Here is a 52,070-nt window from a genome sequence, read left to right as displayed (position 1 = left end):
CGCCGAACCCGGCCAAGCCGACATCCCCACCATCGACGCCGGCTACACCCCACCGGCGCCGCAGATGCCGGTGACCGGTGCCGACGGGACGCTGGCACTCGCCGGGCTAGCCGCCGTGTTCCTCCTCGGCGGAACCACCCTGGCAACCATCCGACGCCGCGCACTCGCGTAGCATCATCGGGTGAACAAGCCCCGGGCCTCGTCGCTACGACGACGGGGCCCGGGGCTGTTTCACGTGCGCCCCGCATCGCACCAGAACGACGAACGGATCCGACCATGAGCGTCAGTATGAGACGTGTTCTCGCCGGACTCTCGGCTGCAGCCGCACTGGTAGCGACGTCAGCATGCGGTGACACCTCCGAGCCGGAGACGCAAGCCGTCATCCGAGTACCCGATGACGCCACGCTCGAGGAAGCCGGCGACCTCGTCGAACCGGGCGGCCTGATCCTCATCAGCTCCGGGACCTACGAAGGCACGCTCGAGGTGAGCGCGGACGATGTGACGGTCCGAGGCGACGATCGCAACGGCGTCGTGCTGGACGGCGGCCTCACGGCCAGCAACGGCATCGTCGGAACGGGTGAGCGGATCACGGTCGAGAACCTCACCGTGCGCAACTACCTCCAGAACGGCGTGCTCATCACCGGCGTCACCGACGACAGCGGCGCCGGAATCGCCCGCGGTCCGGACGGCTATGTGCCCTCGGAGGCGCCCCCGCCCGTACCTGGCTATCTCGTCCAGTACGTCACGGCCAGCAACAATGGCCTCTACGGCATCTACGCGTTCAACCGCACCAGCGGCGTGATCCAGCACAACCTCGCCAGCGGTGGCTCGGACTCGGGGATCTACGTCGGCCAGTGCGCCGACTGCAACGCCTCGGTCACCGGCAACGTGGTGGTCCGCAACGCCGTCGGGATCGAACTCGCGAACGCCTCCACCGTGACCGTCACCGGAAACCGCATCGTCGACAACCGCGTCGGCATCAGTGTGCTGTCGAACTACCTCGAAGCCCACGGGCCCACACAATCCCTCCAGGTCGCCGGCAACGTGATCGCCGACAACGACCAGACGGAGACGCCCACACAAGCAAGCGGTGGCTTCGGGATCGGGATCGGGCTCGCGGGAGCCGTCGGATCGGACATTCGCTCGAACCTCATCAGCGGGAACGACAACGTGGGCATCTGGATGACCTCGTCGGAGGACTTCGCACCGATCGACAACACCATCGGCCCGGGCACCTGGGGTGACAACGGGGTCGACATCGCCTACGCCCCCACCGACCACGCTCCCGGCTCCGGCAACTGCATCGAGACCGGCCCCGAAAGCGCGGGGGTCACCACGGAACCATCCGGCCTCGCAGCGCTCGGCTGCGGGAGCGACCTCCCCGCGAGCGACTACACGCAGCCACCCGCACCGGATGGCATCAGTTTCGCCGATGTCGCACTCCCGGACGAACGGCAGGGCCTGCCCACTGTCGACGATCAGCCACGCCAACTCCCCGAGACCGTCGAGCTCCCCGACATCTCGGCGATCGAAACGCCTTCGGCCGATCTGCTCGAATCCGGCGCATGACCACGCCATCGGACGAGGTCGGTCCCACCCCAGGCGAGGAAGCTCCGAAGACGGGCGGACGCCGTCGGGAGTTCCTGACCGGCCTCGGTGCCGCCACAGTGGCCGGAGTCGGCGGCTGGGCGCTACGAGGTCAGCTGGCCGGAGTCACCGAGCCGGCCGAGAGCGGCTCCCCCGAACCGAACGCCACCGGTTCTGGAAAGCCAGGGATCACCCACCCGGCGGTGCCGCAACGACACATCAAGGTCAGCGTTCTCGAACTCGCCGACCCTCAACCCCAGGCAGTCCACTCCGCCGCCCGGAACCTGGCCGAGACGGTCCCGTCCACGACCGAGGACGCCGGCGAGGTCACAATCACCGTCGGGGTCGATCCCCGGACCGCCCGGGGCCTGTGGCCCGAACGTGCCACTCTCGCAATCGAACTCCCAGCCTTCGACGGCGATACGACCGATCTGCGCACCGGTGGCCATCTCGTGATCCAGGTCTGCGCCGAGACTGCCGTCGCCGTCTCAGACGCCACCGCTGCCCTGACCGCACTCGTACCCGATGCCACACTCGTCTGGGAACGGACCGGATACCGGGACGCCCCCACGCCGCAAGGCACCACGAGGACGGGGCTGGGATTCCTCGACGGCATCATCGCCCCGCGCACAGAGGAAGAGCAGACCGCCGGTGTCTGGACCGGGCCGGAGCAGGACACCTTCGCCGTCTTCCGGCGGATGACCGTCCTGAGCGACTTCACCACGGCACCCGTGGACGAGCAGGAACGTGCGATCGGCCGTCGCCGCGACACCGGGGCACCACTCTCCGGCGGGGAGACGATGAGTGAGATCGATCTGTTCGCCAAGAGCCCCGACGGTGAGCCGCTGATCCCGGCCGCAGCACACGCCCGGCGTGCGCACCCGGCGAACATCGGGCGCGCCCTGATGCTGCGCCGCAGCTACAGTTTCGACCCTCCGGAGGGGGCGGGCGTGCTGTTCATCGCCTTCGTGAACGACCCGCAGACCTTCATCGCCACCCACCGTCGCCTGGATGAGCAGGACGATCTCATCCGCCACACGATCACGGATGCCTCCGGCTGCTTCTTCGTCCCTGGTTCCTGGGAGCTGTGAGCCGCTCTCGTTGGCGCTACCCCTGATCGGCGGACCGCTCGTCGAGCACGTCGATCCACGCGGCGAAGACGTGGCGCCCCAGCGCCCGTTCCACCAGGGCCCCCGGCTCCGGTTCGCCGGGCGACTCCACCAGCACCAGCAGCGCCTGGCCGCTGACGGTGGCCTCGACCAGGACCCGGTGATCGACCGGCCAGCGATGCACCGTGCCCCGCTTGGAGTGGTCCAGTTCCAGACCGGGCTCGCCCTCAGCCGGTACCACGCGAAAGCGCGGCTTGACAGTGCGCGCGAACACCGGTGGCTGCGCCGGGTCGAAGCGCCCACGTTCCTCGATCCCGAGGGCTTCCGCCAGTACCGTGATCGCACCGTCTGGGCCACCGACCACCAGCACCGGGAGACGCCCGGTGATCGTGTCGATACCACCGACCGCCAGACTCAACTGCACCCCGTCGAGGCGCCGGAACGCGCGCTTCGTGGCCCCCATGGTGTCCCTCCACGTGTCGACGCCGGCACAGCCAATCTATCGGGCGTGTCCAGAGTCGATCACCGCACCAGTGACCGCAGCACCCGCACCGCCACCGACAATGGCGCCAGACCAGCCCCGTCGAGGGACGTCACCTGCGGCAGCGCCTGCTCGGCACGCCCCAGCGCTGCACCGGCCCCCTCCTCCCAGGAGGCAATCCTGGTAGCCGGTGCTCCGCCGTCGGGAGTGGCCTGCTGCACCGTGCGGGCGAGGTCCCGCGCGGTGGCCAGCAGGTCGTCGCGCAGGGCAGCCCGGGCGAGCGCGTCCCACCGGTCATCGAGACCGAGCGCCCCGATCTGGTTCAGCAGGTCATCCACACCGAACCGGTCGGCCACGGCGAAGTACAGCGCTGCGACCTCCTCCAGCGGCTCGCTACAGGAACCGGCCAGCTCTACCACGTCCAGCAAGGCAAGGGAGGGCAGCAGCGTCGAGGCACGCTGTGCCAGCTGTTCGGGCACCCCGGCCTCGGAGAACTCGGCCGCCATCCGCGCGCAACGCCGGGCATGCCCACCCTGCAACAGCTCCGGCAGCTGGCCGATCAGGCGCCGGACCGGATCGGCGAACCGGGCCACCTCCTCAGCCACGTCCACACGTTCGGCACGATGCAGCACCAGCCAGCGTGAACTGCGATCCAGCAACCGGCGGAAGTCGATGTACATCTGCGTCTGCGTACTGCTGGGCACCTCGTGGTCGAGTGCCTCCACGGCCTGGACATAGGACTCCAGGTCGAAGATCTCCCGGCACGCCACGAACGCCCGCGCCACCTGCTCACTATCGGCCCCGGTCTCGTCGGTCGCACGGAAGGCGAAGGTGATCCCGCCGCGGTTGACCATCGAGTTGACCACCTCGTTGACGATGATCTCGCGGCGCAACGGGTGCTCGGCGATCGCGTCCGCATACCTTTGGCGCAAGGGCTGCGGGAAGTACTCGGTGACGGTCCGGGAGAACCAGGCCCCGTCCGGCAGTTCTGTCTCGGAAAGATCCGCCTTCAGCGCCAGTTTGGCATAGGCCACCAGCACCGCGAACTCCGGCCGCGTCAGGCCCGTACCCGCGGCATCTCGCTCGGCGATCTCGGCATCGCTGGGCAGGAACTCCAGCTCCCGGTCCAGCTCGCCCCGTTCCTCCAGCCAGTGGATCAGTCGCTGGTGCACGGTCAGCATCGCGTGGGCCTGCACGCGGCTGTTGCCGAGGAGCACGTTCTGCACGTAGTTGTCGCGCAGCACCTGCTCGGCGACCTCGTCGGTCATGGAGGCGAGCAGCTCATTGCGGCCGGTGATGCTCAGCCGGTCCTCCTTCACCTCCCCGGTGAGCAGGATCTTGATGTTCACCTCGCGGTCCGATGTCCCCACACCTGCGGAGTTGTCGATGGCATCGGTGTTGATGCGCACGCCGTTGCGTGCTGCCTCGATGCGGCCGAGCTGGCTGGCGCCGAGATTGCCGCCCTCCACCAGCACCTGGCAACGCAGATCCGCACCATTGACCCGGATGGCGTCGTTGGCACGGTCGCCGATCTCGGCGTGGGACTCGGTGGAAGCCTTCACGTAGGTTCCGATTCCACCGTTGAAAAGCAGGTCCACCGGCGCCTGGAGTGCCGCATGAATCAGCTCCGACGGCGTCAGCTCGCTCACGTCGTCGGCGAGCCCGAGGGCGGTGCGCACCTGGGGCGTGATCTCGATGGACTTCGCCGTCCGGGGGTACACCCCGCCACCGTCGCTGATCCACGCCGAGTCGTAGTCGGCCCACGTGGAACGGGGGAGCTCGAACAGGCGACGGCGCTCGGCGAAGGAGGTTGCGGCGTCGGGAGTGGGATCGAGGAAGATGTGCCGGTGGTCGAAGGCGGCCACCAGACGGATGTGCTCCGAGAGGAGCATGCCGTTGCCGAACACGTCCCCACTCATGTCGCCGATGCCCACGCACGTGAAGTCCTCGGCCTGGGAGTTGCGGCCCATCTCGGCGAAGTGGCGCTTCGTGGACTCCCACGCGCCGCGGGCAGTGATACCCATCGTCTTGTGGTCATAGCCCGCGGACCCGCCGGAGGCGAAGGCGTCGTCGAGCCAGAAGCCGTGCTCGGCGGCGATCTCGTTGGCGATGTCACTGAAGGTGGCGGTGCCCTTGTCGGCAGCGACCACGAGGTAGGGGTCGTCGCCGTCGTGGCGGACCACCCGTTCCGGCGGTACCACCGCGCCGGCCACGCGGTTGTCGGTGATGTCGAGCAGGCCGTGGATGAACAGCCGGTACGCGGCCTTGCCCTCGGCCAGCCAGGCGTCGCGGTCCTGCGCCGGGTCCGGCAACTGCTTGGCCACGAATCCGCCCTTGGAGCCGGTGGGCACGATGACGGCGTTCTTGACCATCTGCGCCTTCACCAGCCCGAGCACCTCGGTGCGGAAGTCCTCACGCCGATCGCTCCACCGCAGTCCCCCGCGTGCCACCAGACCGAACCGCAGGTGCACACCCTCCACACGGGGGGCGTATACCCAGATCTCGGCCATCGGCACCGGAGCGGGGATGCCGGGCACCTCCGCGCAGCGCAGTTTCAGGCTGATCTGGGGGTGAGGGCCACCGTCGGGGCCGACGACGTAGAAGTTGGTGCGCAGGGTCGCCCGGATGACCCCCATGAACGCACGGATGATCCGGTCGGCATCGAGGCTGGCGATCTGCTCGAGATCGGCATGGACGCGCGTGAGGTACTCCTGCTGAGTCGCCTCGCGGTCACCGCTGCGCTCGGGGTCGAAGCGCGCCTCGAACAGGCCCACCAGGGCCGTCGCGGTCCGGGGGTTGGCCACGAGGGCCGCCTCGATGTACTCGACGCTGAAGGTCGAGCCGACCTGCCGCAGGTACCGGGCGATGGTCCGCAGCACGGCCACCTGGCGCCACTGCAGCCCCGCGAGCACCAGGGCGCCGAGGCCATCGGACTCGGCCCGGCCGTCGCCCACGGCGAGGAACGCATCCTCGAACGCCTCCGAGATACCGTCGGGCCACGCGGTCCGTCCTCGCGCGCGCAGGCCGAAGTCGTAGACGTAGCGCACCCGCTCCGACTCGTCGACGATCCGGTAAGGCCGTTCGTCGATGACGTCGACGCCCAGGTCCGTGAACGCCGGGAGCACGTCGGTCAGCACGATGGGCTCGGCGCGATAGACCTTCATCCGGCGGTGCGTCGGCGCCCCGGTCGGCGGGGTATACAGCTGGACGCGGGTCTGACTCCCCGTCAGGTCCACGAGCCGGGCGAGATCCTCGACGGCGTCCGAGGGTGCGACGTCCTCTTTGTAGGCCTCCGGGAAGCCGCGCACGTACGCCACGGCGGAGTCTTCGCCGTCCTGACCGTGCAACGCCTCGAGCAGATCCTCCTCCCAGGTGCGGGTAGCCGCCACCAGCTGCGGTTGCAGGTCTGCCTCGGTCACATCCGGGATGGAGGCATCGCGCGGCAGCCGAACCACCACGTGCATCTGAGCGAGCGGTGAGTCGCTCACCCGGGTCGTGAAGTCCACATGCTCGGCGCCGAAGGCCTCCCGCAGGATCGCCTCCACTCGCAGCCGGACGGTGGTGTTGTACCGATCCCGCGGCAGGTAGACCAGCACCGAGACGAACCGCCCGAACTCATCCCGCCGCAGGAACAGCCGAGCACGGCGCCGCTGCTCCAGATGCATCACCTGCTCGGCCACGGACCACAACTGCTCAGCATCACTCTGGAACAGTTCGTCGCGAGGGTAGGCCTCGAGAATCTGCAGCAGATCCTTGCCGGAGTGACTGTGCGGGGAGAATCCGCTGAGCGCCAGCACGCCGCGCACCTTCTCCGAGACGATCGGCAGGCGCTGCACCGACTCGGCGTAGGCAGCGGAGGTGAACATGCCGAGGAACCGTCGCTCACCGGTGACGTTGCCGTCCGGATCGAACGTGCGGATGCCGATGTAGTCCAGGTAGACAGGACGGTGCACGGTGGCACGGGAGTTGGCCTTGGTGACGGTCAGCAGTCGCGGGGTGCGCGCACCAGCCTGCGCCTCCGGGCGCAGCCGCGAGTAGATGCCAGGGCCCTCCGGAGCGTCGCGCAGGATGCCCAGGCCGGTTCCCTCGATCGGGTGCAGCACATCTGCACCGTCCACGGTCTCCAGCCGGTACTCGCGGTAGCCGAGGAAGGTGAAGTGGTCACGTGCGAGCCAGGTCAGGAACGTCTCGGTGGGTTCCACCTCCGCCGGGTCGACCGTGACCGGCGCGCCGGCTTGCAGCTCGCGGGCGACCTCCTCGCACCGCAGGCGCATCGGCGCCCAGTCGTTGACGGCGTCCCGTACGTCCCGCAGGACGTCCTGCAGGCGTTCGGTCAGTTCCGCCCGCCGCTGCGCAGACATACGCTCGACGGCGAACAGCATCCAGGACTCGACCGTCCCGGCAGTCGTGGGCGGACGTTCGCTACGCACCTGGGTGAGGTGCCCGTTCTCGTCACGTCGCACCGCGATCGTGGGGTGGACGAGCAGGTCGACCAGGTGTCCGCCGGTCGAGAGTGCGGCACTGACCGAATCGACGAGGAAAGGCATGTCGTCGGTACACACCTGGACGATGGTGTGGGCGGACGACCACGGTGTGGTGTCCCCCTCCGGCGGGCTCACACGCACGAGCGTCTCGTGGGGTTGGCGGGTCTGCGCGAGCTCGCGCATGGAGGCGACCATGCCGGCCACCGACTCCGGGCTGCGTTCGGCGAGATCCTCGGTGGCGACGTGCTCGAGGAGTCGCTCGGCGAGCCACCCCAGATCGTCGTCGGTTCGGCTCGTGATCGCTGCCATCACCTGGTCCCGGTCGGGCACGCGCATGAAACTCCTCCACACCTCACCGATGGTCGTACGGCGCCGTACGTCTCTGCAGTCTATGCACCCGGGGCGAACGCGGCGCAGCCGAATGGTGAACGTTTCCGGGTGGGGTGGGGTGCGCCGTCGGGGCTGGGTGTGCAGAGCATCGTCGGCCGGGTGGCGCGGGCGGGTCCGCCACCTCGCCACCCGAGAGGGGCAGGCGGCTACGCGGTTGCTGGTGGGCATGGGGCTGCTGGGATCAACCGCGTAGTCTGCATCTGTCCAGTGAGTCGATGCGCCGCCGCTGCCTCGTCGCCCTGCCGAGTGGACGGTTTCCCGGCGCGGACCACTAGCCTGGGGTCATGTCCTCGACGCATGTGGCCGCTCGTTTCGAGGACGAGTTCCATCGCCGTCTCATCCCCTTCCTCCGCGGACGGGGGTGGCGACCACGCACCATCTCCTACATCGGCTACGGGAACCGGGACATGGTTCGCGTGCTCGCTCGGGTGGTCCTCTCCCGGCCCCGGCTCGCCACCCGGGGCCCGGTCCAGCTGGTGGAAGACCTGGTGGAGCGGCGTGGCTGGCGCTCCTATTTGAGCGCTCCGGTCTCCTACCTCCCGGTCACGGTCATGGTCGGGGGCGTCGAGCACCAGGCGCTCACCGACCGCAGCGGCTATCTCGATCTGGTGGTGGCCGGGCACGATCTACCGGCTGGCTGGCACGACGTCGAGGTCCGGGCCAAGGCGGCCACACCGACCGCGGCGCGCGTGCGGATCGTGGATGAGTCCAGCTCGCTCGCACTCGTCAGCGACATCGACGACACCGCCCTCGTCACGCTTGTCCCACGACCGCTGATCGCCCTGTGGAACACCTTCGTGCGCCACGGCAGCGCCCGGCACGTGGTTCCTGGCATGGCGCAGATGTACACGCGGCTGCAGTCCGAGCACCCGGACACCCCGCTGTTCTACCTCTCCACCGGGGCCTGGAACATCATGCCGACCCTGGTGCAGTTCCTGCGCAGCCACGCCTTCCCGGCCGGCCCGATGCTGATGACCGACTGGGGACCCACCAACACCGGATGGTTCCGCTCCGGGCAGGAGCACAAGCGCGTGGCGCTACGCCGGTTGGCCGCGGAGTTCCCGCACATGCGATGGGTGCTGGTGGGTGACGACGGCCAGCACGACCCCTCGATCTACCGGGAGTTCGCCCGCGAGTATCCGGGCCGGGTCGCGGCGATCGCGATCCGCCAGTTGACCCCCGGCGAACAGGTGCTCGCTCACGGTAGCCCGCTGCCGAGCGTCGAACCCGGGGAGCGTGGTCGCTCCGGTCCGGCACCGGAGGTCACCGGCGCGGATGGATTCGACCTTGCGCCGCAACTCAGTGCCGTCCTGGGCGGTGCAGGCAACCCCACGCCACCTGACACACCTCCGGCAGTCTGACCCACCTCTGACCGCTGCCGTCGGTCTGTCAGTCTGCCGTCGGTGTGTCAGACAGGCGAATCTCCACCAACGTGTGCGAACACTACTCGCGTCGCCGGACGAAGGTATCCGGACCTGGGACGTAGACGGACTCGTGCTCATCCTCGGCCCAGCGCACGCGCCAGGGCGGCTGACCGTCGTCGGAGACTGCGACGACCTCTCCTTCACGGGCCGGAACGTCGGTGTGCGCGGACGCGACGACCACCTGGTCGCCCACTGCAGCCTTCATCGTGACCTCCCGTCGTCAGCGGTGAATCTGACACCACCAGTCTCACGCCGATCAGGCGGACTCACCACCGGGGCGGGAGCACTCAAGCGACCGTGGTACCGAACGCCAGGCCGAGGAGGTAGGTGACACCCGCGGCACCCCACCCGATGGCGAGCTGCCGCAGTGCCCGTCGGGTCGGAGAGGCGCCGGAGAGCACCCCGACAGCTGCTCCCGTGACCACGAGTGCAACGCCGACCATGCCACTAGCGAGAGCCACGGCGGTCAAGCCGGTCAGTCCGAACAGATAGGGAAGAACCGGGATGATCGCACCCGAGGCGAAGAAGGCGAAGCTGGACAGTGCGGCGTGCCATGCCGAACCGATCTCCTCCAGCGAGTGCGGTGCCACCCGCCGCGGCGGAACGGTCGGGTTATAGGTGGCGAGCCGCTCCTCGGCACGCGCCTGGGCGTCCTCGGCCGACATGCCGCGGGCCCGGTAGACGAGAGCCAGCTCGTTCGCGTTCACGTCCAGATCACCGACGGCGGCATGCGCCTGGGGGCTGGGGGTGGAGGCCTCCAGCAGCTCACGTTGGGAACGAACGGAGACATACTCCCCGGCACCCATCGAGAGCGCTCCGGCCAGCAGGCCGGCCACACCGGCCACCAGGACGGCGGTCGTCCCGACTCCGGAGGCCCCGATGCCCAGGACGAGAGCGAGGTTCGAGACGAGCCCGTCGTTCATACCGAACACAGCCGCCCGGAAGGTTCCGGACATCCGGGCCCGTCCGCGCATCGCCAGTGATCGAACGACCTCTTCATGGATGCGTTCGTCCGCTGCCATCGCCGGTGTGGCGTGGTCGTCGCCGGCGTACTCGGACCGGCCTTCGGCTCGTTGCGCGAGCGCGAGGACGAAGACGGACCCGAATCGGCGAGCCAGGCTGATCAGCAACCGCGAGCGCAATGACGGCGGGCGCTGCCGGCCGACCTGATCGCCCAACAGGCGCTCCCAGTGGGCGGCGTGCCGGCCCTCGGCGTTCGCCAGTGCCAGCAGGATCTCTCGCTCCTCCCCCTCGCGACGAGCGGCCAGCTGGGTGTACACGGCTGCCTCGGCACGCTCCTCGGCAAGGTAGCGGCGCCAGCGCCGCACCTGAGCGCGGTGCGGCTGCTCATCGACGACGGATCCGGTCATGGCTCCAGTGTCCCAGTCTTCCCTATCGCCGAGCCAGGACGAGGCGCCGTAACGAACATGCAGGTCGGTGGCATACATCACCCTGAGACGTCACCCTCCTCACCCTGAGCGGTCGTTCAAAGATCACCCAGGTAGCGACTTTCCGGCATGTATCCGGGGTATGGGCCGAGAGGACTATGCGAAGGACAGTGCCTGCTGGACGTCGACCGCTACCACCGGCCGGTGCTTCCGGCGGACGAGATCACGTCCTGAGGAGACCCGATGAGACACGCATTTTCACGTCCCGGCACGGCTCGCCGCCGTCCGGCCGGAGTCCTCCTCGGCGGTGCCATGGCAGCGATCCTCGCCATGACCGCCGGGGCCAGTGCGGTATGGGCTGAGACCACGGGTGAAGAGCCCGCAGTCGTCGCCGAGGAGAGCACCGCAACCACCACCGAATCCACCGAGTCCACCGAGGAGCAGGCGCAGGAGGAAGCCGGGCCAGAGTCCGTCCCGGCAGACGAGCCACCAGCGCCAGAGCCACCAGCCGAGGAGCCCGAGCCCATCGTCGAAGAAGAGCCCGCGGCGCCGCCGGAGGAGAATACCGAGGAGCAACCAGCAGAAGACACGCCAGGTGAAGCATCCGAGCCGGCGGTCGAGGAGGCCGCAGAGTCGGACGAGCCGGCAGAGCCGGAGAACGACGCCCCGCAGGCGCAGGAGTCGCGGAGCAGCGACGAGCAGCCGGACGCTGAGGAAGAGGACGAGTCCACCCTCGCAGCTGCTCAGATCGCGCCGCTGCAGGTGATCGATATCCCTACCGGGAACGCGAACGTCGAATGTCAGGCTGCCGGATTCGACTTCGGCGTCAAGCTCGACACGGGCGCGGAAGGTGACTACACCTATCCGAGCGGCCCGTGGGAGCCGAATGACCTCGACCTCATCCTGAGTGTTTCGATCACCGGCGACTTCGCCTTCACCTTCAGCTCCGACCCGGCCGCTGCGGGGATCCTCGTCAAGGCTGGACCGGGATTCCAGATCCTGGCCGGCGGCTCCGGCGGTGAGCGTGCGATCGAGGGCCAGATGGGGATCAGCCACATCACCTTCTGCTACAACCAGCCCAAGCTCGAGGAGGACGTGACGGTCACGCAGGAAGTCACCACGAGTTACGACCGCGCGCACCACTGGACGCTGGACAAGTGGGCCGACGTCACCGAGCTGACGCTCTACCCGCACGAGGAGCACGGCCCGACCAGCGGCACGGTGATGTGGACGATCGACGTCGGCTACGACGGCTACACCGACCTCAACCACGAGATCGCGGGAACGATCTGGATCGAGAACACCGGGGACACTTCCGTCACTCTCGAGGGAACGCACGTACTGGAGACCAGCGAGGGCGACTACACGCCGTCGATCACCTGTGTACCGCCAGGTATGGAGCTCGACCCCGGTGAGATGTTCACCTGCACCTACTCCCAGGAGGTGGGTGGTGCCGTCACCGGGCAGAGTGTGGTGAGCGTGACTTCTGCGGAGGCCACCTACCCCGCCGACCCGGCCCCTATCACCTGGGGCGACCCGGACAATGAGTTCGGCGCCACGATGGACCTGGAGGACATCAGCGACGTCAACGGCACCCTCAATGAGACGTTCACCGCTCCAGAAGGTGGCATGGTCACCTACGACTGGACGTTCAACTGGTCGGACTTCGGGACGAACGAGTGCGGCGAGCACACCTTCGACAACACCGCCACGCTCCTGCAGGCGAAGACGTCGGTCACAGAGTCCGTCGTCGTCGAGATCGTCTGCCTGGAGACCGCTCCGCAGACCCCGGCGCTCGCCCAGGCCATCTGCACGGACGGGCACCTGGTTCCCCCGGCACTCACCCTCGCCGACACACCCGGCATCACCTACACCGCGGATCCGGAAGGGCCGTACATGTCCGGGCAGACGGTGGAGGTGACGGCGTCGCTCGCCGAGGGCTACGTCTGGGGCGACGTGGACGACATGTGGACCGTCGTCGACGATCTGACGGCGGTCACCGAGGTGACCTTCAAGGAGGTCGCCTGCATCCCCACACTGCCGGAGCCGCCGTCGATCGATGACGGTGACTGCCTCGACGGTGCCGGCGCCCCGCCGACCCTGTCTCTGGTCGAGACGGCCGGGGTCACCTACACGGTGGATCCGTCCAGCCCGTACGAGCCGGGGCAGACGGTGACAGTCACCGCCACCCTCGCCGATGGCTACGAGTGGGCTGACCCGGGCGAGTCCATGATGGCGCCGACCGCGGCGACCTCCGGTGGTCGGGCGCTTCCCGCGCGGGCACCGATCGGGCACGCCCCGATGGACCATGAGGGAATGCCCGCCGGCTGGCCGGAAGGGTGGACGTTGGTCTCGTCGACCGAGGCGACCTACGAGGTCACGTTCGCCGACCCGGAGTGCCCGCAGACGCAGGTGCCGCAGGTGACGGCCGGTCCGCAGCTGCCGTCCACCGGTGCGGGATCGCTGGATCTGGCCGCACTGGCACTGGTCACCCTGACCGGTGGCCTGCTCCTGGCGGTCATCTCCCGGCGCCGCTGGGCACGGCAGGGCTGATGGGCAGCTGACGGGTGGCCACTGAGTATCAGGGCTGATCATAGGACCATCCAGAGGCGGTCCGGACGACGTTCCCCCGAGTCGTCCGGGCCGCCGCCTGCCGTCTGCACTCACTGCGAGTGGACACTCCGTCCACAACCCAGCCCTCCCGGGCCTGCAGGGCGCGTGCCGATAGTCCACTCTGTCGCCCATGGCAGGGTCCCGACGGCGGAGCGTCACCGTGGTCATGGTGACGCTCCTTCTCGTTGCGGCCGGTTGGGTGGTCCCCCGGTGGTGGGTGCAGGTGGCCTCACCGGCGCCCACGCCGGTTCCCACGGCGGCACTGGAATCTGCTCGCGCGGCTCTACCCGGCCTGACGGTGGTGGAGCCGTTGCCCCTGAGCGACTACGAACGGGAGTTCTTCGGCGACCCGTGGGCCGATGTGGACGGCAACGGCTGCGACACCCGCAACGACGTGCTGGGGAGGTGGCTGACCGATCAGGTGCGCGATCCCGCCGTGAACTGCGCCGTGGAATCCGGGCGCCTCCACGATCCGTACACCGGGCATGTCATCGACTTCCGACGCGGTCCGTCGACCAGCGCGGCAGTCCAGATCGACCACGTGGTCGCGCTCGCGGATGCGTGGCGGAAGGGAGCCTCCCACTGGCCGCCAGGGCACGCGCTGGCATTCGCCAACGATCCGGCTAACCTCATCCCCGTGGACGGTGCAGCGAACCGGGCCAAAGGCGCCGCCGACGCCGCGGGCTGGCTACCGCCCAACCGCGGGTTCCGTTGCGCCTACGTGGTGCAGCAGATCCTGGTCAAGGATGCCTACGGGTTGGGTGTCTCGGCGACCGAGCTCGCTGCGTTACAGGACGTGCTCGGCAAGGACTGTCCGGCTGCCGCAGCAGCGCACCCCGGCCGGGCCGGTCACACCGTGGCGCCATGGGCGCCCGATGGGGCCAGCGCACAGACCCGCCAGCCACAGGCTGCCGCCGGCATCTCCGGACTGGTGGGTCTGACGGCGTGTTCCATCAGACCCACCAGCACCGCGCAATCGCTGAGTACCACCCGTGGCCCGGTGTTCCCTAGGAGCTGTACACCCGCCGAACGAGGAGCAGTGCTCCGCCGAGCGAGAGCAGGACGACGGTTCCGGCCACGAGGGGCATCCACGTTCCGGCTCCAGTGCGGGCAAGTTCGTCGTCTGTACCCGTGGATGGCGTGGGCTCCTGCGACGGCGCGGGGTCTTCAGAGCGCGTCGGCTCCTGCGAGGGTGCGGGGTCCTCCGACACCGTGGGTTCCTCCGAGGGCGTCGGTCCCTCCCCCGGGTCACCCTCTGCCACCGTGAAGGTCTGCGCCTCGTCATCGGGATCAGCGTGCTCGGCGACCAGCTCCCCACCCACGCTCAGGAACTCGAACACCACCAACGACTGTCCCGCATACTCGGCCACCTGCTCACCAGTGATCTCGAATGTCACATCGACCGAACCCTGAGCAGCCTCCGGAACGAACGACGCAAACGCCGAGATCCCCGTGTCCGCACCATCACCAGGCGTACGAACCGAACCCTGCAGGTCGTACTCCACACCCGGCGTCAAACCCTCAAACGCCACCGTGTCCACCACCGACCCACCGGTCAACGGCAGTACCTTCACATCCGAACCGGCCACCGACACCGTGGTGCCGATCACGGGCATCGCTGCGATCTCGCCGCACGGGAGATTTCCGGCGAAGCTGTGGTGGTGGATCTCGCCGCCTCCAGCGGTCGTGATGTTCTGCGCGAACCACTGCCCGTTCGTGGTGATTCCGGAGTCGAAGTTCAGGTCGGCGTTCGGCGCCCAGATGGCTCCGAGATCGTGCCCGTTCACAGCCACGTCACCGGAGACCTCAGCGAGATCCAGCATGATGAACCGGGCCAGGTCCTGCTCGGCGCCGGCTTGTGCCGACCACCCTTCGAAGCGGAGCTGGGTGAGTTCTGTCGTCCCGGCGGGAACTCGGATCACGAGCGGGGCGTTCGCCGTCGGCCGGAACCCATCGGCACGGTCGAGCTTGACGGTTTTGCCCGCGATGGCGTCGTAGTCGATGACGTTCGGGCGATCGTCCGCGAAGTCCTCGACGTAGACCAGGCCACCCTCGTCCGTGACAGTGACCTCGTTGCTGAGCCCGAGTTCTGGCGAGTACATCAGTTCCAAGCACTGGTTCGTCTGCTCGATATGGGTGTCCAGACCAGGGAGATAGTCCGCGATCGACGATTCAACAGCCTGGAGGTCAGCCACCTCAGTATCGCTGAACGGAGCGGTCTTGAGATCGATCACTGCGCCCTCAGCGTTGGTCACTCTCAGGAAGTCTCCGCCCGCAGCATTGCCCGTCCCGCCGCTCCGTGCTGATCCGGTGAGACCGTCGACGGTGACCAACTTGACCAGCGCGTTCGCTTCAGCGGAGTCGGTCGCGATGGTTCCCGAGTCGTCGCGATTCGAGACATCGAACGCGCCCTCGCCCACGAACTCGTTCGCAAGGATCCGAACTGGCGTGCCATCGACGGCCGGGACCGTGTAGTCGGCCTCCCCGGCGACCGTGTGAACGACCGGATACCCGTTCGGGTTTCCGGACGATACGGTCCCGAACGCCGCGACCGATCCTTCGATCTCGCTGTTGTCCAGGTGAATGTCACCGTGCGAGACGATGGTGAACCCACTGTTGCCGTCAAACGGGTTGAACGTCGTCGGCGCGGCAGCCGCCGGTGTGACACCTCCAGCAAGCGCCCCGATCGCCACGGCGGCGATGCCAACCGGCGCCAGACTCCGCCGCCAGCGGTACCGCTTCGCGGATCTACCGATCGTTCCCATCACAGATCTCCTGTCCTTCGATGATGACTACTCAGGTGCGGGGTCAGCCGCGCCACAACCAGTCCGGCATGGACGACCCGGCACGGTTCAACGAGTGCGATTCGATCCGCCGAGGCGGCCGCACTCCCGACGCGGGACGACTACTGAGATCGATCGCGATAGCTCCTCCGCCATGACGCGATACAGCCGGCACACGCGGTGATCCGTGTCACGTCGCCGGAAGGAAGCGGCTGGAGTGGACATCGAGCGAGTGCTCTCGAACGTGGGCGTCGATGGCGGTGTTCACAGGCGTCCGAGAGCTGTGCTGTGCCGAACGAGGGAACGCGACTGTCACTGATCGTCCGCGACGTCGGCCCTCACCGGTAGCCTCCTCGGACCGGCACCGGGTCTTCGGTGCCAGGCAGGAGAGGAGGGACGCGCGTGTTCCTGACCGGCGAAAGGCTCGTCTACAGCGCCACCGACCTCGCGATCGCCCACGAGTGCGAGTTCCAGCTGCTGCGCCGCCTCGACGAGCGGCTGGGGAAGGTGCCCAGGCTCGAGAGCGCGGACCCTCTCCGTGATCGGGCGGCTCGCCTGGGGCGTGAGCACGAGGCGGCGGTGCTGGCCGGGTACCGGGAGCAGTTCGGTGCGGGGGTCGTCGAGATCAGCGACCAACGTGTGCCTGGTTCTGATGGCACCGTCGACCTGGACTTCTCTCCAGCGGCTCTCGCTCGTCAGCAGGACGCGACCGTCGCCGCGATGCACGCCGGGGCGGACGTGATCTACCAGGGCGGATTCTTCGACGGCCGCTTCCACGGCCGTGCCGACTTCCTGGTGCGCGAAGGAGAGGTCGACGCGGTGGCGCGCTACGCCGTCGTGGACACCAAGCTCGCGCGCTCGGCGAAGCCGAAGGCCGTCCTGCAGCTGGCTGCCTACGCCGATCAGCTGCAGCGCCTGCAGATTCCGGTCGCAGAGAGTCTGCGCCTTCTCCTCGGCGACGGTTCGCAGACCGAGCATGAGACGGCGGCGAGTGTGGCCGTCTATCGCGAGTTGCGCCGGCACGCACAGCACCTGCTCGACCGGCACCACGCCGCCGGTGACCCGGTGCGCTGGGGTGAGGACTGGTACACCGCCTGCCTGTGGTGCGACCACTGCAAGGCCGAGATCGATCGCACCCGGGACGTGCGGATGATCTGGGGGGTGCGCACGCGGCATCGCGATCAGTTGCGTTCGGCCGGAATGAGAACGGTCGAGGACGTGGCCCTCGCCGACCGTGCCCCGGAAGGGTTCGATGCACGCACCTGGGAGGGACTGCGCGCACAGGCGCGGCTCCAGCGCCGGCAGGAGGAGGCGTCGGTCTCCGGCGAATCGATGGTGTTCAGCGAGGTGCGCGACCGGGCCGGTCTGGACGCGCTACCAGCACCAGACCCGGGGGACGTGTTCTTCGATTTCGAGGGCGACCCGCTGTGGGTGGACGCGGATCGGAGTGTCTGGGGTTTGGAGTACCTGTTCGGCCTGATGGAGACCGATGGGTCATATGTGACGTTCTGGGCGCATGATCGGGCCGCTGAGGGGCGGGCGCTGGAGGAGTTCCTCGCCTATCTGCGCGAGCGCCGCGAACGATTCCCGGGGATGCACGTGTACCACTACGCCGGGTATGAGCAGTTCACGCTGCGGGCCCTGGCCCGGCGGCACGACGTCGGTGTGGCGGAGGTGAACGAGCTGCTCGACGGGGGTGTGTTCGTCGATCTGTACCGGACGGTGAAGGCGTCGGTGCGGGTCTCGCAGTCCTCGTACTCGCTGAAGAAGCTCGAACCGCTCTACATGGGCGACATGTTCCGCGACGACGACGGCGTCACCACTGGCGCCGACTCGGTGCTCGCCTACGAGGCGGCGTGCGCCCTCCGGGATGCCGGCGACGAGCGGGGGTTCGCCGAGCGGCTGGACGAGCTGGCTGACTACAACCGGTACGACTGCCTGTCGACGTTCCGGCTGCGGGACTGGTTGCTTGCTCAGCGGAAGGCACTCGGTCCGGGTGAGGCGGTAGGTGCTCCGATGGGCGTGGCGGGGGCTCCGATGGAAGCTGAGGGTGAGTCCGCAGGAACGGACCGTCCTGCCGCCAGAGCGGGAGGCGCTCCTGCTGACGTGGCGCCTTCACCCCAGGCGATGGTGGGTGCCGGAACTTCGCCGATCCACAGCCTCGATGGCCTCGCTCCAGGCCTGCACCAGGTGACGCTCACTCACCGTGGCAGCAGTGTCCGGTCGGCGCCGGAGTCGGCCGAGGTGGTGGCGCAAGTGGAGTCCCTCGTCGGCCGGACCCTCACCACTGAGGCCGGGAGCCGCTCACCCGCCGGATCGGACATCCTAGTGCTGACAGCGTCGGCCGAGCAGGCCGAACAGATCGCCAGCGACCTGGGCGAGGGTGGGACGGACCTTGCTGACGTGCGTGTCGGAACGGTGGACGAACTGGGGAAGGCAGGGGCCGCCGTCGTGATCTGCTCGCTGGCCGCCTCCACTCAACAGGACGTGCGGGGCCACCTGGCGGAGCTGCTCTCGGCTGAGCGCTGGGGCGCGGCAATCAGTGCGTCCCGGTGGGCCACCATCATGATCCGCTCGGCCGCACTCACGCGCCGCATTCCCTCCGACGCCACGGATCTCGCTGCGGTGGCGGCCTTCTTGCGGCTGTGCGAGGACGCCCGGGAGCGGCGGCCACGGCACCGCTGAGCGCGACGGAGATCAGCCTCGACCGACTGCGCAGGTGACCGCCGGGGTGTCGCGCTCAGCCGCGGGCGGCACCGTCGCGTCAGCCGCGGTCGTCGGAACCTGCCTCGGTCTCCGTCGAACCGGGAGTCACATCCCCGGCGGCAGCGGTGCTCCCCTCGCCGGCTGCGCCAGAGCCGGCACCGGTGAATCCAGCGATCCGGTCCTTGACCACCTGAGCCGCCTTGTCGGTCATCTGCGCACCCTGCTCACGCATCACCGACCCGACGCGCTCCTCGGCAGCGCTGACCTGCTCCTGCAGCTTCGGGTTCTGCCACACGGACTGGGTGGCACCCTTGATCCGCTCGTACTGCTCACGACCGGCACGGGTGCCGAGTACGTAGCCGATACCGGCGCCGATGACGAAAGCGATCTTGCCGTTCATGCGTCCTCCCAGCTGCGTTCGGTGTGCGCACCACCCTAGCGGCGTGGTGCCACGCCCCACCCATTAGGTCCCGTCTTCTCCCACACCCACCTACTCCCCACACCCACCCATCCCACGGCCGAACGCTGAGTTGCTCGGCGTCCGAGCACGAAACGCCGAATAGGTCAGCGTTCGGCCGTGGGGAATTGCGACTACAGGCCCGTGCGTGTCTCGGCCGTGGCCGCCACCAGGTTCCGCAGCGACGCCGTGGTCTCGTCGTACCCGCGGGTCTTCAGCCCGCAGTCCGGGTTCACCCAAAGCTGCTGCGCCGGCACCGCGGCCAGGGCCCGGCCCAGCAGGTCGACGATCTCCTCGGTGCTCGGTACGCGCGGGGAGTGGATGTCCCACACACCCGGGCCGATGCCGCGGGAGAAGCCGGCCCGCGCCAGTTCGGGCACGACCTCCATCGCCGAGCGTGCTGCTTCGAGCGAGGTGACATCGGCCCCGAGGCCGTCGATCGCATCGATCACCTCGCCGAACTCGGAGTAGCACAGGTGCGTGTGCACCTGGGTGTGCGTAGCAGCACCGGAGGTGGCCAGCCGGAAGGACCGCACCGACCAGTCCAGGTATGCCTGGTGGTCCTCGGCGCGCAGCGGCAGCAGCTCCCGCAGGGCCGGTTCGTCCACCTGGATCACGCCGATGCCGGCATCCTCTAGGTCGGCGACCTCGTCCCGCAGGGCGAGCGCCACCTGGTCGGCCACCTCCCCCAGCGGCAGATCGTCACGCACGAACGACCAGGCCAGGATCGTCACCGGGCCAGTGAGCATGCCCTTGACCGGCTTGTCAGTGAGCGAGGCGGCGTACCGGGTCCACTCCACCGTCATCGGCGCCGGGCGGGAGACGTCGCCCCACAGGATCGACGGGCGTGTGCACCGCGACCCGTAGGACTGGACCCACCCGTGCTGCGTGACGGCGAACCCGTCGAGCAACTCGGCGAAATACTGCACCATGTCGTTACGCTCCGGCTCGCCGTGCACGAGCACGTCGAGACCGAGCTCGGTCTGCAGCTCGATCACCCGAGCGATCTCATCGCGGATCACCTCGGCGTACTGCTCGTCGGTGATCTCGCCCTTGCGGCGCTGGGCCCGGGCCCGGCGCAGATCGCCGGTCTGCGGGAATGACCCGATGGTGGTGGTCGGCAGTGGGGGCAGGTTCAGCCGCTCCTGCTGGGCTGCTGCCCGGGCGGAGGCGTCCGCGCGCTCAGTGTCGGCCGCCGTCAGGGCGCCGGTACGCCGTCGGACTTCCTCGCGGCGCACGCCCGGTGCACCGGCACGATCCTCGCGCACCGAGCGGGACGCCGCGAACGCCTCGGCCGCGTCGTCCGCTCCTGCCGCCAGGGCGAGCACCTCGCCGATCTTCTCGTCGGCGAACGCCAGCCAGGAACGCAGTCGCTCGGGCAGTTCGGTCTCGTCGGCCACCGTGTGCGGCACGTGCAGCAGTGAGGTAGACGTCGCCACGCTGACCGGCCCATCGTGAGCGGCACGCAGACGCTGCAGACGCTCGGCGGCAGCGTGAAGGTCAGTGCGCCAGACGTTGTGGCCGTCCACCAGCCCCGCGACCAGGGTGAGGCCGCGCGCGTGGGCGAGGGCGCCGTCGTCGGGAATCTCTCCCTTGACCAGGTCGAGGGCGATCGCCTCCACGCCGGTGCCGGCGAGGGTGGCAAAGCGTTCGCGTAGGTCGCCGTAGGGTGCAGCGACGAGGATCCCGGGGCGGTCGGCGGTGGCGGCGAGGGTGCGGTAGGCGCGGTCGGCGGCGTCGTTCAGCTGCGCGGCGGGGACGGTGCCGTTGTCACTGACCAGGGCGGGTTCGTCGAACTGCACCCAGGTGGCGCCCGCAGCAGCCAATTCGACGAGCAATTTCTGGTAGACGGAGACCAGCTCGTCCAGCCGGGCGAGCGGATCGGTTCCCTTGGCCAGGGCAAGCAGGGTGACCGGTCCGACGACGACCGGCCGGGTATGCGCACCAGCCTCCTTGGCCTCGATGAACTCCGCCACCGGCCCCGAGCCGGGCACGTACTGCAGCGGGGTGTCGGGACCGATCTCCGGTACCAGGTAGTGGTAGTTCGTGTCGAACCACTTGGTCAGCTCCAGCGGCGCGGTCTCGGCGTCGCCGCGGGCGAGCCGGGAGTAGTCGGCGAGGCTGATGGGGGCCGAGGCATCGATGCCGAACCGCTCAGGGATCGCGCCGACGGCGACGGCGGTGCTGAGCACCTGGTCGTAGTAGCTGAAGTCGGAGGGAATCGCCGCGGTCTGCGGGTCGAGGCCGAGGTCGGTCAGGTGGGTGCGGGTGCGAGTGCGTAGCCTGGCGCCAGCCTCGGAGAGGTCCGCCTCGGTGGTGGTCCCGGACCAGAACGACTCCAGGGCCCGCTTCAGCTCACGGCGGGGGCCGATGCGTGGGTAGCCGAGGATCGTGCTGGCGGGGAGCGCGGGGTGGGTGGGCTGGGACATGAATCCTCCAGTGGGGTTGGACATCCCGGGGCCGAACGCTGAGTTGGTCGGCTTCCGGGCCTTGAACACCGAGCAACTCAGCGTTCGCGGTCGGGCGTGGGTGGGGTGTGGGTGTGACGGATCGCCAATCGGCCGTGGAGCCGAGCGGTCAGAGGGTTCTCAGCGCAGACCGGACTCGCGCAGCAGGTCGAGCACCGCTCGCGAGGAGTTGAAGGTGTAGAAGTGGATGCCTGGCGCGCCGGTCTCGAGCACCTCGCGCACCAGGCGGACGCTGGCGACGAGACCGCGCTGGTAGGCCTCGTCCTTGTCGGCGGCTGAGTCGAGGTGGTCGAGCAGGTCGGGTGGCACGGGCACACCGGTCAGCTCGACCATCCGGCGGAGCCGGTTCGGGTCAGTGAGCGGGAGCACGCCGGGCACGATCGGGATGTGCACCCCGGCGGCGCGGGCCTGGCGCACCAGCTCGGAGTAGTGGCGCGCGTCGTAGAAGAGCTGGGTGATCGCGAAGTCCGCACCGGCAGCCTGCTTCTCGAGCAGCGCCGCGACGTCGTCCTGGGCGATCGTCGGGCTGCCATCGTCGGTGTAGGCGCCACCGGGGTAGGTGGCCACACTGATGCTGACCTCGTCACCTTCGTCCCCGAGGTGCTCGCGGGCGGTCTGACGCAGCAGGTGGACCAGCTCGCTGGCGCGCGTCAGGCCCTGCGGGTGCGGCTGCCAGTCAGGCTCGCCCGCGGGCGGGTCGCCCCGGAGCGCGAGGAAGTCCCGCACCCCCGCTTCCAGCAGTGTGGCGACATAGTCCGAGAGGTCCGTGGCACCGGCCCCCACACACGTCAGGTGCGCCAGCGGCGTGACGCGGGTATCGGCGAGGATCCGGCAGATCAGGTCCCGCGACGTGGCCCGGGTGGAACCGGAGGCGCCGTAGGTGATCGAGAAGTAGTCCGGTACCTGACCGGCGAGCGCGCCGATCGTCCGGCCGACCGTCTCCTCCCCGCGCGCGGTACGCGGCGGATAGAGCTCAAACGAGACGGCCGGCGCCTGGCGGGGGCTGCGGTAGAGGGTGGCGGTGGTCATGAGCGACCACCGCCGAACGGGCGCGGCTGTCGGACTGCGGGTGGGAAACACTGTGCCTGCATCGATAACTCCATCGAACCTGGCTGTAGCACCCTTCCCCGCGGGAGGCTTCCGTTGAGGGGTTGCTGCGGCGTCGTCGAGCCAGGACTCTCAGCCGCTCTGGATGGTGTGCATTCGATGCTACCGGTCTCGTTCTCTGTCTCCACCGCGTATCACCGACTGAGATCACAGGTCCATGGCGCGCAGCCCCCTCCCGAAATCAATCGTCGATCTGGTCGTTGAGCCAACCCGGCGCAACCGCCAGATCGACGTGCAATTCCTGGTGTTCTGGAATCACACGTCGATACGGTGGTGATGCGGTCATCCGAACCGCCAGATCGACGTCGGATTCCGCGCGGGAAGGAGCACGGTATGGCCGTCAGCAACGCCGGCGCCGCGGACCGCGACCTCACCTGGGCCCCGGCGGGCGAGCACATACTGGTCGCCCGGCAGGGCTCGCTCGGCCGGATCCGGCTGAACCGGCCGCGAGCGATCAACGCCCTCACTCTCGAGATGGTGACGGCCATGACGACGCAGCTGCGCCGCTGGGCCGAGGAAGGATCAGTGCAGGCCGTCGCGCTGGATGGCGCCGGGGAGCGCGGCCTGTGCGCCGGGGGTGACGTGCGCGCCATCCGTGACTGGCTGCTGGCCGGCCGTCCGCACGGCGATGCCGAGCAGGCAGCAGGCGCCGATCGGGCGGTGGAGTTCTGGCGAGTCGAGTACACCCTGGACCGGCTGATCGCCGAGGCCGAGCTCCCAGTGGTGGCGTTCATGGACGGTGTGACGATGGGCGGGGGAGTCGGTCTCGCCGGGCACGCCACTCTCCGTCTGGTCACGCCACGCACGCAGGTGGCGATGCCGGAGACGGGGATCGGGTTCTTCCCCGACGTCGGGGCGCTCTTCCCGCTGTCCCGGGCCCCTGGTGAGCTGGGCGCCTACCTCGCCCTGACCGGGGTGAGCGTCACCGGATCGGACGCGATCGCCGTCGGGCTGGCCGACGCGATGATCGAGACCGGCACCTGGGAGGATCTGTGCACGCACTGGGCCTCGGGTACGCCACTGTCAGCGCCGATCGGACAGTCACGGCCAGAGCCGCACAGCGACCTCGCAGCCCAGCGACCGTGGATCGACGCGTGCTTCGCGGGCGATGACGCGGCTGTGATCGAAGCGCGCCTGAGCGCCCGGCCGGAGCCCGAGGCACAGCGGGCCGCCGCCACGCTGCGCTCACGGTGCCCGTTCTCCGTGGCCGTGACGTTGGCAGCGATCAGGCGCGCGGCCCAGCTCGCGACCGTGGCGGACATTCTGGCGCAGGATCTCCGGCTCGGAACGGCCTTCATGAACGGTGCCGCCGCCCAGGACTTCATCGAAGGGGTGCGAGCGGTCCTCGTGGATCGTGATCATGCACCGCGGTGGCGGCACGACTCACTCGCCGCGGTCGACCGGAGCGAGGTGCTCGCCCTGTTCTGAACCGCCGAGCGCACCGGCGCGACGCCCGCTCTCTACCAGGGACCCTCGGCTCGAAGCTGGCACGTGCGACCACACAGCCGAGGCGGTTGCACCTCAGCTGGTGCTGATCTGCCCACTCAGCGTCCATACCTGCGGCACGGCGGTACCGGCGGGACCGTCGGTGAAGGTTGCGAACCCCTCCAGGTGCTGGTTGATGAACTCCTGCCATCGCGCGTTCGCCGGGCTGGTCTCCAGGGCGATCATCGCCGCCTCGAAGTCGTCGCACTCGACCAGGTGGAACAGGTCCCGGCCGCTACGCCAGATCCGCCACTCGTGGATGCCCAGCCGAGCGAACTCGGCCGCGAGATCCTCCGGGATCCGCTGGTGATCGCGCTCGTAGGCTTCTTCGTGGCCGTCCTTGAGGCGTGAATGCAGGGCGATAGTCATACGCCTCAACCTAACGTCGGATGCCGAGCAGATGCGACTGCCGGGCGGAGACTACGCGAGCGCGGCATGAGTGTCGTCAACAGGCACGGATTCGACATCCAGGCCGCCCTCGCGAACTCGGCAGCGGACAGTCTGAGGCTCAGGCGATCCCGCCCCCGTCGGCCACGAGCGCCGCACCGGTCACATAGGAGGCGGCGTCACTGGCCAGCCACACCACGGCTGCGGCGATCTCCTCGGGCTGGCCCATCCGGCCCAGCGGCCGGTCCACGGACTCGGCGAGGAACTCGGCGGGGTCCTGGCCGAGCTGGCGGGCCTCGTCGGGCAGCATCCCGGTGTCGACGTCGCCGGGGTTGATGGAGTTCACCCGGATCCCTTGCGGGCCGTGGTCGATCGCGAGCGCCCGGGTCATGTTCACCACCGCCCCCTTCGACGCGCAGTAGGAGAGCGCCCGGCCGCCGCCCTTGAGACCCCAGCCGGAGCCGGTGTTGACGATCGACCCACCGCCGGCCGCGGCCATCACCGGCACCACGTACTTGCACAGCAGGAAGATCGAGCGCACGTTGACCGCCATCACCAGATCCCAGGTGTCGGCGTCCAGTTCGGTGGCGGTGGTGCGCCGGATGATGCCGGCGTTGTTGAACAGCACGTCGATCCCGCCGAACTCGGACTGCACCCGGTCCACCAGGGCAGTCACGGCGGCCTCGTCGGAGACGTCAGCCTCGATCGCGAGGGCGCGACCGCCGGCGGCAGTGATCGCCTCGGCCACGGCCTGAGCGGCCTCGCCGTCCAGGTCCACCACGGCCACCTGCGCACCCGCCGCGGCGAACGCGCGCGCGGTGGCCGAGCCGATCCCGCCGGCTCCCCCGGTGACGATGGCAGTCTTGCCGGTGAGGTCATTCATGGTCATACTCCGTTCGCTGCGGTTGCTGGGTACATGCTGGTGCGTCCGGGCCCGGTGGTCACCCGGAGCATGCCGGCGAGGGCGCGATCTACGCCCGGTTCACCGGTGTCAATCAGGAGCGGCCGGCCGCCGAACTCGGTGAGCTTGCGCTCGGTGGCGCCAACGAGCAGCCGGTCCCGGGCGAGTTCACCGCCGAGCGCCGCCGTCAGGACGCGCGCGGAGAGCTGCTGGTTGCCGCGGCCGAACAGGAACCCCTGTCCGCCCACCACCCCGACGACAACTCCCGCGCCTGGGCAGGCATCGTCACCTCTCCCGCAGTTTCCGTCATGCGATGCCCCGACGGCGGCCAGCGCCCTGGTCTCGTCCATGTCCGTGGCGAGCAGCTCACCGTCGCGGAGCACGTCCACGCCCAGCGGGGTGCCGGCCAGGCCGAGGCGGCGCAGCAGGGCGGCGGTGGTGCCGCCGGGGCCGACGAGGTAGGTGACCCCGGGGCGGAGCTGCTCGGCCAGGCCGGCCGCCACGCCTGCCACGGCGGCACCGTCCCCAGTGGGGGTGGCCACCTTCCGTCCCTGCGAGCGCTGGGGGTGGGCGGGCGTGCGGACCAGGGCGAACAGGCGGGGGTCCACCCGGCCGGTGCGCACCTGCTCCTCGTCCACATCAAGCACCTCGGCCTCGACCACGGTGGCCGAGCCCGCGAGTAGCTCGGCCGCGAGCGCCCCGGCGGCCTGCGGGGAGACCGCGAAGCACGCCGAGTACATCTTCACCCCGGCTGGCACCCCGAGCACCGGGATTCTCGATCCCGAGACGGTCAGCCCGGCAGCCACGTCCCGGGCGGTCCCGTCGCCACCGGCGAAGAGCACCAGCTCCGCACCGGCCGCCACCAGGGCCGCGGTGACTACCCGGGTGTCTGCGCCGGTCCCGGTCCGGTCCGGGAGGTCGACCGGGACTGGCACCATCCCGGCCTCGCGCGTCATGTCCTCGCCCAGGTCGCCGGGCCCGGTGAGCACCGGCGTCCCGTCCGGGAGGGAGGCCAGCGCCTGTCGGGCTCGCTCGCCCGCCCGCGCCAGCACCCCAGCGGCTCGGGCAGCGGCCTGGATCGCGGCGCCGTCGCTGCCCTTCAACCCGGCCGGTCCGCCGAGGCCGGCGACCGGGTTGACCACCAACCCCAGCCGAGGTGCGGCAGCGTTGATCACGGTCGGCGGTGCTGGGGGGCGTCGGGGTACTTGCACAGGTAGCCGCGCCAGGTGACCGCCCACCGCTCCGGGTCGTCCAGATCGTCGTGGTGGGTGTGGTGCACGGTCTGGTTGTGCGGTGCGGTACGCACCATCTCCGGGTCCGTCCGGGCTTCGTGGGCCACCTGGGCGAGGATGGCAGCGTACTCGTCCAGCTCGGCCCTGGAGTAGGACTCGGTCGGCTCCAGGGTGAACGGCTGCGGCACCACGTACGGGTGGTGGCTGGTCCAGTAGTGGGTGCCGTAGTCGGCGGCCCGCACCCCGATCTCCTCGGAGGTGATGCCCGTGTCTTCGTACAGCTCCTGCCAGGAGTAGCGCACCTGCTCCACCCGGCGCCGTCCCGTCGCGTACGGGGCGGAGGCACCGGGGATCGCGAGGATCTTGCTCATCAGGTAGTTGTTGTTCAGCACCGCAGTCTCGGCCACGGCCCGCAGTCCGGGCGCGCCGAGGGCGGCGATCCAGGCGTAGGCCTTGGCGATGGTGGGGATCACGCCGTAGAACGCCGAGACCGCACCGATGGACAGCTCACCGCCGGCAGCCAGACGGAACCGGTCGCCGTCGCGCTCGGCCATCGGCCCGGGCAGGAACGGCGCCATGTGCTCGGCCACCCCGTTCGCCCCGGCACCGGGACCGCCGGACCCGTGCGGGGTGCCGAAGGTCTTGTGCAGGTTGAAGTGGCACACGTCGAAACCGGCGTCCCGGGCGCGGGTGATGCCGAGGATGCCGTTCGCGTTCGCCTGGTCGTAGGAGGCGAGCGCCCCGACGGCGTGCGCCGCCTCGACCCATTCGACGATCCGGGGGTTGTAGATCCCGGTGTCCTCCGGGTTGGTCACCATGATCGCCGCGGTCCGCTCGGACAGGGCCGCCCTGAGCGCGTCCAGATCCGGGTAGCCGTCCGCGTCCGGGTGGATGGTGATCACCTTGTAGCCGGCCACGGCGGCCGCGGCGGCGTTCGAGGGGTGGGAGAAGATCGTGGTGATCACCTCATCGCGCTGCTCGGCCTCCCCCCGGGAGGCGTGGTAGGCGCGGATCATCGCCACGTTCGTCCAGATGGCGCTCGAGCCGCCGGTGGAGTGCAGGCTCACCCTGTCCATCCCGGAGATCGCCTTCAGCGCCTGTTCGGTGCGCCACAGGATCTCCAGCGCCCCCTGCACCGACTCCTCACCCTGCAGCGGGTGCACGTCCCGCAGACCAGGGTCGGCGACCAGCTGGTCGTTCACCTTCGGGGCGTACTTCATCGTGCACGTGCCCTGGCCGACGTCGACGTTCAGGTCGGCGCCGAGGTTCTCCTGGGACAGCCGCAGGTAGTGTCGCAGCACCCGGGCCTGCCCGATCCGGGGCAACGCCGGAGCGCTGGGGCGGCGCAATGACCCGGGCAGGTCGGCGAGCACGTCACCGACCACCTCCCGCACACCCGGCTCGACCTGAGGCGGCAGCACACCGCGCTCGCCCGGGGCGTCCAGCTCGAACACGATCGGTTCGTCCCAGCGGGCCTGGTGGAAGCGGCGTAGTGCGGGCTTGGTGGCGATCGGCAGGCTCATCGAGCGACCTCCTCGAGGACGGGCGTACGGGTGTCGGTACCGAGTACGGCACTGAGTTCACGGGCGAGCAGGTCGATATGGTCCTTCGTGGTCATCTCGGTGACGCACACGAGCAGCTCGCGCTCGCCGAGCACCACACCGGGTTCGATCTCCTTCGCGCGCAGCTCCTCGACCACCTCGGCGGCCGGGCGGGGTAGGTGCAGGACGAACTCGCGCAGGTGCACGGCGCCGTCGGCCTCACTCACCCCGGGCAGAGCAGTGAGCACCCTCCGGGCGTAGGCGGTACGAGCCAGCAGCGTCTCGCCGAGCTCGACCATCCCCTGCGGTCCCATGAGCGCCAGGTACACCCCGGCGGCGATCCCCCACAGGGCGGCGGCGGTGCCCACCCACTCCTTCCCCTCCTCGCGGTGGGCGAAGGCCGTGCGGTCCCAGGCGACATCGCCGAAGCCGTACTCCCCCTCCACCGAGGTGGAGGCCAGGCCGAACAACCGGTGCGGCATCTCCATCACCAGACGCGGATCGTCGGCCACGCCGACGAAACCGGCGTGGCCGCCGCCGAACCACGCGTGAATGCCGAGGGACTGGATGTCACCGCAGGTGATGTCCGCGCCCTGAGCGGCCGGCGGAGCGAGCACCCCGAGCCCGATCGGGTCGGTCTGGGCCACCAGCAGACCACCGACGGCGTGGGTCGCCTCCGCGAGCTGCGTCATGGCGGTCTCCACCGCACCGGTGGCCGAGGGGGTGCTCACCCAGACGGCGGCCACATCGTCGCCGAGCCTGGCCGTGACCGCACCGACGTCGGCGATGCCATCCACGGTGGGCACGTGCTCGAGGGTCGCATACGGGCGGATGAAGTCCTCCACCTTGCTCAACACGTCCGCGCGGACGTCGGAGACGACCAGGATGCGGGTGCGTCCGGTGGCGCGCACGGCCATGGACAGGGCGGTGGCCGTCGCCTGCAGGCTGTCGTAGGTGGGCACGTTCACCACCTCCACCTCGAGCAGCTCGGCCAGGAGCGAGGCGTACTCGAAGAGCGCCTGGAAGCGGCCGTGGTCCTCGTACGGCTCACCGGCGTAGGCGGTGAGGAACTCACTGCGGCCGATCACCTCGTCCACAACGGCGGGCACGTGGTGGTGGTACGTGCCCGCGCCGAGGAAGGACAGCCGGGTGCGGTTCTTACCGAGGATGCCCCGCACGTGCCGGCTCAGGTCTGCCTCGGCCACCAAAGGCTCGGGCAGGTCCAGGTCACCGGTGAGCCGGAGAGCGGCAGGGATGTCGGCGTAGAACTCCTCCACCGACTCCGCGCCCACGGCGGCGAGCATCTCGGCCCGCACCTCGGGGGCGCTGTTCGGTAGGTAGGGGTGCACGAACGATGTGGTCACTAGTCATCACTTCCCTCGGACGGCGGCGTCCATCGATTGTCACGTCCACTGTATTTTGTATACATTACACGACGAAGCGACATGTGAACCGTCCCGCTCCTAGGATGAGGCGCAGGATGCTCGCCGGTCGCCGGTCGGCACTCCAGCCGGCACCACCACAGGAGGACAGCATGGTCATCAAGCGCTCCGCGCTGCGCGCCCAGGTCCGTGAGGAGATCCTGCATCGCATGCGCACGGGCTCGGTGAAGCCGGGCGAGCAGATCAATGAGGTCCAGCTCGCGGCCGAGCTCGGAGTCTCCCGCACCCCGCTGCGTGAAGCCCTCATCGCCCTCGAGGGCGAAGGGCAGATCGCCAGCGAGTCCGGCCGGGGCTTCCGGTTCCTGCCGCTGAGTGCGACCGAACTGGTCGAGCTGGCACCCGTGCTCTCCACCCTGGAGGGCCTGGCCCTCGATCTCAGCGACATCGACGACCTGCGCCGGATCGGGGCCGAGTTGCAGGCGATGTCCGACGATTTCGCCGAGGAGACCGTGCAGCACGCCATCTTGAACCAGCGAGACGACTCCTGGCACCGGCATATGCTCTCGGTCTGCCCGAACCAGCGGCTGCTGGTCGTGATCGAGAACGTCCGGGCCACGATGCACCGGTACGAGGCCCTGCTCGTCAACGACGAGCAGCTCATCGCTCGCCGTGCCGAGGAGCACGCCGCCATCGCTACCTGCCTGGCCGAAGGAGACGTCGAAGGCGCGAAGGAGGCGCTCGCGAAGAACTGGGCGGGCGGCACGCAGCGGCTGCTCGAGGTGGCCGAGCCGGCCGCCGACTGAGGACTCACAACGAGCCCTCAGTGAGCGCCACCGCCAGGTCCACATACAGTGCGGCCGACCAGGAGAACGCGGTGACCGCACGCGGTGGCTTGTCACCCGTGACGGGGTTGACGTACTCGTGCGGCCCGCCGGCACCGACCACCATCGCCACAGTCGCCTCGGCAACGCGCCGGGCCTCATCCGGGCGGCCGCTGGCCTGCAGCCCAAGCGCGAGCAACGTGCTCGTGCTCACCCAGCTGGGCCCGCGCCACATCTGGTCCGGGTCGAAGTCCGGATCGTCCGTGGCCACTGTGGGTACGCCCACCGGGGTGGCGAAGTGGTCGCCCAGGCGGCCCACGACGGCGTCCGTCAGGTCCGCAGGCAGGTCACCGATGAACAGGGGCAGCAGCTCGAGGATGGTCTCGGTGCCGACTGTGCCGTGGTGGCCGCGGGCACGGAACCGGGTCCCGTCCCACAGTCCGAGCAGTGCCGCCCGGGTGGCGGTGCGCCGGGCCTGGCACTCGGTCTCGACCTCGGTGCGCCCCGTCCGCCGGGCCCAGTCGGCGAGCAGCTGGTCCTGCACCACCAGATAGGCGGCCAGATCCGGGGACGTCAGCGGTACCGCCGCGTCGAAGACGGGCGAGTCGTCCAGCCCGGAGGAGTACGGGTGCGTGTATTCGGGCAGACCGTCACCGTCGGTGTCCTGCGTGGCGAACCACCAGCGCTGGGAGGCGAGAACCCGCTCCATCTGACGGTCCAGCCAGGCGGGCTCGGGCGGGTGCGGACCGTCAGCGAGCCGGGCCAGCGCCCACGCGGCCAGCGGCGGTTTGGTCAGTGCGACCGGGTCGTTCGGGTCAGCCGCCGGGGAGGCGAGCCGGCGCAGGTTCTCCAGGTCTCCGGGCGGGAGATCGTCGGAGGAGGCGAGCACGCCGTCGTCGTGGACCACGTCCACGAGCTGGCCGTCCGGGCGCGCCGTGCCCAGCATCAGGTCGAGCTGCTCGGCCGCGAGCGCCGCGGCGCCGTGCCGCAGGCCGCTGGCGATGAAGTAGGCGTCCCACTGCCAGACGCCGGCGTAACCGCGCAGCGCAGGCACCACACCCAGCCCTCCCCCGCCATCGGCGCCGAGCCGCACCGTGTTCGCGCCTAGCACGTACCAGCACAGGGCGGCCATCGGGGCCAGATCCTCGCGCACCCGGGGGCAGCGGGCCAACCACTCGGCCCAGGTGGCTCGGGTGGTGGCAAGGTGACGCTGGTGCGCGGCTGGATCCGGCCGCGGGGAGGACGCCGACGCGGGTGCCGGTGCCGGTGCCGCCTCGTCCAGGTGAATGGTGACCGGACCGTCGGCTAGCAGGTCACCGGTAGCGCCGTCCAGACGCGCCCCACGGACCCATACCCGCGAGGCGACGCGCAAGTCGGTGCTGATCAGAACGCCGTCGTGCCGCTCCTGCACCACCAGGCCCATCCGGGACGGGATGCGGGCGCGCAGACGCACCCCCGCGCGGTCAGACGTGCCCACGGAAAGAGTGCGTTCCCCGGCGAAGGTGAGCGTGACAGCCCCCCAGCCCAGCACCCCCGGCTCGATCTGATTGAGCGGGCGGGCGACGCCGTCGGGAGCCAGTACCGTCACGGCCTCGAGGAGCCGGATCTCGGTACGGGAGCGTTCATACTCGGCGCTGTGGAGCACCACACCCTCGGCCTCAGCGGTGAGGAACAACCGGGAGCCGGGCAGGGAGAGCGGGACCGCGTCCAGGTCGAGGCCATCCATCAACGCCCACCCAGCCCAGACGTGGCCATCGAGTTCAGGATCCGCTTCTGCGCGATCACGAACAGGATCAGCACCGGAACCGTGGAGACCGCGCTCGCCGCCATCACCAGGCCGTAGTTCACCCCGCCGTGCTGACCCTCGAACCCGGCCAGTAGCAGCGGCACAGTGAACAGCTCGGTGGAGTTCAGCAGCACCAGCGGGAACAGGAAGTTGTTCCAGGTGTCCAGCGCCACGATGATCGCGAGCGCACTCAGCCCGGGCCGCAGGTTCGGCAGCACTACCGCGAAGAAGGTGCGGACCGGGCCGGCACCGTCACAGGTGGCAGCCTCGTCCAGCTCCTTCGGCAAGCTGAGCACGAACTGACGCATCAGGAACACCGCGAACGGGTTCGCCAGCATCGCCGGCACGATCAGCGCGAGGTGCGAGTCCACCCAGCCAAGTCTCGACATCAGCAGGTAGAACGGCACCAGGGTGACCTGCTTGGGGATCATCTGGGTGGCGAGGAAGCCGATGAAGAGGGCCTTGGAGCCGCGGAACGGGATGCGTGCGAAGGCGTACCCGGCCATCGAGGCGGTCACCAGGGTGCCGGCGATGATCAGACCTGCGATGTACACCGAGTTCAGGTAGGCCCGGCCGAACGGCATCGCGCTGAGCGCTTCCGGGTAGTTCTCGCCGGTGAGCGGGTCCGGTAGCAGGCTGAGCGGTTCGGAGAGAAGCTGGGGCAGCGTCTTCAGGCTGGTCAGGATCATCCAGATGAAGGGGAAGACCATGGCCAGGCCGCCCACGATCAGCAGGGTGTGCAGTACCACCGTGGTGGCCGGCACGCGGCGGCGGTTGCCCGGGGCGGCAAAGACGACAGCACTCATGGGCATTCCCTTCGCGATGAGCACTGCGGTGCCTCGCTCCGGCGGCCCTCGTTCCTCACGCCACCTACGCGGGGGCTCCTCATGCTCATCAATCCTCCTCGTAGTGCACGAAGTACTTCTGCACCCCGAACTGCGCCGCGGTGATCACCAAGGTGATGCCCAGCAGAATGATCGAGGCGGCGCTGGCCAGGCCGAACTGGAACCTGCCGAAGCCAACGTCGTAGATGTGCAGCACGATCGTGCGGGTGGCGTCCTGCGGACCACCGTCGGTCAGGATGAACACCAGGTCGAACGTCTGCAGTGAGCTGATGAACGCGATCACGGACGAGAAGAACATGATCGGGCTCAGCAGCGGCAGCCGGATCCGCCAGAACAGCGCGAGCGGGCCGGCGCCGTCGATCCGGGCGGCCTCCACCACCGTGGGCGGGACGTTCTGCAGCCCAGCGAGGAAGATCACCACGTTCAGACCGAGCGAGGCCCACACGGTCACGATGCACACCGCGATCAGTGCCAACCGCGGGTCGCCGAGCCAGTTCGGCGGGTCGATGGGCAATACCCGGGCGATCCAGCCCGAGACAATGCCGTCGGCGCGGAACAGCTGCTGCCAGATCGTGGCCACGGCCACCTGGGAGGTGACCACGGGGGCGAAGAACAACAGCAGATAGAGAGTGCGGACCTTCAGCTTCTCCAACGCCACCGCGATGGTGACAGCCAGGCCGAGCCCGATCGGCACGGTGATCAGGGCGATCAGCAGGGTGTTCAGGATCGAACGACCGAACTTGGGGCTGGTCAGCTGGTCGCGGAAGTTGTCGAACCCGACCCAGCTGAGTTCAGTGAGCCCGTTCCAGTCCGCGAAGGCGAGCAGCATGCTCCCGGCGAACGGCAGGGCCACAAAGATCGTCATCCCGAGCACCTGCGGCCCGACGAATGCGAGCCCCCAACGCCGCCGGCGGCGGCGCCAGGTGGGCTCCCCACGGAGCTCCCTCGGCGCCGCCGGGCGGGCAGTCGGGGCAGGAATCGAAGCAGTCATCAGCGCGGCAGTCGCCTCAGCCGTCCGCGGCGAGTGCGGCGATCTGGTCGAGCGTCTCCTGCGCGGTACCACCGGCACCCTGGTAGAGGTTGAGCATGGCCTCGTTGATGTCGGTGCTCAGGCCCGGCACGGTGGACTCGGCGGCGTAGTTCGCGAAGCCCATGTCGCGCATGTCGAGGAACGTCTGCGCGTGCTCGGGGTAGCCGTCGGCGAGCACCACCTCGTCCGCGCCCTCGATCGAGGGGACGGCGTTCCCACCCTCGGAGAGCCGGAACTCCTGCCCCTCCTGGGAGAGGTAGGCAGTCCAGAACGCGAAGGCAGCGTCCGGGTCGGGGGTGTCGGCGTTGATCACCAGGTAGGAGGCGGCCACGGTGGTCGGGGCAGCGGTCCCGTCCGGAGTCGGCCAGCGCACGATGTCGTAGGACTCGGCCACCCCGGCCTCCTCCAACGTGCCGATCGTGTAGCGACCCTGGGCGAAGAAGCCGGCGCCGTGGGTCACGAACTCCGAGTCCGCACCGGCACCCTCCGGCATGGTGTCGGCCACCATGAAGGTGCCGTCCTGCATGTAGTCGGCGAAGGTCTGCACCGCGTCCACGGTGGTGGCGTCGGTGTTGCCGACGAAGGTGCCGCTCTCGTCGTACGCGGTGCCGCCCTGGGAGGAGACCCAGCTCCAGTGGGTGCCGTAGTAGTTCCAGTACATGGAGCCGATCAGGCCCGCCTCGGCGAGCTTGTCGTTCATCTCCAGGAACGTCTCGGTGGTCCACTCATCGTTGGCGGCCAGCTCGGCCGGATCCTCGCTGATCCCGGCGGCGGCGAGCGCCTCCGTGTCGTACCAGAGAGCGTCTGGGTTCACGTCGTTCGGGACGGCGTAGATCTCGCCGTCCTCGGTCTGCCCGGCACCCAGCACGCCCGGGTTGAACGCGTCCACCGGGGTCTGACTGGCGTCGGAGTCCATCAGGTCGCTCAGCGGCAGCAGCACACCAGCGTCGACGAACTCACCGATCCGGTCATCGCCCACGTAGAACACGTCCGGCGCCGTGCCCGAGGTGAGCTGGGCGAGCAGCTTGGAGTGGTAGTCGCTGTAGCCGGCGGTCGGCTGCAGTTCCACGGTGATGCCCTCGTGGTCGGCCATGAACTGCTCGTTGAAGCCCTCGAAGCGCTCGAGCTCCTCCGGGCTTCCCCAGGTGGACCAGGTGACGGTGGAACTGCCGTCACCGGAGCCGCCACCGCTGTTTCCGCTGCCGCTGCACGCGCTGAGGAGCAGAGTGCCGGCGGCGAGCACGGCCACAGCGCCGCGGGTTCGGATGCGCGTGCGGGAGCGCGTCACGGACTGAGACATGGGAACCACCTTTGGTCTGGGTTTCAGTGCTTGTATTCTGTATACAGCACACAGTTGATGTCAAGCGCGGTCAGGTGGACGGGATACGCGAACCCTCCACCGTGACCCGCCACAGCACGCAGCGGCCCTCCAACTCGACCACACGGACCGCCTCGTCGATCGCCAGGACGCCCATCTGGCCGGCGCCGATCTGCACCACGGTGCCGGCACCTGAGAGGAGCTCGGTGTCGTCGGTGTCGCGGTAGGGGCTCACCACCGTCAACTGGTCGGCCGGGGCCACCTCCAGGGTGAGCGTCCCGTCGAGCACTGCGAAGGTGTCGTGGTAGCGACGGTGCCGCACCAGATCGGCAGAACCCACGTCTGCCGGGGTGAGCAGGCGATAGGTGGCGGCGTCCCCCACGGAGCGAGCGGCGCCGTCGGCGATCCGCTCGGGCGACTCGGCCACCCGCCGCAGCGTCTCGAGCACGCGGCGCCACAGGCGTTGCTGCCCGAGGATCAGCTCCATCTCGCTCGCGCTGCGGATCAGCATGCCGACCTCCTGCTCGTCGCGGCGATCTGGCCCGGGTCGCTGCCCGGCTGCATGGGGACCAGGGTGAGGGCCAGGCGGAACGGGCGCAGCCACACCCGGTGCGAGTGCAGCACCTCCGAGCCCCACGAGTTCGATCCCAGGCCCAGCAGTGCGTCGGCGAGGGTCACCGTGAGCGCACCCTCGGGCTTCAGGTCGCACTGGTGTCGGGCCGCCTCCAGCGCGGCACTGGACCAGGGCCACACGGCGGCCTCCACCGGGTTGTCAGCCCCGATCCAGAGCCCCGAGCCGCCCTTGTCGGTCAGTGCCAGCCAGCGCACCTCGCCACGATTGCCGGTGTCCTGCGGGCGGACATAGGGCGTGTTCAGCGCGTCCACGGTGCTGCGGTAGCGCCCGATCGTGGCTGCGGCGCGCGAGTCCGGGTAGTTCTCGCCGGGACCCAGGCCGTAGTACTCCACCTCGGTCAGCGCCGGGTCCACGCCAAGGGTGGCGCCGAGCATCGGCACCACGTCGGCGTAGTCCCCGTACGGCTCGCCGGCGATCTCGATCCGGCAGGCGCCGTCCGGGCCGAGTAGGTAGTCGGTCGCGGCCCGCACCCCGAGCTCGTACGCGGGCGGCGCGTGCACGGCGGTGGTGCGCACCCGGACCGCCTCGCCCTCGCGTTCGATCGCGAAAGTCCGCGGGTGGGTGCGCATCAGGTGCCAGAACCGCGGCGCCCAGAGCGTGTCCCGCTCCACCTGGTGGTTGTCAATCGTGGGGCGGTCGAGTTGCACCCGGGGCGGCCGCCGGAGCAGGTCACGGGAACCGTCGGTCAGGCCCACCAGAGCACCTTCCCGGCGGGAGAATCGCCAAGTCTGCTCGGCGAGGCGCACGACGGCGTCCCGTCCGTCGTCCTCGATCTCCAGCCGGCCACGCCTCGCCCGGGCAGCGGGCGAGGCGACACGAGGGCCGGCATTCGGGCCCAGGGGTAGGGGCACCTGGTACACCCCGAGTGGGTGACCGGCAGGGGCGTAACGCGTCGCCTCCCGGTGCCGCACGGCAATGGTGAGGAAGCGCTCGGTCGCCACACTGCCCGATTCCGCCCCGGGCGCAGATGTGGTCGCTGCTCCGGCCAGCACGCCGACCACCCCGGGCACGCCCTCGGCCGGGACCACCTCGACCACGGCGGCCTCCCCCGGGCCGAGCACCGGGGCGGGCACTGTCTGCGTGGCGACGGTCTCGCCGTCGTGCAGGGTCCGCACCTCCAAGTCGATCCCGGCCGTGTCCCGCACGCCGTACCGGCTACGCACCCGCACATGCACGCCCGCGGAAGGACCGCCGTCGGGGACTGGTTCAATGGCCACGGGGCAGATCACCTGGGCGTACTCGCGCAGGCCCGGGCTCGGGGTCTGGTCCGGAAGCACCAGGCCGTCGATGCAAAAGTTACCGTTGTGCGGCTCGTCCCCGAAGTCGCCGCCGTAGCGCCAGTAGACCTGGCCGTCGGAGCCCTTCGCACGGATACCGTGATCGATCCACTCCCACACGAAATGGCCCTGGATCGAGGGGTGCCGGTCGAAGACCTGCTGGTACTCGGCCAACCCTCCCGGCCCGTTGCCCATTGCATGGGCGTACTCGCACAGGATCCGGGGCTTGCCGAGCGGGTAGGCGCCGAGCTCGTCCATCATCTGCACCCGGGAGTACATGGTGGAGACCACGTCCATCACCTCGGCGTCGCGATCCTCCTCGTAGTGCACCGGGCGGGTCGGGTCGAGCTCCTTCGCCCGGTGGTACATGGCGGCGAAGTTCTCCCCCATGCCGGACTCGTTGCCCAGGGACCACATCACGATGCTGGGGTGGTTGCGCTGGGCGAGCACGTGTCGTTCGATCCGGTCCACGAACGCCGGACGCCACTCGGGATCCTCGGCAAGCCGCGCGAGGTCATCGGCGTAGCTGAAGCCGTGGGTCTCCAGGTCGGTCTCGGCGAGCACGTAGAGGCCGTAGACGTCGCACAGCTCGTAGAAGCGGGGGTCGTTCGGGTAGTGCGAGGTGCGGACGGCGTTGATGTTGTGCGCCTTCATCAGCCGCACATCCTGCTCCATCCGTTCCAGGCTGACGGTGCGGCCGGTGACGTCATCGTGGTCGTGCCGGTTCACCCCGTGCAGGGCGAGATAGCGACCGTTCAGGCGCAGCACGCCATCGGCGATCGTCACCTCGCGGAACCCGATGCGCACCGGGACGATCTCGGTCACGGCACCTGCGCCGTCGTGGGTCTCGAGCAGCAGCTGGTACAGGTGCGGCTCCTCGGCACTCCACTGGGCGGGCGCGGTCACCGGGAGGTCGAGGGTGAGGCCGTCGACCGACTCCTCAAGGTGCCCAGTGGCCACGTCGGCCCCGTCGGGGCCCAGCAGGCGGTAGCCGAGCTTCCCGACGGCGGAGCTCGCCCGGGCGCGCACGTGCAGGGTGGCGTCCGTGGGCACCTGGTCCGCCGGGGCGTCGAAGGTGGTCCAGGTGTGCACATCGTCCAGCCGGGCCGCGGGGCGGACCAGCAGGCTGACCTCGCGGAACAGGCCGGAGGCCCACCACATGTCCTGATCCTCGAGGTAGCTGGCGTCGCTGAACTGGTGGACGAGCGCGGTCAGCAGGTTCTCGCCGGGGCGCAGGTGCGCGGTGATGTCGAACTCGGCGGTCAGGCGGCTGCCCTTGGAGAAGCCGATCTCGGTGCCGTTGAGGAAGACCTGGAGGAACGAATCGGCGCCGTCGAACCGGAGCAGGACCTGCCCGGTGAGGTCGTCAGGGTGGATGTGGATGGTGCGCTGGTATACGCCGGTGGGATTCGCGGTGACCGTGAACGGTGGATCGATCGGGAAGGGATAGCCCTCGTCGGTGTACTGCAGGCGGCCGTAGCCCTGCAGCTGCCACAGGCTCGGCACGGTGATCACGGCCCAGTCGGGGTGCGGGTGCTCGGCGACGCCGGTGGGCACGTCGAGCGGGTGCTCGTAGTAGCGGAAGCGCCAGTCCCCGTTCAGGGAACGCCACTGGGAACTCGCCTCGCGAACCATGGTCCGGGCGGTGGGCTCGTCCTGATAGCCGACCAGGTAGGCACGGGCGGGCGCCCTGTTCTGGTGCAGCTGGGTATGGTCCTGCCAGGCGCTCCGGTCAGATCGCAGGGTCACACGGGCCTCCTCGTCTCCGTCGTTGTATACAGTACACAGAACTAGAGTGGTGGGAACAAGGAGGCCCATCATCACCTGCACAGGACTGAGCGCGTTTCCCCTCACCCCCATCCTCGACGACGCCGTGGACGAGCGCGCCTTCGCCGCCCAGGTCGCACGCGTCGCGGCGGCGGGCGTCGACTCGATCGCCGCGCTGGGCTCGACCGGGGCGTACCCCTATCTGAGCCGTACCGAACGGGCACGGGTGGCGCGGGTGGCGGTGGAACATGCGGGCGACGTCCCGGTCATCGTGGGGGTCGGAGCACTACGCACCTCGCACGTGCTGGGGCATGTCGATGACGCCACGGATGCGGGCGCCTCGGCCGTGCTGCTGCCCGCCATGTCCTACCACCCGCTCACCGACGACGACGTCGTGGGCCTCGTGGAGACGGTCGCGGCGCACAGCCCGCTGCCCGTGATCGTCTATGACAACCCGGGGACGACGCACGTCACCTTCACGCCGGAGCTGTACGCGCGGGTGGCCCGGGTGCCGGGGGTGGCCTCGATCAAGATTCCCGGTGTGCCGACCAAACCGGCGGCGGCGCGTGAGCATGTCGCGAAGATCCGCGGGGCGGTCGGCGAGAACGTGACCATCGGCGTATCCGGAGATCCGTTCGCCACGGCGGGCCTCGCTGCCGGGTGCGGCGCCTGGTACTCGGTGATCGCCGGAACCCTGCCCGAGGTGGCCGTACGACTGGCACGCCCGGCACTGGCAGGCAACGCCGCGGAGGCCGAGGCCGAAAACGTGCGGCTGGCACCGTTGTGGCAGCTGTTCACCGAGATGGGAGGCAGCATCCGGGTGATCGCCGCCATCGCCGAGTTGCTCGGGATCGCCGAGCAGCCATGCCTCCCGCTCCCGATCCGCGGGCTGGACGAGGAGCAACGGCGACAAGTGGCAGCAGTGCTGGAGGCACTCGAGATCGGCTAAGCATTCTAATGCACTCAGCAGTGCACTATGCTGCACTCATGGATGGGGAAGCAGCGGCACTGGCATCGTCGATCGGTTCGCGCGTGAAGCACGAGCGGCAGGAGCGCGGTTGGACCCTCGACCAGCTGGCTGAGGCGGCACAGATCAGCCGGCGGATGCTCGTGAACGTCGAGCAGGGGGCGGCCAACCCGAGCGTGGGCACCCTGCTCAAGATCAGCACTGCGCTGGGCGTTCCGCTCCCCGCGCTCGTCGAGATGGCGGAGGTGGCATCTGCCACGGTCACTCGCCACGGTGAGGGAGCCGTTCTCTGGCGCGGGGATGCCGGCGGAGAGGGTGCACTCGTGGCTGCCGGACGCGGGACGCCGGATGCGATTGAGCTGTGGGACTGGATCCTTGAGCCGGGAGAGGAGCACGTCAGCGAACCTCATGCGCCAGGGACCCACGAGTTGCTCCAGGTGCATGCGGGCACTCTGACGATCGAGGTCGATCAGGAGCAGTTCGTCCTCGGTGCGGGCGATGCAGCGGCGTTCGGTGGGGACGTCCCGCACGCATACCGGAACGCAAGCCAGGCGAAGGTCCGGTTCTCGCTCGCCGTGTACGAGCCAGGTGCCGGGCCGGGACGAGCAACGCGGCGGACGCTGACGGAAGCCGTGGAGTCCGACCAGGATGGGTGACGCGCACCAGGGCGATGCCGGCACGCACGGGAAGGATGGGGCCCGGCTGCCCAGGACGGTTGGGCCGCCGTCGTGGGCTGGAGACGCACGGCACGCGGCGCCTCCCACACCTCCCGGGTCGACCGCGAGCACGGCGCTCGCGCGGTGGCTCGCCTCCTACGCCAGCTTCGCCATCCCGCAGGCCGCAGCACCGATCGCGTTCGCCCTGCTCGCACTGCCGCTGACAGGGACGGCGGACAGCGGGGCGGCGATGGTGCTCGCCATGACAGCCGCCCAGGTGATCGGTGCCGTACCGGTGACGCGGATCAGCCAACGGTTCAGCACCACCGGCGCGGTCCGGCTCCTGGTGGCGATCAGGACGCTTGCCCTGATCGCTGTAGCCCTGCTGGCCCACCTGACGGCACCGTTCCCACTACTGGTGACGGCCGCAGCCGTGGCCGGGGTGGTCAGCGGTGCCGCGTACGGCCACCTGCGCACCACGTTGAACCACGTGGTGCGACCCTCGCGGCTGCCGCGGGCACTCGGGATCGCGGCGACCATGAACGAGGTGGTGTTCGTCAGCGCCCCCGCCCTCGCCTCGCTGCTCGGCTCTGTCTCAGCACCGGCTGCAGTACTCGCGCTCGCCGTCTTGGGTGCCGGGCCTCTCGCCTTGCTGCCCCGATCCCCCGGGGCATCGACGACAGCGTCCGAGTCATCACGTCCAGACGGCGCCGCGCCAGGATCGTCGGTGCCGGAGACCTCAGGGGCGAAATCTCATCCAGCCGGGCCGGCGACCCGCAGGCCTGCCGGTCTGATCACCCCGGAGATCGGTCTGTGGCTGATGTGTGCCACTGCCGGGTCCGCGGCGGTAGCGGGGATCGAGGTAGGTGCAGTGTCGTTGGCAGTTCGCTTCGACCTGGCCCCGACCGCCGGGTTCCTCTTCGCCACCACGCTCTGCCTGGCGTCGGTCGCCGGCGGCATCTGGGTGAGCGCCCGGAACAGAACATCGCGAGCGGTCACCGTGGTGGTGCAGTTGGTGGTGACGACGATCGGCACCGTGCTCATCGCCCTCGGGTCGGCGTTGTGGTCAACGCTGCTCGGTGCGGTGCTGGTCGGGGCACTCCTGGCTCCGCTGGGGACGCACTACTCACTGGCCTTGGACCGCCTGGCACCCGAGCCGCGGCGGGCAGAAGTCTTCGCACTGCTACGCACGGCGCAGTCGCTGGGGATCATCACCGTGAGCGGGCTGCTGACGCTCACTTCACTCCCGGTAGCACTGGCCGGGTCGAGCACACTGATGGCAGTCGCGACGCTGGCGGCCACCAACCAGCTACGTCGACCAGCGCGGCCCAGTAGCAGCTCCCACCCGGAGGCAATCGACGGGAACACCGCCACGTAGGCACGTCTACGCAATCGTTGGTGGGCATCAGGCGATTCCCAGGAGCCGGGGCTACCCTGGGCGCATGGCCGACGAGAACCCGGACACCACGTCCGCACCTCAGTCGCCCCGGCGCATCCCGGTGACCCTGTCCAGCGTCAGCGTCTACCCGCGCAAGACGCCCTACGCCTTCGAGATCGCCGCCGACCTCGGCTACGACGGGCTCGAACTCATGGTCTGGTCCGATCCGACCAGCCAGGATGTCGCGCACCTGGAGCGGCTCAGCAACCGCTTCGACTTGCCGGTCACGAGCGTGCACGCCCCCACCTTGCTGCTCTCCCGCCGAGTGTGGGGGCCCTCCCCGCGCGAGAAGCTGGACCGCACCGCCGAACTTGCGCGGGCCCTCGGCGCCCCCACGGTGGTGGTCCATCCGCCGTTCCGCTGGCAGTACCGCTACGCCCGGGGCTTCGCCGAGCACGTACGGGAGGTGAACGCCGAGGACGACCTGACGATCGCCGTCGAGAACATGTACCCGTGGCGGGGCGCGAACCGCGAGATGAAGGCCTACCTGCCCGGCTGGGATCCGACCGAGCACGACTACGACCAGGTGACCCTCGACGTCTCACATGCCGCCGTGGCCCGGCAGAGCAGTCTCGACCTGCTCGACGTGTTCGCAGACCGGCTGGCACACGTGCACCTGGCCGACGGCACGGCGTCGATGATGGACGAGCACCTCGTTCCCGGCCGGGGCGATCAGCCCTGCCGGGAACTGCTACGCGAGCTGACCCGGCGCGACTTCCAAGGTGACGTGGTGATCGAGATCCAGACCCGGCGCGCCCGTACCGCGGCCGAGCGCGTGGACGACCTGGAGGCGTCGCTGACGTTCGCGCGCACCTATCTCGACGAGTCCGACCGGACCGAGTACACCCCGCCGCCCGGCGCCCACCATCGGCACCTGGACGCCTGGTGACGGACCGCGTCACGACCAGCCCCAGGTAGCCTGAGGGCGACATTCTCCGGGCACGAAGGGGCGTACTGCACACGTGAGCGAGCAGTCCCGCGGTGGCACCGCGTACGAGATCCTCGGGGTGCCCCGCAACGCACCTGCCGAGGACCTGCGCCGCGCCTACCGTCGGCGCCTGCGGGAAACTCACCCCGACACCGGAGGCAGCGCAGAGCTCTTCCACGAGGTGCAGTTGGCCTGGGAACTCGTGGGAACACCGGCCGCCAGGCGCCGCTACGACGCCCACTCAAGCACCACCGCCGGCGCTCGGCCTCGCCCCCGTGGAAGCGGGGTCCCGTCCGCAAGCAGCCCCGACGACGGCCCTCGGGTGTGGACAGCAGGCCGCACCGCGGGTGGCACTCGCCCGCGCCCGAAGGCCCGGACCTACGGTCACCCGGGCGGATGGTCCCGGGAGCGCTATCTGACGCTGCTGCGGGAGTGGGTCGGACGAGGCGTCACGGTCGAGAACCCCTACGCTCCTGATCTGGTCGCCCGCGCACCCCAGGAGATCCGGCACGCCCTCGCTGACGCCCTCGCCGAGGAGGCGACCGCCAAGCGGCTGGCCGAGCTGGGCTCGGCCTTCACTGTCTGGCACGACGTCGCCACAGCACACGGCCACGACGGCTGGACCGCGGATGCGAGCGCCCCCGCAACCGATCCGGCCAAGCTCGACCACGTCGTCCTGGGCCCGACCGGGCTCTTCGTGGTGCAGTCGGAGGACTGGGGCGCCCCAGTGCGCCGCAAGGGCCGCGATCTCGCGAGCGCCGGACTGCCGGAGAAGGCCCGGCCGGTGAAGGCGCTGACACGGCGGGCGCGCGTGACGAAGCGATGGCGGGTGCGCTTGGACGCGATCCTCGTGGTTGTCGCGGACGATCAACTGGAGACCTTGCTGCTCCCGCTGGGGACCGGCCGCCGGGTGCCGAGGTTCGCCATCCGCCGCAGCGCACTGGCCGGGACGCTGACCGTCGGCCTACCCGGGGTGCAGATCCTCACCGAGGACCAGCTCTTCGACCAGCGCACGCGGTTGCAGCGGGCGATCCGGTTCGTCTGAGAGCCGCCCCGACCCGAGCAGCAACGATGCCCCGACGACGATCGGCCGGGTCCACTGTGACGGCTCCGTCGTGCCAGGAACTCACCTCGGCCCTCACACTGATGGCAGACTGGCCGTCGCTTCGGGATCGATCCCGATGGAAGGGAATACCTGGTGAGCTCCAGCAACGACTCCAAACCACTGACGCTGGCCGACATCGCACGCCTGGCGGGGGTGAGCCGATCAGCCGCCTCGCGCGCCCTCGATCGCGTCGCCCCCGTCGGAGGCGCACGGGCAGAACGCGTGCGGGCTATCGCGGCAGCGCACGGCTACGTCCCCAACTCCCGCGCGGCCAATCTCCGGCGGCAACGAACGGGGCTGATCGGGGTCGTCGTCCCGCGCCTGACCGACACCGTCATGGCGATGCTCTACGAGGCGATCGTGGCCGAGTGCGCCAAGCGCGGATGCCAGGCGACAGTCGTCACCACCGACGATGACCCCCGAGCTGAGCTCGAGCGGGGACGGGCGCTGCTGGACCAGCGCGTCGATGGCTTCATCGTGACCACAGCACGTACGGACGGTGCGGACCCGCTCCTGCTGGAGCTACGTGAACGCGGCGTGCCCTTCTGCCTCGCCCTGCGCACCGACGGCGAGAGCCCGTCCGCCCTCGGGGACGACGAAGCCGGCGGCTGGATGGCAACCCGGCACTTGATCGACGCCGGACACGCGCGCATCGCCTTCGTCGGTGGCGCTCCATACGCCTCCTCGTCCCAGGGGCGCCGCGCGGGCTACCTGCGGGCCATGACCGAAGCCGGACTCAGCGCACCGCCGGAACTGATCCACGAGACAGACTTCAGCATGCAGGCGGGGGTGCGCACCGGACACCTGCTCCTGGCACTGGCCGAGGTTCCGACGGCGGTATTCACTGCCAACGACAGTCTCGCCGTCGGGCTGATCTCAGCCGCCCTGCGATCGGGGCTGCGGGTGCCGGAGGAGCTCTCACTGGTGGGCTACAACGACACTCCTATCGCAGCCCACCTCGCCACTCCCCTGACCTCGCTGGCCGTACCGTTCGCGCAGATCGCGGCGGACGCCGTCAGCAGGCTCCTGGATGGCGCAGCCGCGACCGACGGGGAGCCGATCACCAGGCGCGCACCCCACCTGGTCTCGCGCGAATCGGTGACAGCTCCTCGTCGTCACAATTGACCTAGCGGGATCGATCCCGCTAACGTGTCGCTCGTCCACCAACGACGAAGGGCGACGACGATGTCCCAGAGTTCTCCCACCTACTCGATGACCAGCACCGCAAGCGTGCCACCCCATCCCTCTTCCAGCCGGGATCGATCTCGTTCACGTCGCATCCCTGCCGCCCTCGCGGCTGGAGCGCTGGCAGCAGCGCTCGCCGCTTGCTCCGCCTCAGGCGGCGGCGACGACAACGGCTTCACGCTCGCGCTGATCGAGCCCGACCTCACGACCGTGCCGCTGATGGCCGCAGCCGAGCAGCTGCGCCAGGACGGGATGGAGATCGACATCGTCGAGCTCGCCGAGCCCGAGCTCGCCATCGAAGGGCTGGCACAAGGCGACTACCAGATCTCGGCCGAGGCGACGAGTCCTGCCCTCATCGCGGCTGAGCGTGGATCGCCCATCCAGATCATCGCCGACGTGATCGGTAACCAGTGGGCCATCTACAGCCAGTCCGACCTGACCTCCTGCGACAGCCTCGTCGGTGAGCCGGTCGGCATCTTCTCCGAGGGTGCGGTAGCCACGGCGATGGTCCGCGATTGGGTTGCGCAGGAGTGCACAGCCGGTGAACCGGAGTATCTGGTGATCGGCGGCTCCGAAGTGCGGGCGCAGGCGCTCGTCACCGGCGAGATCAGCGCCACCGCGCTCGAGGTTTCCGACGTGGTCACCCTGGCCGGCACCACCGATGCCGACTTGCACGAGCTCGCGAACTTCGGCACCTCATTGCCGGACCTGCATCCGCAGACGGTCTACGCGAACTCCGACTTCCTCGCCGACCAGCCGGACCTCGCGCAGGCGTTCGTCGACGCGCTGGTCGATACCCATGCCGAGATCAACGCCGACCCGGCGCTCCTGGTGACCCTCGCGGAGGAACATCTGGGCATCGTCGGAGACGAGAACCTACAGCGGATCGCCGAGACCTACGTCGAGCGCGGTCTGTTCGACGCCGCTGCGCTCACACCCGAGAACGTCCAGGGCACGATCGACTTCTTCGTCGGTGCCGGCGTGGTCGGAGAACTCTCCGCTGAGGATGTGGCCGACCTCTCCTTCATCGAGAACGCCTCATGACAAGTCTCACGCACGAGCCCGAACGGTCTGCCCGCCCGGCGATGCTGAACCGCCTGGACAGTCCGCTCACATACCAGATTCTGACGTTCGCACTCTTCGCGATCGGCTGGCAGATCTACGGCACGTTCTTCGGCGGCCTGCTGGTGCCGACCTTCACCGAGACCGTGGCAGCCCTGGTGCCGACGCTCGTGAGCGCCGAGTTCTGGGAGGCGTTCGTCGTCTCCAACCAGGCGCTGGTCCTCGGCTTTGCCGCGGCCGTCGCCATCGGAGTGCCGACCGGTATCGTGCTCGGCCGGTTCCGCACCCTCGAACGGCTCTCGAACGTCTACCTCAACATCCTGCTCGTCACCCCCATGGCAGCGATCATCCCGCTGCTGGTGATGTCCGTCGGATTCGGCCTCCTCTCCCGGGTGATCCTGGTGACGTTGTTCGCGGTGGTGATGATCATCGTCAATGTCCGGGCAGGCATCCGGCAGGTGGATCCTTCACTGATACAGATGGCCCGCACCTTCGGCGCAGGTGAAGCGCAGATCTGGCGGGAGATCCTGCTGCCCGGAGCGCTGCCGTCGATCATGACCGGGATCCGGCTCGGACTGGGCCGAGCGGTCACCGGGATGGTGATCGTGGAGCTGCTCATGGTCTCCCTGGCCCTCGGCGGCCTCATCCTCGAGTACCGCGGGAGCTTCAACGGCCCGGCCCTGTACGCGGTGATCGTGGCGATCATCGCCGAAGCACTCGTCCTCATCTCCGCCGCCCAGTGGCTGGAACGGCGGATCGCCCCCTGGGCGCCCTCGGCAGGAAAGGCACGTTCATGATCGAGATCAATCAGCTCACCAAGACCTTCACCAGCCAGGACGGCACACCCGTCCACGCCCTCGGTGGTGTGGACCTGACGGTGAACGACAACGAGTTCCTCACCCTGCTCGGCCCCAGTGGCTGCGGCAAGACGACGATGCTCAAGATGATCGCCGGCCTGCAGGGCTGGGATGGGGGAACGATCACCATCGACGGCAAGGCTGTGACCGGGCCGGGCCCGGATCGCAGCATGGTGTTCCAGAACTTCGCACTCCTGCCGTGGGCCACGGTCATGGACAACGTGTGCTTCGGACTACGGCTGCGGGGTACCGAACGCCGCGCCCGAGAAGAGCGGGCTCAGGAACTCATCGAGATGGTGGGCCTGTCCGGTTTCGAGTCCAAGCGGCCCGGTGAGCTCTCCGGTGGCATGCAGCAACGGGTCGGCATCGCGCGGGCACTCGCGGTCGATCCGCAGATCCTGCTCATGGATGAACCGTTCGGCGCCGTCGACGAGCAGACCCGCCGACTGTTGCAGGAGGAGCTGCTCAGCATCTGGGAGCGCAACCGGCTCACCGTCGTGTTCGTGACGCACTCGATGGAGGAGGCAGTCCTGCTCGGCGACCGGGTGGTGCTGATGAGTGCCCGGCCCGGGCAGATCTCCGAGATCGTCGAGGTCCCGCTCGCACGGCCCCGGTCCAGCGACGTCGGTGGGCTCGAGCGATCGCGGGAGTACACCGAGATCACCGCGCACCTGTGGGACCAACTGCGATCCATGCACAGCGAGCATCGTGCCGTCGAGGCCGTGCGATGACCGCCATCGCACAGAGCACCACGCCGCGCACCTCCCGCTCCGTTCCCCGATTCCGGCTGGGCGGTGTCGGAATGAGCGCCCTGTCCCTGACTCTCGGCGTACTCGCCTGGGAACTGGTCGGCCGCGTGTTCGCGCTCCCGTTCTTCCCGCCGTTCACGGTCGTGGTCGGCACGCTCATGGAGATGATCGGCCGGGGCGACATCGTCGGGAACCTCGCGGTCAGCCTCAGCAACCTCGTGGCCGGCTTCACCATCTCACTGGTCATCGGGATCGTCGTGGGAACGGCCATGGGCCGGTACTGGCGGGTGCGTGCAGCCCTCGGTGTCTATGTCTATGCGCTCCTGACAGCACCGTCCTTGGTCTTCGCCCCCATCTTCTTCTCGATCTTCGGCGCCGGGCAGGGGTCGATCATCGCCGTCGTGGTCATGTACTCCACCTTCGTGATGATCATCAACACCGCCTCTGCCGTACAGAACGTTCCGGCAGCGATGCTCGAGATGGGGCGCAGCTACGGCGCCTCGGAGTGGCAACTCGTCACCCGGGTAATCGTCCCGGCTGCGCTCCCGACGATGCTCGCTGGAATCCGGCTCGGGATGGGGCGCGCCGTCCTCGGCATGATCAACGGCGAGATGTTCATCGCCGTGACCGGGCTGGGCCGGCTGGTCACCCAGGCAGGAAAGTCCTTTGACGGAGCAGCGGTGCTCGCAGTGCTGATCGTCATCATCGTCGTGGCCCTCGGCGCCGTCGGACTCGTCCAGATGGTCGACCGGGCACTGACCGGCTGGGTGCCGGATACGAGCAAGGAGAAGTCATGAAGATCGATGCGTTCAGTCACGTGCTCCCACCGCGCTACTTCGCGGCGATGCGGGAACTGGTGACCGACCCACGTGCGCTGACCCGATGGCTCGACCTTCCAGCGCTGCACGACATCGAGGCACGACTGGCAATGATGGAGGAGTTCGGGCCGGAGTACCAGCAGGTCCTCACTCTCTCGTCACCACCCATCGAGCTGCTGGCGCCTCCCGAGGAATCAGCAGCACTCGCTCGCCTGGCCAACGAGACCCTCGCCGAGCTGGTCGAAGAGCACCCGGGCCGGTTTCCGGCCTTCGTCGCCTCGCTGCCGCTGAACAATGTGCCGGCCGCATTGGCGGAGCTGCACTACGCGATCGACACCCTCGGCGCGGTCGGAGTGCAGATGTTCACCAACATGAACGGACTACCCATCGACGACGCCCGCTTCGAGCCGCTCTATGCGGAGATGTCGCGGCGCGACCTACCGATCTGGCTGCATCCGACAAGATCAGCCAGGACACCCGACTACGCCACCGAGACGACCTCACAGTACGAGATCTGGTGGGCCCTCGGGTGGCCCTACGAGAGCAGCGCCGCCATGGCCCGACTCGTCTTCTCGGGCGTGCTCGAACGCTACCCGAACCTGGCGATCATCACCCATCACATGGGGGCGATGATCCCGTTCCTGGAGGGACGGGTCAGACTGGGATGGGCCGATCAGTTCGGCAGCCGCACCCACGGTGACGGGCCCCGAGCCGCCTTGGACGCTCTCACCCAGGAGCCGATCGACTACTTCCGCTCCTTCTATGCCGACACCGCGCTCTCCGGTTCAGCGATCGGCACACGATGCGGTCTGGATTTCTTCGGCAGTGAGCGGGTCCTGTTCGCCTCGGACTGCCCATTCGATCCCGAGGGCGGCCCGATGTACATCCGCGAGATGATCCGGATCATCGATGCGCTCGACATCGGCGAGGCTGACCGCCACCGCATCTACGCGCGCAACCTTGACCGCATCACCCACGGCCGGCTGCTCGGGTCGGCAGCGCTCGGTCCACGGCCGGTCGCCACCACAACGGGCTAACACCGGTGGGAGGGCGTCTCAGCGACCGACGGCCTCCCGCTCGACATCCGCCGGTTCCTCCTGCGTTGCCTGCGCCGAGACGGCAGCCGAGAGTGCCGCCACACGGTCACGCTCGGCTCGGCGCCACTGCCGCCGCACGGCCAGCAGCAGGATGCCGGCGATGCTGATGACGGTGAACATCACGGCCGCCATCGCCAGGGCGGTTCCCCCGAGCAGTCCGCTGACCGGGGAGATGAGGGCTCCCATGACGAACCCCATCGCGCCGTTGAGGGCGGCGGCGGAGCCGGCCCGGTGGCCGTTGTGCTCGAGCACGATCGCCGGAACCGAGGGCATCACGAACCCGACGGTCCCCAGGGTCGGGACGAGGAAGGCGAGCAGCAGCCAGAACCCCTCTCCCTCGGCCACCACGAGCGTGACGACCAACAGTGCCAAGGCGAGCGCCCAGCCCGTGGCGATGGCCGCCGTCACGATGCGTTCCGGACGGACCCTGCGCACGAGTGCACCGTTGATCTGGGATCCGATGGTCACCGCGAGCGCCCCGGCGCCGAAGATGTAGCCGAACTCGCTGGCCGTGAGGCCGAACCCCTCCTGGAACACGAAGGTCGAGGAGGAGACGTAGGTGAACAGGGCACCCATGTACATCGCACCCATGAGCACCGCACCGATGAAGGACCAGTCGGTCAGCAGTGAACGGTAGGACACCAGCGCTGCCCCGACTCCGGCGCTGCGGCGGCGCTCCGGCGGGAGTGACTCCTTGAGGAAGATGGCGGCGACGACCAGCAGCACCGACCCGAAGAGGGCCAGCACGGCGAACATCATCCGCCAGCTGCCGAAATGCAGGATCTGGGCACCGAGCGTGGGGGCGAGGATCGGCGCGACACCGACCACGAGCATCAGCCGGGAGATCACGGTGCCGATGCCCAGGCCGCCGAACCTGTCGCGGACGACAGCGAGTGCCAGCACCATCCCGGCCGCCCCGCTCAGGCCCTGCACCACCCGCAGAACAGTCAGCATCTCCACACTCTGCACGCCGATGATCGCGACCGACGCGAGCACGTACACCACCAACGCGATGAGCATCGGGCGGCGGCGACCGTAGGAGTCAGAGAGCGATCCGACGACGATCTGCCCGACTGCGAGACCCGCCAGCGTGGCGGTCATCGTCAGCTGGACGCTCGCCTGCGTGGTGCGCAGGTCGGTCACGATCTGCGGGAAGGCCGCGAGGTAGAGGTCGATGGTGAGAGGTCCGACGGCCACGAGCGCGCTCAGCAGCAGCACGAATCCGAACCCGAGTCGCTCCTGGACGGGCACGGCGGGGGCGGTCGGCTCTGATGCGGGGGAGGCGTTCGGCGCAGGGGATCTCACAACAGGCCCAACACCCCTCACCCCGCCCCTGTTCCGAAATCCAACGTCGATATGGTGGTGAAGCAGGTCACAGTGTTCGGAGACCGTGGACAGCCGGCAGCGTGGCTCGCACCGGCACCAAGCGAGCCCTGTCAGGAAAAGGTGCTGACACATCAGGGAGAATGGGCCGAGCACGCCCAGACTCCGACCCCGAGCCAACGAACGAGTGAGCGAGACCAACCCCCGCCCCGAACCTGCGCGCCCGAATCACCAGCCCCGGCGCCGCGGGCGTTCCGGTAACCCCCGCCGCGGTCGCTCAGGTGACCCCCGCCGCGGCCGCTCAGGTGACCCCCAGCGCAGGCCGAATCCGAAGAATCAGGGCTACCGGCCGCCGTCGCCGGAACTGATCGCCACCCGGGAGGCCGCCCGCCCGGCCATCTCCTACCCGCCCCAGTTGCCGGTGAGCGCGCGCGTGGAGGACATTGCCGCGGCGATCCGGGATCACCAGGTGGTGATCGTGG

38 protein-coding genes, 2 pseudogenes and 1 riboswitch (1 of these 41 only partly in view) are annotated in these 52,070 nt (G+C 69.2%); of the genes and pseudogenes, 20 read left to right on the top strand and 20 right to left on the bottom strand.

The genetic code is table 11. The features are described 5' to 3' along the window. Positions 1 to 276: 276 nt before the first annotated feature. Both FV560_RS16415 and FV560_RS16410 read left to right on the top strand, forming a co-directional pair. Complete coding sequence (locus FV560_RS16415; protein WP_159622646.1) at positions 277 to 1,569, top strand: right-handed parallel beta-helix repeat-containing protein; 1,293 nt, start codon at positions 277 to 279, stop codon at positions 1,567 to 1,569. Further along, on the top strand, positions 1,566 to 2,678 hold the full coding sequence (locus FV560_RS16410) for a Dyp-type peroxidase (protein WP_159622645.1): 1,113 nt from the start codon (positions 1,566 to 1,568) through the stop codon (positions 2,676 to 2,678). Before FV560_RS16415 ends, FV560_RS16410 begins: the two co-directional genes overlap by 4 nt. 16 nt (positions 2,679 to 2,694) lie before the next feature. Here FV560_RS16410 and FV560_RS16405 read toward each other — a convergent pair whose 3' ends face one another. Beyond that, positions 2,695 to 3,159 carry a hypothetical protein gene (locus FV560_RS16405; protein WP_159622644.1) on the bottom strand — a complete coding sequence of 155 codons (465 nt, stop codon included), beginning with the start codon at positions 3,157 to 3,159 and terminating at the stop codon, positions 2,695 to 2,697. 59 nt (positions 3,160 to 3,218) lie between these two features. Next, positions 3,219 to 7,997, bottom strand: coding sequence for an NAD-glutamate dehydrogenase (locus FV560_RS16400; RefSeq protein ID WP_159622643.1), 4,779 nt, complete (start codon positions 7,995 to 7,997; stop codon positions 3,219 to 3,221). A 338-nt stretch (positions 7,998 to 8,335) separates the two neighbouring features. On the opposite strand from FV560_RS16400, the gene FV560_RS16395 reads away from it, so the two are divergent. Beyond that, positions 8,336 to 9,412 (top strand): App1 family protein, encoded by a 1,077-nt coding sequence (locus FV560_RS16395; RefSeq protein WP_159622642.1) that lies wholly within the window; start codon positions 8,336 to 8,338, stop codon positions 9,410 to 9,412. Positions 9,413 to 9,494: 82 nt separating this feature from the next. Here FV560_RS16395 and FV560_RS16390 read toward each other — a convergent pair whose 3' ends face one another. Continuing rightward, a complete protein-coding gene (locus FV560_RS16390) occupies positions 9,495 to 9,680 on the bottom strand; it encodes a DUF1918 domain-containing protein (protein WP_159622641.1) in 186 nt (61 codons plus the stop codon). Between the two features lie 82 nt (positions 9,681 to 9,762). Then, a complete protein-coding gene (locus FV560_RS16385) occupies positions 9,763 to 10,845 on the bottom strand; it encodes a VIT1/CCC1 transporter family protein (protein ID WP_159622640.1) in 1,083 nt (360 codons plus the stop codon). 261 nt (positions 10,846 to 11,106) lie between these two features. On the opposite strand from FV560_RS16385, the gene FV560_RS16380 reads away from it, so the two are divergent. Continuing rightward, positions 11,107 to 13,416, top strand: coding sequence for a hypothetical protein (locus FV560_RS16380; RefSeq protein WP_159622639.1), 2,310 nt, complete (start codon positions 11,107 to 11,109; stop codon positions 13,414 to 13,416). A gap of 190 nt (positions 13,417 to 13,606) precedes the next feature. Continuing rightward, positions 13,607 to 14,230: pseudogene (locus tag FV560_RS20695) on the top strand (HNH endonuclease family protein); the annotation flags it as partial. Positions 14,231 to 14,483: 253 nt separating this feature from the next. On the opposite strand, the gene FV560_RS16370 reads toward FV560_RS20695, so the two are convergent. Then, entirely contained in the window at positions 14,484 to 16,241 is a 1,758-nt protein-coding gene (locus FV560_RS16370) for a collagen-binding domain-containing protein (RefSeq protein ID WP_159622637.1), read from the bottom strand. Positions 16,242 to 16,661: 420 nt separating this feature from the next. Between FV560_RS16370 and FV560_RS16365 the strand changes: the two genes are divergently transcribed. Then, the gene (locus tag FV560_RS16365) at positions 16,662 to 18,944 is read left to right on the top strand and encodes a TM0106 family RecB-like putative nuclease (RefSeq protein WP_159622636.1); all 2,283 of its coding nucleotides are present in this window, start codon (positions 16,662 to 16,664) and stop codon (positions 18,942 to 18,944) included. A 79-nt stretch (positions 18,945 to 19,023) separates the two neighbouring features. On the opposite strand, the gene FV560_RS20420 is transcribed toward FV560_RS16365, so the two are convergent. From FV560_RS20420 to FV560_RS16350, 3 genes are all read right to left on the bottom strand, one after another. Beyond that, complete coding sequence (locus tag FV560_RS20420; RefSeq protein ID WP_159622635.1) at positions 19,024 to 19,365, bottom strand: YtxH domain-containing protein; 342 nt, start codon at positions 19,363 to 19,365, stop codon at positions 19,024 to 19,026. Between the two features lie 191 nt (positions 19,366 to 19,556). Further along, a complete protein-coding gene (metE, locus tag FV560_RS16355; RefSeq protein WP_159622634.1) occupies positions 19,557 to 21,851 on the bottom strand; it encodes a 5-methyltetrahydropteroyltriglutamate--homocysteine S-methyltransferase in 2,295 nt (764 codons plus the stop codon). 159 nt (positions 21,852 to 22,010) lie between these two features. Beyond that, positions 22,011 to 22,919, bottom strand: coding sequence for a methylenetetrahydrofolate reductase (locus FV560_RS16350; RefSeq protein ID WP_159622633.1), 909 nt, complete (start codon positions 22,917 to 22,919; stop codon positions 22,011 to 22,013). Positions 22,920 to 22,986: 67 nt separating this feature from the next. Beyond that, a riboswitch (SAM riboswitch) is annotated at positions 22,987 to 23,089 on the bottom strand. A gap of 241 nt (positions 23,090 to 23,330) precedes the next feature. Here FV560_RS16350 and FV560_RS16345 point away from each other — a divergent pair. After that, positions 23,331 to 24,425: an enoyl-CoA hydratase/isomerase family protein gene (locus tag FV560_RS16345; protein WP_159622632.1), complete on the top strand. Its 1,095-nt coding sequence runs from the start codon at positions 23,331 to 23,333 to the stop codon at positions 24,423 to 24,425. 93 nt (positions 24,426 to 24,518) lie between these two features. Here FV560_RS16345 and FV560_RS16340 read toward each other — a convergent pair whose 3' ends face one another. The 5 genes and pseudogenes from FV560_RS16340 to gcvPA all read right to left on the bottom strand — a co-directional run bounded on the left by FV560_RS16340 (position 24,519) and on the right by gcvPA (position 29,907). After that, a complete protein-coding gene (locus FV560_RS16340) occupies positions 24,519 to 24,851 on the bottom strand; it encodes an L-rhamnose mutarotase (RefSeq protein WP_159622631.1) in 333 nt (110 codons plus the stop codon). A gap of 139 nt (positions 24,852 to 24,990) precedes the next feature. Next, positions 24,991 to 25,770 (bottom strand): annotated as a pseudogene (locus FV560_RS16335) (SDR family NAD(P)-dependent oxidoreductase); the annotation flags it as partial. Continuing rightward, positions 25,755 to 26,912 (bottom strand): ATP-NAD kinase family protein, encoded by a 1,158-nt coding sequence (locus tag FV560_RS16330; protein ID WP_235020183.1) that lies wholly within the window; start codon positions 26,910 to 26,912, stop codon positions 25,755 to 25,757. The pseudogene FV560_RS16335 and the gene FV560_RS16330, both read right to left, overlap by 16 nt. Positions 26,913 to 26,941: 29 nt before the next feature. Then, positions 26,942 to 28,525, bottom strand: a complete 1,584-nt coding sequence (gene gcvPB / locus FV560_RS16325) for an aminomethyl-transferring glycine dehydrogenase subunit GcvPB (protein ID WP_159622628.1) — start codon at positions 28,523 to 28,525, stop codon at positions 26,942 to 26,944. Next, entirely contained in the window at positions 28,522 to 29,907 is a 1,386-nt protein-coding gene (gene gcvPA, locus FV560_RS16320) for an aminomethyl-transferring glycine dehydrogenase subunit GcvPA (RefSeq protein WP_159622627.1), read from the bottom strand. Before gcvPA ends, gcvPB begins: the two co-directional genes overlap by 4 nt. 170 nt (positions 29,908 to 30,077) lie before the next feature. Between gcvPA and FV560_RS16315 the strand changes: the two genes are divergently transcribed. Beyond that, positions 30,078 to 30,728: a GntR family transcriptional regulator gene (locus tag FV560_RS16315; RefSeq protein ID WP_159622626.1), complete on the top strand. Its 651-nt coding sequence runs from the start codon at positions 30,078 to 30,080 to the stop codon at positions 30,726 to 30,728. 4 nt (positions 30,729 to 30,732) lie between these two features. Here the strand turns inward: FV560_RS16315 and FV560_RS16310 are convergent, their stop codons facing one another. The 6 genes from FV560_RS16310 to FV560_RS16285 form a co-directional block, all read right to left on the bottom strand. Continuing rightward, positions 30,733 to 32,472: an MGH1-like glycoside hydrolase domain-containing protein gene (locus FV560_RS16310; RefSeq protein ID WP_159622625.1), complete on the bottom strand. Its 1,740-nt coding sequence runs from the start codon at positions 32,470 to 32,472 to the stop codon at positions 30,733 to 30,735. Further along, positions 32,472 to 33,338, bottom strand: a complete 867-nt coding sequence (locus FV560_RS16305; RefSeq protein ID WP_159622624.1) for a carbohydrate ABC transporter permease — start codon at positions 33,336 to 33,338, stop codon at positions 32,472 to 32,474. The genes FV560_RS16310 and FV560_RS16305 overlap by 1 nt, the downstream gene beginning before the upstream one ends. An 88-nt stretch (positions 33,339 to 33,426) precedes the next feature. Beyond that, positions 33,427 to 34,242 carry a carbohydrate ABC transporter permease gene (locus FV560_RS16300; protein ID WP_235020181.1) on the bottom strand — a complete coding sequence of 272 codons (816 nt, stop codon included), beginning with the start codon at positions 34,240 to 34,242 and terminating at the stop codon, positions 33,427 to 33,429. Between the two features lie 142 nt (positions 34,243 to 34,384). After that, positions 34,385 to 35,707, bottom strand: a complete 1,323-nt coding sequence (locus FV560_RS16295; protein WP_159622622.1) for an ABC transporter substrate-binding protein — start codon at positions 35,705 to 35,707, stop codon at positions 34,385 to 34,387. A gap of 70 nt (positions 35,708 to 35,777) precedes the next feature. Next, positions 35,778 to 36,236: a NanQ anomerase/TabA/YiaL family protein gene (locus tag FV560_RS16290; protein ID WP_159622621.1), complete on the bottom strand. Its 459-nt coding sequence runs from the start codon at positions 36,234 to 36,236 to the stop codon at positions 35,778 to 35,780. Further along, entirely contained in the window at positions 36,230 to 39,385 is a 3,156-nt protein-coding gene (locus tag FV560_RS16285; protein ID WP_159622620.1) for a glycoside hydrolase family 2 TIM barrel-domain containing protein, read from the bottom strand. The genes FV560_RS16290 and FV560_RS16285 overlap by 7 nt, the downstream gene beginning before the upstream one ends. A 67-nt stretch (positions 39,386 to 39,452) precedes the next feature. Here FV560_RS16285 and FV560_RS16280 point away from each other — a divergent pair, with 67 nt between their 5' ends. From FV560_RS16280 to FV560_RS16230, 11 genes are all read left to right on the top strand, one after another. Next, a complete protein-coding gene (locus FV560_RS16280) occupies positions 39,453 to 40,352 on the top strand; it encodes a dihydrodipicolinate synthase family protein (RefSeq protein ID WP_200837750.1) in 900 nt (299 codons plus the stop codon). Positions 40,353 to 40,390: 38 nt separating this feature from the next. Next, on the top strand, positions 40,391 to 41,026 hold the full coding sequence (locus FV560_RS16275; RefSeq protein WP_159622619.1) for a helix-turn-helix domain-containing protein: 636 nt from the start codon (positions 40,391 to 40,393) through the stop codon (positions 41,024 to 41,026). Further along, positions 41,019 to 42,404, top strand: coding sequence for an MFS transporter (locus FV560_RS16270; protein ID WP_200837748.1), 1,386 nt, complete (start codon positions 41,019 to 41,021; stop codon positions 42,402 to 42,404). Before FV560_RS16275 ends, FV560_RS16270 begins: the two co-directional genes overlap by 8 nt. A gap of 64 nt (positions 42,405 to 42,468) precedes the next feature. Beyond that, on the top strand, positions 42,469 to 43,353 hold the full coding sequence (locus FV560_RS16265; protein ID WP_159622618.1) for a sugar phosphate isomerase/epimerase family protein: 885 nt from the start codon (positions 42,469 to 42,471) through the stop codon (positions 43,351 to 43,353). Positions 43,354 to 43,426: 73 nt separating this feature from the next. Then, positions 43,427 to 44,437 (top strand): J domain-containing protein, encoded by a 1,011-nt coding sequence (locus tag FV560_RS16260; protein WP_159622617.1) that lies wholly within the window; start codon positions 43,427 to 43,429, stop codon positions 44,435 to 44,437. A 153-nt stretch (positions 44,438 to 44,590) separates the two neighbouring features. After that, positions 44,591 to 45,622, top strand: a complete 1,032-nt coding sequence (locus FV560_RS16255; RefSeq protein ID WP_200837747.1) for a LacI family DNA-binding transcriptional regulator — start codon at positions 44,591 to 44,593, stop codon at positions 45,620 to 45,622. Positions 45,623 to 45,682: 60 nt separating this feature from the next. Continuing rightward, entirely contained in the window at positions 45,683 to 46,726 is a 1,044-nt protein-coding gene (locus FV560_RS16250) for an ABC transporter substrate-binding protein (RefSeq protein ID WP_200837746.1), read from the top strand. After that, positions 46,723 to 47,541: an ABC transporter permease gene (locus FV560_RS16245; protein WP_200837745.1), complete on the top strand. Its 819-nt coding sequence runs from the start codon at positions 46,723 to 46,725 to the stop codon at positions 47,539 to 47,541. Before FV560_RS16250 ends, FV560_RS16245 begins: the two co-directional genes overlap by 4 nt. Beyond that, the gene (locus FV560_RS16240) at positions 47,538 to 48,332 is read left to right on the top strand and encodes an ABC transporter ATP-binding protein (protein WP_159622616.1); all 795 of its coding nucleotides are present in this window, start codon (positions 47,538 to 47,540) and stop codon (positions 48,330 to 48,332) included. Before FV560_RS16245 ends, FV560_RS16240 begins: the two co-directional genes overlap by 4 nt. Further along, positions 48,329 to 49,147: an ABC transporter permease gene (locus FV560_RS16235; protein WP_159622615.1), complete on the top strand. Its 819-nt coding sequence runs from the start codon at positions 48,329 to 48,331 to the stop codon at positions 49,145 to 49,147. The genes FV560_RS16240 and FV560_RS16235 overlap by 4 nt, the downstream gene beginning before the upstream one ends. Then, positions 49,144 to 50,205: an amidohydrolase family protein gene (locus tag FV560_RS16230; RefSeq protein WP_159622614.1), complete on the top strand. Its 1,062-nt coding sequence runs from the start codon at positions 49,144 to 49,146 to the stop codon at positions 50,203 to 50,205. Before FV560_RS16235 ends, FV560_RS16230 begins: the two co-directional genes overlap by 4 nt. 18 nt (positions 50,206 to 50,223) lie before the next feature. On the opposite strand, the gene FV560_RS16225 is transcribed toward FV560_RS16230, so the two are convergent. Next, positions 50,224 to 51,570, bottom strand: a complete 1,347-nt coding sequence (locus FV560_RS16225; protein WP_235020179.1) for a multidrug effflux MFS transporter — start codon at positions 51,568 to 51,570, stop codon at positions 50,224 to 50,226. Between the two features lie 205 nt (positions 51,571 to 51,775). On the opposite strand from FV560_RS16225, the gene hrpA reads away from it, so the two are divergent. After that, on the top strand, positions 51,776 to 52,070 hold the beginning of the coding sequence (gene hrpA, locus FV560_RS16220) for an ATP-dependent RNA helicase HrpA (protein WP_159622612.1). 3,974 nt of this gene lie beyond the right edge of the window; 295 of the gene's 4,269 nt are visible here — the first part of the coding sequence; its start codon is at positions 51,776 to 51,778; its stop codon lies beyond the right edge, outside the window.

Source organism: Ruania rhizosphaerae (assembly GCF_009805705.1).
Lineage (GTDB): Bacteria > Actinomycetota > Actinomycetes > Actinomycetales > Beutenbergiaceae > Ruania > Ruania rhizosphaerae.
The sequence above is the reverse complement of the archived record's forward strand: the minus strand, read 5'-3'. Positions and strand labels throughout refer to the sequence as shown.

What these genes read in the sequence shown, in the direction of transcription:
- FV560_RS16410 (WP_159622645.1), top strand. Translation starts at nt 1,566, where the DNA reads ATGACCACGCCATCGGACGAGGTCGGTCCCACCCCAGGCGAGGAAGCT.
- FV560_RS16380 (WP_159622639.1), top strand. Translation starts at nt 11,107, where the DNA reads ATGAGACACGCATTTTCACGTCCCGGCACGGCTCGCCGCCGTCCGGCC.
- FV560_RS16310 (WP_159622625.1), bottom strand. Translation starts at nt 32,472, where the DNA reads ATGGATGGCCTCGACCTGGACGCGGTCCCGCTCTCCCTGCCCGGCTCC.
- FV560_RS20420 (WP_159622635.1), bottom strand. Translation starts at nt 19,365, where the DNA reads ATGAACGGCAAGATCGCTTTCGTCATCGGCGCCGGTATCGGCTACGTA.
- FV560_RS16270 (WP_200837748.1), top strand. Translation starts at nt 41,019, where the DNA reads ATGGGTGACGCGCACCAGGGCGATGCCGGCACGCACGGGAAGGATGGG.
- FV560_RS16350 (WP_159622633.1), bottom strand. Translation starts at nt 22,919, where the DNA reads ATGACCACCGCCACCCTCTACCGCAGCCCCCGCCAGGCGCCGGCCGTC.
- FV560_RS16395 (WP_159622642.1), top strand. Translation starts at nt 8,336, where the DNA reads ATGTCCTCGACGCATGTGGCCGCTCGTTTCGAGGACGAGTTCCATCGC.
- FV560_RS16415 (WP_159622646.1), top strand. Translation starts at nt 277, where the DNA reads ATGAGCGTCAGTATGAGACGTGTTCTCGCCGGACTCTCGGCTGCAGCC.
- FV560_RS16265 (WP_159622618.1), top strand. Translation starts at nt 42,469, where the DNA reads ATGGCCGACGAGAACCCGGACACCACGTCCGCACCTCAGTCGCCCCGG.
- FV560_RS16290 (WP_159622621.1), bottom strand. Translation starts at nt 36,236, where the DNA reads ATGCTGATCCGCAGCGCGAGCGAGATGGAGCTGATCCTCGGGCAGCAA.
- FV560_RS16315 (WP_159622626.1), top strand. Translation starts at nt 30,078, where the DNA reads ATGGTCATCAAGCGCTCCGCGCTGCGCGCCCAGGTCCGTGAGGAGATC.
- FV560_RS16405 (WP_159622644.1), bottom strand. Translation starts at nt 3,159, where the DNA reads ATGGGGGCCACGAAGCGCGCGTTCCGGCGCCTCGACGGGGTGCAGTTG.
- gcvPB (WP_159622628.1), bottom strand. Translation starts at nt 28,525, where the DNA reads ATGAGCCTGCCGATCGCCACCAAGCCCGCACTACGCCGCTTCCACCAG.
- FV560_RS16385 (WP_159622640.1), bottom strand. Translation starts at nt 10,845, where the DNA reads ATGACCGGATCCGTCGTCGATGAGCAGCCGCACCGCGCTCAGGTGCGG.
- FV560_RS16240 (WP_159622616.1), top strand. Translation starts at nt 47,538, where the DNA reads ATGATCGAGATCAATCAGCTCACCAAGACCTTCACCAGCCAGGACGGC.
- FV560_RS16400 (WP_159622643.1), bottom strand. Translation starts at nt 7,997, where the DNA reads ATGCGCGTGCCCGACCGGGACCAGGTGATGGCAGCGATCACGAGCCGA.
- FV560_RS16390 (WP_159622641.1), bottom strand. Translation starts at nt 9,680, where the DNA reads ATGAAGGCTGCAGTGGGCGACCAGGTGGTCGTCGCGTCCGCGCACACC.
- FV560_RS16305 (WP_159622624.1), bottom strand. Translation starts at nt 33,338, where the DNA reads ATGAGTGCTGTCGTCTTTGCCGCCCCGGGCAACCGCCGCCGCGTGCCG.
- FV560_RS16275 (WP_159622619.1), top strand. Translation starts at nt 40,391, where the DNA reads ATGGATGGGGAAGCAGCGGCACTGGCATCGTCGATCGGTTCGCGCGTG.
- FV560_RS16370 (WP_159622637.1), bottom strand. Translation starts at nt 16,241, where the DNA reads ATGGGAACGATCGGTAGATCCGCGAAGCGGTACCGCTGGCGGCGGAGT.
- FV560_RS16245 (WP_200837745.1), top strand. Translation starts at nt 46,723, where the DNA reads ATGACAAGTCTCACGCACGAGCCCGAACGGTCTGCCCGCCCGGCGATG.
- FV560_RS16295 (WP_159622622.1), bottom strand. Translation starts at nt 35,707, where the DNA reads ATGTCTCAGTCCGTGACGCGCTCCCGCACGCGCATCCGAACCCGCGGC.
- FV560_RS16345 (WP_159622632.1), top strand. Translation starts at nt 23,331, where the DNA reads ATGGCCGTCAGCAACGCCGGCGCCGCGGACCGCGACCTCACCTGGGCC.
- FV560_RS16250 (WP_200837746.1), top strand. Translation starts at nt 45,683, where the DNA reads ATGTCCCAGAGTTCTCCCACCTACTCGATGACCAGCACCGCAAGCGTG.
- FV560_RS16300 (WP_235020181.1), bottom strand. Translation starts at nt 34,242, where the DNA reads ATGACGATCTTTGTGGCCCTGCCGTTCGCCGGGAGCATGCTGCTCGCC.
- FV560_RS16230 (WP_159622614.1), top strand. Translation starts at nt 49,144, where the DNA reads ATGAAGATCGATGCGTTCAGTCACGTGCTCCCACCGCGCTACTTCGCG.
- metE (WP_159622634.1), bottom strand. Translation starts at nt 21,851, where the DNA reads ATGTCCCAGCCCACCCACCCCGCGCTCCCCGCCAGCACGATCCTCGGC.
- FV560_RS16340 (WP_159622631.1), bottom strand. Translation starts at nt 24,851, where the DNA reads ATGACTATCGCCCTGCATTCACGCCTCAAGGACGGCCACGAAGAAGCC.
- FV560_RS16235 (WP_159622615.1), top strand. Translation starts at nt 48,329, where the DNA reads ATGACCGCCATCGCACAGAGCACCACGCCGCGCACCTCCCGCTCCGTT.